The sequence below is a fragment of the Paenibacillus radicis (ex Gao et al. 2016) genome, from assembly GCF_014641555.1.
Taxonomy (GTDB): Bacteria; Bacillota; Bacilli; order Paenibacillales; family Paenibacillaceae; genus Pristimantibacillus; species Pristimantibacillus radicis.
Window position 1 is genome coordinate 903,678 of the sequence record NZ_BMHY01000001.1, and the last position, 57,309, is coordinate 960,986.

Annotated in this window: 62 protein-coding genes; 57 read left to right on the forward strand and 5 right to left on the reverse strand. The window is 48.9% G+C overall.

Annotation, left to right across the window (positions count from 1 at the left end; genetic code table 11):
- A partial coding sequence (locus tag IEX98_RS04030) for a hypothetical protein (RefSeq protein WP_229691953.1) occupies positions 1-254 on the forward strand: 254 nt, incomplete at its 5' end.
- On the opposite strand, the gene IEX98_RS04035 is transcribed toward IEX98_RS04030, so the two are convergent.
- On the reverse strand, positions 255-1,103 hold the full coding sequence (locus tag IEX98_RS04035) for a polysaccharide deacetylase family protein (RefSeq protein ID WP_188887610.1): 849 nt from the start codon (positions 1,101-1,103) through the stop codon (positions 255-257). It lies immediately after the preceding gene.
- A gap of 157 nt (positions 1,104-1,260) precedes the next feature.
- On the opposite strand from IEX98_RS04035, the gene IEX98_RS04040 reads away from it, so the two are divergent.
- From IEX98_RS04040 to IEX98_RS04275, 48 genes are all read left to right on the forward strand, one after another.
- Positions 1,261-1,584, forward strand: coding sequence for a hypothetical protein (locus tag IEX98_RS04040; protein ID WP_188887611.1), 324 nt, complete (start codon positions 1,261-1,263; stop codon positions 1,582-1,584).
- Positions 1,585-1,784: 200 nt separating this feature from the next.
- The gene (locus IEX98_RS04045) at positions 1,785-2,399 is read left to right on the forward strand and encodes a genetic competence negative regulator (protein ID WP_188887612.1); all 615 of its coding nucleotides are present in this window, start codon (positions 1,785-1,787) and stop codon (positions 2,397-2,399) included.
- Between the two features lie 137 nt (positions 2,400-2,536).
- On the forward strand, positions 2,537-3,787 hold the full coding sequence (locus tag IEX98_RS04050) for a Glu/Leu/Phe/Val family dehydrogenase (protein ID WP_188887613.1): 1,251 nt from the start codon (positions 2,537-2,539) through the stop codon (positions 3,785-3,787).
- 53 nt (positions 3,788-3,840) lie between these two features.
- Complete coding sequence (gene prsW, locus IEX98_RS04055; protein WP_188887967.1) at positions 3,841-4,539, forward strand: glutamic-type intramembrane protease PrsW; 699 nt, start codon at positions 3,841-3,843, stop codon at positions 4,537-4,539.
- Between the two features lie 53 nt (positions 4,540-4,592).
- Positions 4,593-4,748: a hypothetical protein gene (locus tag IEX98_RS04060; protein WP_188887614.1), complete on the forward strand. Its 156-nt coding sequence runs from the start codon at positions 4,593-4,595 to the stop codon at positions 4,746-4,748.
- Positions 4,749-4,820: 72 nt separating this feature from the next.
- Complete coding sequence (ypeB, locus tag IEX98_RS04065) at positions 4,821-6,179, forward strand: germination protein YpeB (protein WP_188887615.1); 1,359 nt, start codon at positions 4,821-4,823, stop codon at positions 6,177-6,179.
- Between the two features lie 60 nt (positions 6,180-6,239).
- Positions 6,240-6,893 carry a flagellar brake protein gene (locus IEX98_RS04070; RefSeq protein WP_188887616.1) on the forward strand — a complete coding sequence of 218 codons (654 nt, stop codon included), beginning with the start codon at positions 6,240-6,242 and terminating at the stop codon, positions 6,891-6,893.
- Between the two features lie 63 nt (positions 6,894-6,956).
- On the forward strand, positions 6,957-7,178 hold the full coding sequence (locus IEX98_RS04075; RefSeq protein ID WP_188887617.1) for a hypothetical protein: 222 nt from the start codon (positions 6,957-6,959) through the stop codon (positions 7,176-7,178).
- 150 nt (positions 7,179-7,328) lie between these two features.
- Positions 7,329-8,024: a (d)CMP kinase gene (gene cmk, locus IEX98_RS04080; protein ID WP_188887968.1), complete on the forward strand. Its 696-nt coding sequence runs from the start codon at positions 7,329-7,331 to the stop codon at positions 8,022-8,024.
- A gap of 3 nt (positions 8,025-8,027) precedes the next feature.
- The gene (locus tag IEX98_RS04085; RefSeq protein WP_188887618.1) at positions 8,028-8,609 is read left to right on the forward strand and encodes a lysophospholipid acyltransferase family protein; all 582 of its coding nucleotides are present in this window, start codon (positions 8,028-8,030) and stop codon (positions 8,607-8,609) included.
- A gap of 112 nt (positions 8,610-8,721) precedes the next feature.
- Complete coding sequence (rpsA, locus tag IEX98_RS04090; RefSeq protein WP_188887619.1) at positions 8,722-9,966, forward strand: 30S ribosomal protein S1; 1,245 nt, start codon at positions 8,722-8,724, stop codon at positions 9,964-9,966.
- Positions 9,967-10,117: 151 nt separating this feature from the next.
- A complete protein-coding gene (locus IEX98_RS04095) occupies positions 10,118-10,759 on the forward strand; it encodes a YphA family membrane protein (RefSeq protein WP_188887620.1) in 642 nt (213 codons plus the stop codon).
- A gap of 78 nt (positions 10,760-10,837) precedes the next feature.
- The gene (gene der, locus IEX98_RS04100; RefSeq protein WP_188887621.1) at positions 10,838-12,160 is read left to right on the forward strand and encodes a ribosome biogenesis GTPase Der; all 1,323 of its coding nucleotides are present in this window, start codon (positions 10,838-10,840) and stop codon (positions 12,158-12,160) included.
- 12 nt (positions 12,161-12,172) lie between these two features.
- Entirely contained in the window at positions 12,173-12,781 is a 609-nt protein-coding gene (plsY, locus tag IEX98_RS04105) for a glycerol-3-phosphate 1-O-acyltransferase PlsY (protein ID WP_188887622.1), read from the forward strand.
- Positions 12,782-12,785: 4 nt separating this feature from the next.
- Positions 12,786-13,820, forward strand: coding sequence for an NAD(P)H-dependent glycerol-3-phosphate dehydrogenase (locus IEX98_RS04110; RefSeq protein ID WP_188887623.1), 1,035 nt, complete (start codon positions 12,786-12,788; stop codon positions 13,818-13,820).
- A 115-nt stretch (positions 13,821-13,935) separates the two neighbouring features.
- Positions 13,936-14,214 (forward strand): stage VI sporulation protein F, encoded by a 279-nt coding sequence (locus tag IEX98_RS04115; RefSeq protein ID WP_188887624.1) that lies wholly within the window; start codon positions 13,936-13,938, stop codon positions 14,212-14,214.
- A 147-nt stretch (positions 14,215-14,361) separates the two neighbouring features.
- Positions 14,362-14,541 (forward strand): DUF2768 family protein, encoded by a 180-nt coding sequence (locus tag IEX98_RS04120; RefSeq protein WP_042162587.1) that lies wholly within the window; start codon positions 14,362-14,364, stop codon positions 14,539-14,541.
- Positions 14,542-14,588: 47 nt separating this feature from the next.
- Positions 14,589-14,885: a 2Fe-2S iron-sulfur cluster-binding protein gene (locus tag IEX98_RS04125; protein ID WP_188887625.1), complete on the forward strand. Its 297-nt coding sequence runs from the start codon at positions 14,589-14,591 to the stop codon at positions 14,883-14,885.
- A 14-nt stretch (positions 14,886-14,899) separates the two neighbouring features.
- Positions 14,900-15,496, forward strand: a complete 597-nt coding sequence (locus IEX98_RS04130; protein ID WP_188887626.1) for a hypothetical protein — start codon at positions 14,900-14,902, stop codon at positions 15,494-15,496.
- Positions 15,493-15,843, forward strand: a complete 351-nt coding sequence (locus IEX98_RS04135) for a 2Fe-2S iron-sulfur cluster-binding protein (RefSeq protein WP_188887627.1) — start codon at positions 15,493-15,495, stop codon at positions 15,841-15,843. The genes IEX98_RS04130 and IEX98_RS04135 overlap by 4 nt, the downstream gene beginning before the upstream one ends.
- A gap of 45 nt (positions 15,844-15,888) precedes the next feature.
- On the forward strand, positions 15,889-16,629 hold the full coding sequence (locus IEX98_RS04140) for a hypothetical protein (RefSeq protein ID WP_188887628.1): 741 nt from the start codon (positions 15,889-15,891) through the stop codon (positions 16,627-16,629).
- Between the two features lie 271 nt (positions 16,630-16,900).
- Positions 16,901-18,379 (forward strand): stage IV sporulation protein A, encoded by a 1,479-nt coding sequence (spoIVA, locus tag IEX98_RS04145; protein WP_042162578.1) that lies wholly within the window; start codon positions 16,901-16,903, stop codon positions 18,377-18,379.
- Positions 18,380-18,666: 287 nt separating this feature from the next.
- Positions 18,667-19,776, forward strand: a complete 1,110-nt coding sequence (locus tag IEX98_RS04150) for a sugar ABC transporter substrate-binding protein (protein ID WP_188887629.1) — start codon at positions 18,667-18,669, stop codon at positions 19,774-19,776.
- Between the two features lie 39 nt (positions 19,777-19,815).
- Positions 19,816-21,330, forward strand: coding sequence for a sugar ABC transporter ATP-binding protein (locus IEX98_RS04155; protein ID WP_188887630.1), 1,515 nt, complete (start codon positions 19,816-19,818; stop codon positions 21,328-21,330).
- Positions 21,330-22,316 carry an ABC transporter permease gene (locus IEX98_RS04160; RefSeq protein WP_374705312.1) on the forward strand — a complete coding sequence of 329 codons (987 nt, stop codon included), beginning with the start codon at positions 21,330-21,332 and terminating at the stop codon, positions 22,314-22,316. Before IEX98_RS04155 ends, IEX98_RS04160 begins: the two co-directional genes overlap by 1 nt.
- Positions 22,317-22,483: 167 nt before the next feature.
- Positions 22,484-22,759: an HU family DNA-binding protein gene (locus IEX98_RS04165; protein ID WP_042162571.1), complete on the forward strand. Its 276-nt coding sequence runs from the start codon at positions 22,484-22,486 to the stop codon at positions 22,757-22,759.
- Positions 22,760-23,009: 250 nt separating this feature from the next.
- Positions 23,010-23,249, forward strand: a complete 240-nt coding sequence (gene mtrB, locus IEX98_RS04170) for a trp RNA-binding attenuation protein MtrB (protein WP_188887631.1) — start codon at positions 23,010-23,012, stop codon at positions 23,247-23,249.
- A gap of 215 nt (positions 23,250-23,464) precedes the next feature.
- Entirely contained in the window at positions 23,465-24,046 is a 582-nt protein-coding gene (locus tag IEX98_RS04175; protein WP_188887632.1) for a hypothetical protein, read from the forward strand.
- Between the two features lie 190 nt (positions 24,047-24,236).
- A complete protein-coding gene (locus IEX98_RS04180) occupies positions 24,237-25,106 on the forward strand; it encodes a heptaprenyl diphosphate synthase component 1 (RefSeq protein WP_188887633.1) in 870 nt (289 codons plus the stop codon).
- A 15-nt stretch (positions 25,107-25,121) separates the two neighbouring features.
- The gene (locus tag IEX98_RS04185) at positions 25,122-25,832 is read left to right on the forward strand and encodes a demethylmenaquinone methyltransferase (protein WP_188887634.1); all 711 of its coding nucleotides are present in this window, start codon (positions 25,122-25,124) and stop codon (positions 25,830-25,832) included.
- 2 nt (positions 25,833-25,834) lie between these two features.
- Complete coding sequence (locus tag IEX98_RS04190) at positions 25,835-26,710, forward strand: UbiA-like polyprenyltransferase (RefSeq protein WP_188887635.1); 876 nt, start codon at positions 25,835-25,837, stop codon at positions 26,708-26,710.
- A 65-nt stretch (positions 26,711-26,775) separates the two neighbouring features.
- Positions 26,776-27,372 carry a UbiX family flavin prenyltransferase gene (locus IEX98_RS04195; protein WP_374705321.1) on the forward strand — a complete coding sequence of 199 codons (597 nt, stop codon included), beginning with the start codon at positions 26,776-26,778 and terminating at the stop codon, positions 27,370-27,372.
- Complete coding sequence (locus IEX98_RS04200; protein ID WP_229691954.1) at positions 27,323-28,201, forward strand: menaquinone biosynthetic enzyme MqnA/MqnD family protein; 879 nt, start codon at positions 27,323-27,325, stop codon at positions 28,199-28,201. The genes IEX98_RS04195 and IEX98_RS04200 overlap by 50 nt, the downstream gene beginning before the upstream one ends.
- 8 nt (positions 28,202-28,209) lie before the next feature.
- Positions 28,210-29,184 carry a polyprenyl synthetase family protein gene (locus IEX98_RS04205; protein ID WP_188887638.1) on the forward strand — a complete coding sequence of 325 codons (975 nt, stop codon included), beginning with the start codon at positions 28,210-28,212 and terminating at the stop codon, positions 29,182-29,184.
- A gap of 23 nt (positions 29,185-29,207) precedes the next feature.
- Positions 29,208-29,651 carry a nucleoside-diphosphate kinase gene (gene ndk, locus IEX98_RS04210; RefSeq protein WP_188887639.1) on the forward strand — a complete coding sequence of 148 codons (444 nt, stop codon included), beginning with the start codon at positions 29,208-29,210 and terminating at the stop codon, positions 29,649-29,651.
- A gap of 48 nt (positions 29,652-29,699) precedes the next feature.
- Positions 29,700-30,482: a CheR family methyltransferase gene (locus IEX98_RS04215; RefSeq protein ID WP_188887640.1), complete on the forward strand. Its 783-nt coding sequence runs from the start codon at positions 29,700-29,702 to the stop codon at positions 30,480-30,482.
- Between the two features lie 71 nt (positions 30,483-30,553).
- Entirely contained in the window at positions 30,554-30,736 is a 183-nt protein-coding gene (locus IEX98_RS04220) for a hypothetical protein (RefSeq protein WP_188887641.1), read from the forward strand.
- 180 nt (positions 30,737-30,916) lie between these two features.
- A complete protein-coding gene (aroB, locus tag IEX98_RS04225) occupies positions 30,917-32,011 on the forward strand; it encodes a 3-dehydroquinate synthase (protein WP_188887642.1) in 1,095 nt (364 codons plus the stop codon).
- A gap of 5 nt (positions 32,012-32,016) precedes the next feature.
- Positions 32,017-32,385, forward strand: coding sequence for a chorismate mutase (gene aroH, locus IEX98_RS04230; RefSeq protein ID WP_188887643.1), 369 nt, complete (start codon positions 32,017-32,019; stop codon positions 32,383-32,385).
- Between the two features lie 540 nt (positions 32,386-32,925).
- Positions 32,926-34,491, forward strand: a complete 1,566-nt coding sequence (gene trpE, locus IEX98_RS04235; protein ID WP_188887644.1) for an anthranilate synthase component I — start codon at positions 32,926-32,928, stop codon at positions 34,489-34,491.
- Positions 34,488-35,540: an anthranilate phosphoribosyltransferase gene (trpD, locus tag IEX98_RS04240; protein ID WP_188887645.1), complete on the forward strand. Its 1,053-nt coding sequence runs from the start codon at positions 34,488-34,490 to the stop codon at positions 35,538-35,540. Before trpE ends, trpD begins: the two co-directional genes overlap by 4 nt.
- Positions 35,530-36,324, forward strand: coding sequence for an indole-3-glycerol phosphate synthase TrpC (gene trpC / locus IEX98_RS04245; RefSeq protein ID WP_188887646.1), 795 nt, complete (start codon positions 35,530-35,532; stop codon positions 36,322-36,324). The genes trpD and trpC overlap by 11 nt, the downstream gene beginning before the upstream one ends.
- Positions 36,324-36,998 (forward strand): phosphoribosylanthranilate isomerase, encoded by a 675-nt coding sequence (locus IEX98_RS04250; protein ID WP_188887647.1) that lies wholly within the window; start codon positions 36,324-36,326, stop codon positions 36,996-36,998. Before trpC ends, IEX98_RS04250 begins: the two co-directional genes overlap by 1 nt.
- Positions 36,995-38,200, forward strand: coding sequence for a tryptophan synthase subunit beta (gene trpB, locus IEX98_RS04255; RefSeq protein WP_188887648.1), 1,206 nt, complete (start codon positions 36,995-36,997; stop codon positions 38,198-38,200). Before IEX98_RS04250 ends, trpB begins: the two co-directional genes overlap by 4 nt.
- Entirely contained in the window at positions 38,187-38,993 is an 807-nt protein-coding gene (trpA, locus tag IEX98_RS04260) for a tryptophan synthase subunit alpha (RefSeq protein WP_188887649.1), read from the forward strand. The genes trpB and trpA overlap by 14 nt, the downstream gene beginning before the upstream one ends.
- Positions 38,994-39,135: 142 nt before the next feature.
- Positions 39,136-40,233 carry a histidinol-phosphate transaminase gene (gene hisC, locus IEX98_RS04265; protein ID WP_188887650.1) on the forward strand — a complete coding sequence of 366 codons (1,098 nt, stop codon included), beginning with the start codon at positions 39,136-39,138 and terminating at the stop codon, positions 40,231-40,233.
- Positions 40,234-40,237: 4 nt separating this feature from the next.
- On the forward strand, positions 40,238-41,326 hold the full coding sequence (locus IEX98_RS04270; protein WP_188887651.1) for a prephenate dehydrogenase: 1,089 nt from the start codon (positions 40,238-40,240) through the stop codon (positions 41,324-41,326).
- Between the two features lie 322 nt (positions 41,327-41,648).
- The gene (locus IEX98_RS04275; RefSeq protein ID WP_188887652.1) at positions 41,649-42,770 is read left to right on the forward strand and encodes an eCIS core domain-containing protein; all 1,122 of its coding nucleotides are present in this window, start codon (positions 41,649-41,651) and stop codon (positions 42,768-42,770) included.
- A 473-nt stretch (positions 42,771-43,243) separates the two neighbouring features.
- Here IEX98_RS04275 and IEX98_RS04280 read toward each other — a convergent pair whose 3' ends face one another.
- Positions 43,244-44,761 carry an FAD-dependent monooxygenase gene (locus tag IEX98_RS04280; protein WP_188887653.1) on the reverse strand — a complete coding sequence of 506 codons (1,518 nt, stop codon included), beginning with the start codon at positions 44,759-44,761 and terminating at the stop codon, positions 43,244-43,246.
- A gap of 312 nt (positions 44,762-45,073) precedes the next feature.
- On the opposite strand from IEX98_RS04280, the gene IEX98_RS04285 reads away from it, so the two are divergent.
- Positions 45,074-45,670 carry a MarR family transcriptional regulator gene (locus IEX98_RS04285; RefSeq protein ID WP_229691955.1) on the forward strand — a complete coding sequence of 199 codons (597 nt, stop codon included), beginning with the start codon at positions 45,074-45,076 and terminating at the stop codon, positions 45,668-45,670.
- A 159-nt stretch (positions 45,671-45,829) separates the two neighbouring features.
- Here the strand turns inward: IEX98_RS04285 and IEX98_RS04290 are convergent, their stop codons facing one another.
- Positions 45,830-46,474 (reverse strand): hypothetical protein, encoded by a 645-nt coding sequence (locus tag IEX98_RS04290; RefSeq protein ID WP_188887654.1) that lies wholly within the window; start codon positions 46,472-46,474, stop codon positions 45,830-45,832.
- Between the two features lie 980 nt (positions 46,475-47,454).
- Between IEX98_RS04290 and IEX98_RS04295 the strand changes: the two genes are divergently transcribed.
- The 3 genes from IEX98_RS04295 to IEX98_RS04305 all read left to right on the forward strand — a co-directional run bounded on the left by IEX98_RS04295 (position 47,455) and on the right by IEX98_RS04305 (position 50,212).
- A complete protein-coding gene (locus tag IEX98_RS04295) occupies positions 47,455-48,813 on the forward strand; it encodes an SMI1/KNR4 family protein (protein ID WP_188887655.1) in 1,359 nt (452 codons plus the stop codon).
- Positions 48,814-48,829: 16 nt separating this feature from the next.
- Positions 48,830-49,651 carry an ankyrin repeat domain-containing protein gene (locus IEX98_RS04300; RefSeq protein ID WP_188887656.1) on the forward strand — a complete coding sequence of 274 codons (822 nt, stop codon included), beginning with the start codon at positions 48,830-48,832 and terminating at the stop codon, positions 49,649-49,651.
- 240 nt (positions 49,652-49,891) lie between these two features.
- Positions 49,892-50,212: a hypothetical protein gene (locus tag IEX98_RS04305; RefSeq protein ID WP_188887657.1), complete on the forward strand. Its 321-nt coding sequence runs from the start codon at positions 49,892-49,894 to the stop codon at positions 50,210-50,212.
- Between the two features lie 119 nt (positions 50,213-50,331).
- On the opposite strand, the gene IEX98_RS04310 is transcribed toward IEX98_RS04305, so the two are convergent.
- Positions 50,332-51,345 carry a zinc-dependent alcohol dehydrogenase family protein gene (locus IEX98_RS04310; RefSeq protein ID WP_188887658.1) on the reverse strand — a complete coding sequence of 338 codons (1,014 nt, stop codon included), beginning with the start codon at positions 51,343-51,345 and terminating at the stop codon, positions 50,332-50,334.
- 129 nt (positions 51,346-51,474) lie between these two features.
- On the opposite strand from IEX98_RS04310, the gene IEX98_RS04315 reads away from it, so the two are divergent.
- The 4 genes from IEX98_RS04315 (at position 51,475) to IEX98_RS04330 (ending at position 55,521) form a co-directional block, all read left to right on the forward strand.
- Positions 51,475-52,380 carry a LysR family transcriptional regulator gene (locus IEX98_RS04315; RefSeq protein ID WP_188887659.1) on the forward strand — a complete coding sequence of 302 codons (906 nt, stop codon included), beginning with the start codon at positions 51,475-51,477 and terminating at the stop codon, positions 52,378-52,380.
- A 400-nt stretch (positions 52,381-52,780) separates the two neighbouring features.
- Positions 52,781-53,227, forward strand: a complete 447-nt coding sequence (locus tag IEX98_RS04320) for a nuclear transport factor 2 family protein (protein ID WP_188887660.1) — start codon at positions 52,781-52,783, stop codon at positions 53,225-53,227.
- Between the two features lie 25 nt (positions 53,228-53,252).
- Positions 53,253-54,251, forward strand: coding sequence for an LLM class flavin-dependent oxidoreductase (locus IEX98_RS04325; protein WP_188887661.1), 999 nt, complete (start codon positions 53,253-53,255; stop codon positions 54,249-54,251).
- Positions 54,252-54,543: 292 nt separating this feature from the next.
- A complete protein-coding gene (locus IEX98_RS04330; protein ID WP_188887662.1) occupies positions 54,544-55,521 on the forward strand; it encodes an aldo/keto reductase in 978 nt (325 codons plus the stop codon).
- Positions 55,522-55,721: 200 nt separating this feature from the next.
- Here the strand turns inward: IEX98_RS04330 and IEX98_RS04335 are convergent, their stop codons facing one another.
- On the reverse strand, positions 55,722-57,206 hold the full coding sequence (locus tag IEX98_RS04335) for an MFS transporter (RefSeq protein ID WP_188887663.1): 1,485 nt from the start codon (positions 57,204-57,206) through the stop codon (positions 55,722-55,724).
- Between the last annotated feature and the right edge of the window lie 103 nt (positions 57,207-57,309).

Consider the following 57,309-nt stretch of genomic DNA (forward strand, 5'->3'; position numbering starts at 1 on the left):
AGGGAGCAAGAATAGCAGTCATGAGCAGGGTAGAAAAATTCGGGGGGTCAAGGAGAAGACAACAGCATGAGAAGGCGGCAAAGCCGCCTGGCAACGACACCGTAACGAATGCCGAGGCGCAACTGCCGCCTAGAAGAAATAAATTTCCTTCCCAAGCTCCAAAGATTACGAAATGGTATTATAATGTATTGTTTATTTTATTCGTGTCGCTAGTGGCCGGATTGTTCTGGTACGGCATCAAATATACGCAATAATCAGGATTGCGCCGGCAGCTCAATGGTTGCAGGATCAATGAAGCCGTATCCTTTATCCTCTAGCTTTGTCAGCAGCCCGTCGAGCGCTTCCGCCGTCCATTTCAGTTCATGCATTAATATATTTGCACCGGGATGGAGCTGCTCCAGCACGTTGGCGATTACTTTATCGGGATCGCCAGGCGACTTTTGTTCCCAATCCAGCGAGCCATTCGACCACGTCATGAACAGCAGGCCGTGGTTTTTTGCTATCTCTTTCACTTTATCTCCTCCGGATCCGTAAGGGGGACGGAAGAAGCGAGGCGGTTCGCCTGTGATGTCTTCTACATCTTTTTGCACATCACCAATTTGCTGTTCGATTTTTGCTTCGTCTTCTTTCTTTAGATCGATATGGTCCCAAGAATGGTTGCCGATCGTCTGGCCCCGCTCTTGTATGAGAGTCAGCAGCTCGGGATGATCCTTCACCCGGTAACCGTTGACGAAAAATATCGCTTTGGCATGATGCTTATCCAGCGTGTCGAGCAGACTGGTCAACACTTCTTTGTTATGAGGACCGTCATCGAAAGTGAGCAAAACGACTTTTTTCTCCGTTGTCTCTTCGATCGGAACGAAACGGTAAACCTTGTTCATTTTGTACAGAGCTTTAATCTCTTCTGCGGCGGCGATCGTCTCAAGCGGCGTCGCTGCAGGCGACGGCGGCGGAGAAACAGTCTGCTCCGGGGTGGCAGTTATGGCTGGGACGGCGTGAGTTGCGTTGTTGTTACCCGATACCGCGCTGCTGCATGAGGCAAGAAAAAGGGCCGCTGCGGCCGCGGCCGTTATAGCTCCAATCGATTTTATTGCTGCATTCATAACTAATGGATCCCTCCGGTGCTTGTATAATCGATTCCATTGTAGCATATTCGAAATTCGATGCCGTTACGCAAGTTTCCTTTATTTAAGCAGGATGGCCTTCAGCCTTGACGGCAAAAATATCGGGTGAAACGATATTTATAAGGAGGTTTGCCTAATGAGGCTAAGGGGTTTTATAGTCGGAGGCGCAATTGGCGCAGCTGCGGCGCTCTATATGGCGCGTAAGCGTCCAGGTACAGCGGCATGGCTGTCAGCAACGATGTCGAACGGGCTCTCGAAGCTCGGACGGAAATCGTTCTCGATAATGATGATGAATGATTGGAAGACGAAGGCGGTTGTTTCCGCCCCAAAGCATACAGACGGTACCGCCGCAAAATCAGAAGGAAATTGGGAACGGATTGAAGCGATTATCAACAGCGATCCCAAGCTGAAGGAGCAAGCGAATCAGGTTATGGCGGAATCGTCGTCCCGCATGCATTAATTTAGGTACAGGAAGAGGGGAATCGCTTGAACGGGCAACTATGCTGCACGTTTCAACCGATTCTTTTTTTGCCTATTTTAGGTGCAATCCATGTTTATACATGATAAAGTAGTTACATAGCACGATTTGATCAATTTGATCACATCTTCTCAATAATTTCATACGCTGTTACAACAGATGCTGCAGAGGAGGATCCTGTCATGAAAATCGAGCGGCTAAGTCAGGACAAGATTCGGATTTTCCTGACGTTCGACGACCTGCTGGAACGTGGGATCCAGAAGGAAGACATGTGGCGCGAAATTCCAAAGGTACACGAGCTATTCAGCGAAATGATGGACCAAGCATACAGTGAACTTGGATTCGATGCCAGCGGCCCATTAGCGGTCGAAGTATTTGCCTTGCCTGCCCAGGGAATGGTTGTCATTGTAACCCGTGGCAAAATGAACGGTCAATCCGACGAGCGGGCAACCGACGATGAAGACACGGAAGACGAGATATACGAAATGGAAGTGACGATGGAGCAAAGCGACATCGTAATGTATTCCTTCCGGGATTTTGAAGATGTCATCAGCGTTTGCAAGCAATTGCAGGCTGCCAGTCTGACGGAGGATGGACGTTTGTATTCCTACAACGGGAAATGGATATTGGCGCTGGAGCCAGCCCTAATCGATTCTTCCCGCCACAATGCCGTTATTGCCTTGCTGGCAGAATACGGGGAAGCGACATCCGTTACTTACGCGATGCTCGAGGAGTATGGAAAGGTCATCATGCCGTCGGACGCTGTACGGGAAATTTGCACTCATTTCTATAATTGAGAAAGCACATGGAGAAGAGCATCGGAGGGCCAAATTTGTCCCCCCGATGCTCTTCTTGCTTTAAAAAATAAAATAATCGAATATGGTCGGGGCTGCTAGTTCATATTACATGTAGACAAAGGCGGTGAGCTTTCATCATGGCGGATATACATGCACATGATATTTTGAAGTCTACACAAATTGTAATTGAACAAGCATTGCGCAAGCTCGGACATCAGGATTCGATGATCGAGCTGCTGAAGGAGCCGATGCGCATCTTGACGGTACGCATTCCCGTCAGAATGGATGACGGAACAACGACCATATTTACCGGTTACCGTTCCCAGCATAATGATGCGGTTGGGCCAACCAAAGGCGGAGTAAGATTTCATCCCGGCGTGACCGAGCCGGAGGTTAAGGCGCTATCGATCTGGATGAGCCTCAAATGCGGCATTGCCGATCTGCCTTACGGCGGAGGCAAAGGCGGCGTTATTTGCGATCCGCGTAAAATGTCGTTCGGCGAACTGGAGCGGGTAAGCCGCGGTTATGTTCGTGCCGTTAGCCAGATTGTGGGGCCAACTAAGGATATCCCTGCGCCCGATGTAATGACCAATTCGCAAATTATGGCTTGGATGCTCGATGAATACAGTCGTATTCGTGAATTTGACTCACCTGGTTTTATTACGGGCAAACCGATCGTACTTGGCGGCTCGAAGGGTCGGGAGACCGCTACCGCTCGAGGCGTCGTTATTATGATTGAAGAGGCGCTTGCGCTTCGGGGTATTGAGATCAAAGGCGCGAGAATCGTCATTCAAGGCTTCGGCAATGCGGGCAGTTATTTAGCCAAATTTATGCATGAGGCCGGTGCGCGCGTAATTGGTATATCCGATGTGAACGGGGCGTTGTATAATGAAGAGGGACTGGATATCCCTTATCTGCTTGACCGCAGAGATTCATTCGGCAATGTAACGAATTTATTTCCGCAAACCATTACGAATGATCAGCTGCTGGAGCTGGATTGTGACGTGCTAGTACCGGCTGCAATCGAGAATCAGATTACGGAAACGAACGCCCCGAATATTCGCGCCTCCATTATCGTCGAGGCGGCCAACGGCCCCACGACGCTTGAGGCAACGCAAATATTGACGGATCGTGGCATTCTGCTCGTACCCGACGTTCTGGCCAGCGCTGGAGGCGTTATCGTCTCTTATTTCGAGTGGGTTCAGAACAATCAAGGCTACTATTGGGATGAGAACGAAGTGGATACGAAGCTGCGGATTATGATGATCCGGGGCTTTAAGCAAGTATATGAAATTCATCAAACGAGAAATGTCGATATGCGGCTTGCCGCTTATATGACGGGGGTTCGCAAAATGGCGGAAGCGGTTCGTTACCGCGGCTGGGTATAACCCGGCGCTTCGCCGCCATTAGGTGTGGCCCTATGCTGGAGGTGATCAACGAAATGTTCTTGTTTTCCGTGTTAACGGCAGCGGTGGCGCCCGGCGTTTCGCTGCTCACCTATCTATATTTGAAGGACCGCTACGATTCCGAACCGATTCATATGGTCGTTCGAATGTTTTTGCTCGGCGTCCTGATCGTAGTACCCATCGTTGTTATTCAACGCGGACTGCAGCTCTGGTGGGGAGAATCGCCGCTCGTACTCGCTTTTGCCGAATCGGCAGGTGTGGAAGAGCTCGTGAAATGGTTCGTGCTGTATCATATTATTTATAACCATACCGAATTCGACGAGCCCTACGACGGTATCGTCTATGCAGCCTCCATCTCGCTTGGCTTTGCAACGCTGGAGAATGTTATGTATGCCGTATTCTCGCCTGCAACATTCGGAACACTGCTCATGCGTGCGCTGCTTCCGGTATCCGGACATGCGCTGTTTGGCATCATGATGGGCTATTACGTAGGCAAAGCCAAGTTTGCGATTAGTAAACGGAAGCGCAATTTGTACTTGGCCATTTCACTGTTGCTGCCTTTCGGACTCCACGGCACATACGACTGGATTATGATTACGCAGCAGCAAAACTGGATGTATTTCATCATTCCGTTCATGGCAGCGCTTTGGGTATGGGGTTTGCGTAAAATGCAGCGTGCCAATGCAAGATCGCCATTCCGGTTTCTCGCCCGCGAGGATGAGATTAAATTGTAAACGATCCGTCCATACTGACTTCTAAAAGGCCAGTTAACGCTTAGGAGGTAAGGATGGAAGCGAGAGTGAAGGTAACGATCCGGTGCAATGTATGCGGAGAGAAGTTCGTGCTGCGCGGACGGCGCGAGAAAGGCTCCATTGACACTGGCTTCAAGCAGTGCATTTGCAACAACAGCAATGATCTCGATGTCGAAGAACACAGTATTTAGAACAGATGTATAAAGCTCCCTTCCTGAAACCAAACTAACGCTAGGTTTCGACAAGAAAGGAGCTTTTCTGTTATGTACAAACGACTCAGCGCTGTGCTGTTCCCCATCATGACCCTCTTATTGATCGGGGCCGCTTATTGGGGCTATCAAGAGCATCAAGAGAAAAACTCGATATTGCTCAAAGCCGAAAACCAATACCAGCGGGCTTTCCACGATCTCACCTATCACGTTCAGCAGCTGCACCAGCAGCTAGGAAATACGCTGGCCGTGAATTCGACTTCCCAAGGTTTCCACCGCAAAGGGCTCGTCAATGTATGGCGGCTTACAAGCGAAGCGCAAAATGAGATCAATCAATTGCCGCTGACGCTGCTTCCGTTCAATAAAGCGGAAGACTTTTTATCGAGAATCGCAAATTTTGCTTACAAAACTTCCGTACGCGATCTGACGAAGCAGCCGCTGTCCAAGGACGAGTTTAGTACGCTGAAGACGCTTTATGCGAAGTCGGAAGAAATATCGAATGACCTCCAGACGGTTCAGGATCAAGTGCTGGGCACCAAGCTGCGCTGGATGGACGTCGAGACCGCTTTGGCTGCGCAAAATTTGAAAGGCAGCAATGGCATTATCGACGGCTTCAAGACGATGGACAAAAAAGTTAGCGAATATCCCGAAATTAACTGGGGGCCGTCCGTCAGCAGCATGTATCAGACCCGATCGGTCAAAATGCTGGGCGGCAAACTCGTTACCGCCGATGATATCAAGAAGCATGTAGCCGAATTTGTCGGCCAAAATGCTGGTGAAATTAAAGTGATAGAGAACGGTAAAGGAACCCAATACGCGTCTTACAGCGCTTCGGTGACGGAGCCGAAGAGCGGCAAAAAGCTGCAGATGGATTATACGCAAAAAGGCGGCCAGCTGATCTGGTTCATGGATTCCCGGGACATCGGAGAGCAGCGGCTTGATACGATTAAAGCGAAGGAAGCTGCCGATAAATTTCTGAATGATCACGGATTTAAAGGCATGCAGGCGGTCACCTACGACACCTTCAACAACGCCGGAACGTTAACATACGTTGCAAGCCAGAACGGCGTGCTTATTTATCCCGAGAAGCTTACGGTGAAGATCGCGCTCGACAACGGCGAGGCGGTAGGTCTTCAGGCCAATGACTACGTCTATGAGCATCATGCACGGAAAATTCCAGATGCGAAAGTTACACAGGCGGAGGCACGCAAAGCGCTCAACCCGGAAATGAAAGTATCCAAGGAGCAAAAGGCGATTATTTTGAACGACCTAGGTGAAGAAGTGCTCTGCTATGAGTATACGGGTAAAATAAACGGAAGTATCTATCGTATCTACATTAATGCAGAATCCGGCGTGGAAGAATCGATTGAGGAGATGTCTCCGCAGGATCGTTCAGCAGCTGCCGCTAAATAATGATATGGCTCCCCTCAAATTGAGTGTGATATAATGACACCATTATGGGAGGGGAGCCAATTGTTGCCTAGAGTAAACCAAATGTTGTTTTTCGAGATCGCTTCCTCGGATGAAGCGGAAGCAGCCGTTGAGTACAAGGCGAGAATCGCCGATGAGCTTGAGGACGGGCTGTTGATCGAGACTCCGTTGAACGAAAGTACCGGCCGTATGAAGAGACTTTATCTGGGGGACGAGCTTTCCGTTCATTTTGTGACGGAGGACGGCATTAAGAACTACTTTGATTCGCATGTCATCGGTTTTCGCGAGGATACGATTAAGCTGATTAAGATCCGCAAGCCCGATCCAGACCGAATCACGAAAGTACAGCGCCGTCATTTTCTGCGCGTGCCTGCCGAGCTCGAAATTTCCGTTACTGCTGTGGGGCAGATTCGTTTCGTGACCCATACGGACGACGTCGGAGGCGGGGGCATCTCGTTTCTTTGCGACGGCAAATGGGCGATCACCCGTGAGATGGTACTGGATTGCTGGCTGCTCGTCCCTTACAAGAACGGTTCGCTGGAGCATGCTTCATTCAAGGCGGAGGTTGTTCGAGTCGTTGAGCATACGTCGGGGCGGAAGCAGGTCATGATTAAATTTGTGAGCATCAGTGATTCCGAACGGCAAAAAATCATTCGTTACTGCTTTGAAAGGCAGCTGGATTTTCGTAACCGGTAATGAATAATCTGCAGGCAGCATAGGCATGCTAACTTGATAAGGGAAATAAAGGAAGTGTGCCGCATGCCAGACAGAAGCCATAGAACAAATGATAGGACAGGCCCTGGAAAGAAGCGTGGATTTCGCTATTTCCGCGACTTGTCGGACGCTGTCAGCAGCAGGCTCGCCAAGCTGGCGATCCTGCTGCTGATTGCTGTCGTTTTATCGCAAATCGCGCTGCAAAACGACACAGTAAGACGTTGGATGACCGATGTAGAGCGCTTGGAAGGGACGGCTCCGGAGTAATGGAAGCCTTTCGTTCTTTTGCATCTATGTCCATAGTGTGGTATAATTTTCACGTTCGCAGGCAGAGCCTGCTTTTTTCTTGAGAGGTTTGAGTCGCAATTGCTTCAAGCATCGGCCAACCGTCTCTATTAAGGGGGTTGACTGTTCGTGATGCAGCAAGACGGTGACAGCGACCGGATTAACATTGCTATCGACGGCCCTGCAGGCGCAGGGAAAAGTACGGTTGCACGCAAGGTTGCCGAACAGCTAGGGTACATTTATATCGATACCGGGGCTATGTATCGGGCCGTGACGCTTAGCGCGCTTAGGGCTTCCATCGAGCCGCAAGACAGCAGGGCATTGGCAGCGCTGGCAACATCGCTGGACATTGAATTGCTTCCCGGTGACAAAGGGCAGACGGTGCTGCTGAACGGCGAGGACGTAACGGATTCTATACGCTCCCGTGAAGTAACGCTTATCGTCTCCTTAATCGCAGCGAATGAAACCGTAAGAGAAGTGCTGGGCGCCATGCAGCGAAAGCTTGCTGCCAAGAAAGGCGTTGTCATGGATGGACGGGATATCGGCTCGCATGTGCTGCCGAACGCGGAACTGAAAGTTTTTCTGACCGCAACCGTTGAAGAACGCGCATCTCGCCGCTTCAAGGAAATTTCGGGCAAACAGGACGTAACGCTGGAGCAGTTGGCTCAGGAAATTGCTGACCGCGACCGGCTGGACGAGCAGAGAGAAATCGCTCCGCTCATTTGCGCATCCGATGCGCTCGTCATGGACAGTACCGCAATGACGATAGAAGAAGTCGTTGAGGCAATTGTCAAATTAAGCCGAACCAAATTGGCGGAGGCGAAGTAAACTATGTTATACCGCATTTGCAGATTTCTTCTCCTCGTCATCTACAATGTAATCTTCCGGCTTGAGGCGATAGGCAAGGAGAACATACCGGCCGAAGGCCCGGTTGTGCTTGCCTCGAACCATCTAAGCAATTTTGATCCTCCAACCGTAGGCATTAAGTTGAAGCGGAAGGTTCATTATATGGCGAAGCAAGAGCTGTTCGATGTTCCGGTATTCGGTCCATTGATACGGGATCTTGGCGCTTTTCCCGTGAAGCGGGGCGGCGTTAGCAAGGAAGCCATTCGTTCTGCCATCGGACTTCTTCAGCAAGGCGAAGTGATGGGCATTTTTCCCGAAGGAACGAGAAACAGCGCGGAAGGCGCAGCAGCCAAGAAAGGTGCTGCCATGATCACGATGCGCAGCGGAGCGACAGTTGTTCCGGTAGCGATTATCGGGAACTACAAGCCTTTTCGCAAAATGAAAATCATTTACGGCAAACCGGTTGATCTTACTGCATTCATTAATGATTCATCACCGGATATGCTTGAGCGTGTGACAGAGGCTATTATGGTCCGAATCCGCCAAATGATTAAAGAAAATCAATAATTCCCGTCAGGGAACGGCGAAAGCCATTTACGTTGTTTTAAATGCTGCACGCCGTCAGGGACGGCTGCGGGTTTAAATAAAGTTGGGGTATGAATTGAGGAGGTTATTTCAAATGTCAGAAGAAATCAATGTTCAGGACTCCGTAGCTCAAGAAAATCAAGAGGCTATGGACAATTTTGTGTCTTTGAAAAAAGGCGATACCGTTAAAGGCACGATCGTCAAAATCGAAGATAACCAAGCTTATGTAAGCCTTGGATATAAATATGACGGTATCATTCCGATTCGCGAGCTTTCCGCTGTTCAGCTTGAAAATGCAACTGATGCCGTTCAAATCGGCCAAGAGGTTGAGCTGAAAGTCGTAAGCATCGACGACGAGAAAGAAAAACTCGTTCTGTCGAAACGCCAAATCGACGGAGACCGCGCTTGGGACGTGCTGCAAAGCCGTTTCGAAAGCGGAGAAGTATTTGAAGTTGCAGTAGCTGATGTTGTTAAAGGCGGCCTTGTCGCTGACGTTGGCGTACGCGGTTTCATCCCTGCTTCCATGGTAGAGCGTCATTTCGTTGAAGATTTCAGCGATTACAAAGGCCGTACGCTCCGCGTGAAAGTAAAAGAAATCGATCGCGAGAACAATAAAGTGATCCTGTCCCAGAAAGAAGTTCTGGACGCTGAGTTCGAGCAAAGCAAACAACAAGTAATGAGTTCCCTGCAAGTGGGCCAACAACTCGAAGGCACAGTTCAACGCCTTACGCCATTCGGCGCATTCGTTGACATCGGCGGCATCGACGGTCTGGTACACGTATCGGAGCTTTCATGGCAGCATGTTGCTCATCCGAAGGATGTTGTATCCGAAGGTCAAGCGGTAACAGTTAAAGTGCTGAAAGTTGATCCGACTGCGGGTAAAATCAGCCTGAGCTTGAAAGCTGCACAACCAGGTCCTTGGGAATCGGCTAACGGCCAATTCGCAATTGGCGATATCGTAACGGGTACAGTACGCCGTATCGTAACATTCGGCGCATTCGTTGAAATCGCTCCTGGCGTGGAAGGTCTTGTGCACATTTCCCAAATCGCACACCGCCACATTGCAACGCCTTACGATGTTTTGAAAGAAGGGCAAGAAGTACAAGCGAAAGTATTGGACTTCAACCCGGCTGAAAAACGCGTAAGTCTGAGCATCAAAGAAACAGAAGAAGCTCCTGAGCAACCGGCTGAACAAGCACCGCGTTCGAACAAACCGCAACGCGAGCGTTCGCCTAAGCAAGAGGATCTGGGCAATAACCCGAATGTTAGCTTGAGCAACCAAAGCATGAGCTACTCCTTGGCTGAACGTTTCGGCGACAAGCTGAGCAAATTGAAATAATAAAGGTTTGCTAATTGCATAACCTGCATATGAAGAGGCTATTTCTGATTTCATAATCAGAAATAGCCTCTTTTTTCGTGCAACAATCCTGCTTTACGGCATAGTGTTCCATGCTTGGGTGCATAATAGGCCGATGAGAGGTGATGGACTTATGAATCCTGGATATATGACACTATGGATCGTAATGATCTTACTAATATTAATAGCAACAGGTTGGTCAGAATGGGTTGGAGCAGCAGCAGTCAATAAGCGAAAACTAACGATAATTGCGGCGGGCTGCATCGTGCTTCAGCCGCTTCAGCATATGACAGCATTCGGGGCAATTAGTGTCGAATGGCATGCCAGCGCGGTCCTACTTATGCTTGCAGCCCTATCGGCTGTTCATGGACAAAGCTTGGCTGAATCGAAATGGTATTTGCTTCTTTGCGCCTTGCTGACGGGTGTCATTTGGGGTTGTCTGCAAAAAATGTATTTGGCCGATCCGGTGTTCTACTGGCTGGACCCAAGATGGGATGCTCCTTTGCTTGGCGGATTGTTGGCAGCTGCTTTCTCCTCCAAGGCAAAGCATCAATTTGCTGTGCTTGTATTTTCCGCTGTATTTGCAGAAATAAATTTCGCGGTGCTGAGCGGAGGAAGGTATATCGGAGCAGTTGGCGAATTAGCATGGTGGGACGGCTTATGGATTGCATTCGCAGCAGTTAGAATTATAAGTTTGTCCTTCGCCATTTTACGATCGATTATGGAAAATTTAGCTGTTTTCTTCATGAAAAACAAGCGGAGCAGCCCAGAATAAAGATGAAAAGTTAGCCAAGTACGTCGTTTTTTGCTATGATGTTAGACGTGAGTATTTCTGAAGGAGTGAACATCAACTATGGCAAGACCCGTTATCGCCATCGTCGGGCGTCCGAATGTGGGCAAATCAACCATATTCAACCGTATAGTCGGCGACCGGCTCGCAATTGTAGAGGATAAACCGGGGGTTACCCGCGATCGATTGTATAGTGCCGGTGAATGGAACGGCGTCGCTTTCAGCATCGTAGATACCGGGGGTATCGAGATCGACGGCGAAGATGAAATTATGAAATCAGTCCGCATGCAAGCGGAGCTGGCAATTGAAGAGGCGGACGTCATTATTTTTATGGTAGACGCCAAAGCAGGCTTGACGCATTCGGATGACGAAGTGGCGCAGATGCTTTTCCGCTCCCGCAAGCCCATCGTGCTGGCTGTTAATAAAGTAGATAACCAGGATCGAATGGATGAGGTATACGAGTTCTACGGCCTCGGTTTCGGACAACCGATGGCTATTTCCGGTTCCCATGGCATCGGAATAGGCGATCTGCTTGATGCTGTCGTAGAAAAGCTTCCGATTATTGAGGATGACGGTTATGACGATGATGTGATCCGCGTTGCGCTCATTGGGCGTCCAAACGTAGGCAAATCTTCGCTCGTCAATGCCTTGCTCGGCGAAGAACGCGTCATTGTGAGCAATGTGGCGGGAACAACGCGGGATGCGATCGATACGCCGTTCGAGCGTGACGGTCAGCGTTACGTCCTGATCGATACTGCCGGTATGCGCAAACGCGGCAAAGTGTATGAAACGACGGAAAAGTATAGCGTTATGCGCGCGATGAAAGCGATTGAACGGGCAGATGTCGTGCTTGTGCTTATTAACGGCGAAGAAGGCATCATTGAGCAGGACAAACATATTGCCGGTTATGCTCATGAAGCGGGCAAAGCTTCGATCTTTGTCGTCAACAAATGGGATGTCGTCGACAAAGACGATAAGACGATGAACGCTTTTACGCAAAACATTCGCGATCATTTTCTATTCATGACCTACGCACCGGTCGTGTTTTTGTCGGCGCTTACGAAATCGCGTCTGCATAAGCTGCTGCCGATCGTTAATCATGTATCGCAACAGCATGCGATGCGCATTCAGACGCATTTGCTGAACGATGTCGTTGCCGACGCGGTTGCTTATAATCCGCCGCCGACCGACAAAGGAAGACGTCTGAAAATCAACTATGTAACGCAAGTGGCGACGAAGCCGCCGACGATCGTTATTTTTGTCAACGATCCGGATATGATGCATTTCTCATACGAGCGTTACTTGGAAAACAAAATCCGTGCGGCTTTTGACTTCGAAGGCACGCCGGTTCGTCTGTTTACACGGAGGAAGTCTGACGAGGATTAGGGGAGAATGATTTTGCTGAACGCTATTATTGCGGTTGTCGCCAGTTATTTATTAGGTTCGATTTCATTCAGTATCGTAATTGCAAGATTGGTTAAGGGGATCGATATCCGCGAGCATGGAAGCGGCAACGCCGGAGCAACGAATACGATTCGGGTATTGGGCAAAGGGCCCGGGCTGCTCGTATTCGTTCTGGATATCGCCAAAGGTATCGCAGCTGTACTGATCGGGCGGTTGCTTGGTCCTGATGATCTGGGCGACTGGACGGCAGTGCTTAGCGGTCTTGCCGCTATTGTTGGGCACAATTGGCCGATATGGTTCCGCTTTAAAGGCGGAAAGGGTATTGCGACTACCGTCGGCGTCATGGTGACATTAGCTTTTGTACCTGCGCTGATTGCCGGCGTTATCGCGATCGCATCTATTGCCATCACGCGTTACGTAAGTTTGGGATCTCTGCTGTTTGCGGCTTTTGTACCGCTTTTGATCGGCCTCATTCATTATTCATTGCCTTTATTGCTGGTTAGCTTATTGCTTTGCGTCTTTGCTTTCGTCCGCCACCGGACCAATATCGTCAAGCTTGTGCAAGGAACGGAGAACAAGCTTGGCGCCAAAAAAGGAGCATAACAAGATGACGGAAACAAAAGCGCAGGCGGGGCGCCGCGCGGCCGTATTCGTTGCCGGCAGCTGGGGCACGGCTCTGGCTTCCGTCTTGGCGCAAAACGGATTTGACGTGCTGCTCTGGACCCGGAATGCCGATCAGGCAGAGCAAATAAATACCAAGCACGAAAATTCGAAATATTTGCCCGGCGTAAAGCTGCCGCAATCGCTGCGGGCGACGACCGAAATGAAGGAAGCACTGCAGAATGCCGAGCTGGCTCTGTTTGTTGCGCCTTCCGCCGCGATGCGCGAAGTGGCCAAGCAGGCTGCACCTTTTATGAAGGAAACGACATTGTGCATCCATGCGACGAAAGGCTTCGAGACGGGTACGCTGAAAAGAATGACAACGGTGCTTGCTGAGGAGCTTGGCCGTTCACCGGATCAGATTGCCGTATTGTCCGGTCCAAGCCATGCGGAGGAAGTTATCCGCAAGCAGCCTACGACGGTCGTCGTGGCTTCTGCCGATCTGGAAGCGGCTGAGCAGGCTCAGGACGCGTTCATGAATGCGTACTTCCGGGTTTATACAAATCCTGACGTCGCCGGTGTAGAGGTTGCAGGCGCGATCAAGAACATCATTGCGCTTGGAGCCGGCCTATCTGACGGCTTAGGATTTGGCGACAATGCCAAGGCCGCGCTAATTACGCGGGGATTGGCCGAGATCAGCCGTCTTGGCACAGCGATGGGCGCTAATCCGCTCACATTCGCAGGCTTAGCTGGTGTTGGCGATCTTGTTGTCACCTGCACAAGCAAGCACAGCCGCAACTGGCGTGCCGGGTCAATGCTTGCCGACGGCTCACCGCTCGACGATGTGCTGGAGCGAATGGGCATGGTCGTAGAGGGTGTAAAAACGACCCGTGCCGCCTATGAGCTTGCAAGCCGTTATGACGTGGAGATGCCCATTACTGCGCAGCTCTATCAAGTGCTGTTCGCCGGCAGCTCGCCGCGTACCGCTGTCGAGAATTTGATGGGCAGACTCAAGACGCATGAGATTGAACAGATCGAATAGTCCCGTTCAGGCGGTATGATCGCCTACACCAATCCCAGGCCCCTCTCATATGATGGTTTTAGGCAATGCTTACGAGTTAGGTATGCTGAAGCGATCGCTGCGGGAGGGGAGAAGCATGGAAAAGAAAAGTCTTTCCAAAGATGTGCTGGGGGCAATCAACAAGAAAACAGGTAAAAATATTACCGAAAGCTCTGTGAAAAAGCTGGCCAGCGGTGTTACCGACTCAACGATGCAGAACGAAGCGGAGCTGCGCAAGCTTATTAAGCAGGTATCGGAGATGGCCAAAGTTCCCGTATCGGATTCGACAATGAATGATATTGTCAAAGCGGTCAAGGCGAGCGGGATGAATATGGGCAACATCGAATCGTTAATGAAAATGATGATTAAACGATAACGCATGATCGGATAAAAGCAATGGCGCTGCGGACGAAATTTGCATTTCATCCGCAGCGCCATTTTCCGTTTTTGTCCTTTTTTGCTGTCGATGCTATAATGGATTTTGCAAGATTTATTCTTTTGTAGATTAGGAGAAGATAGACACATGGATCCAATGTCGAAAATGTGGGTTTCTTTTATCGGTATCGGACTGATGGCCATTGCCGCAGTCATCATTACATTTGCCCGTTTGAAGACCAAGGGCGTTGTGAAATTTATATTGTCGCTGATTGCGTTCTTAATGCTCGTATTCGGCTTTATTTACGGTCTTTTTTCCATCATATAAGCAACTAGAAGAATGCCATACATAAGCAGTAGAAAGGATTTTTCGAAATGATCGAGCTGAAGGGAAGAACAAAGACGGCTGCCGTTGAATCAGAAGCGGGCGAGACGCTGCTTCGTTTGGCGCTCAAGCATAAGGTCGATTGGTCCTCTTCCTGCACGCGGGGCACCTGCGCGCGCTGCCGCTGCATGGTAACGGAAGGTTCTGAAGGGCTTGAGGGCATCACAGATGCCGAATGGGACCGTCTGGAGCCGGAAGAGTTCGAGGAAGGCTACAGACTTGCTTGTCAGGCTGTCATTAAGGACAGCAGCATTGTCATCAAAGCGTACAACAAACCTTATTTCTAAAGGAAGTGCCAATCATGAGCGTAAAAGGACGAATCGAAAGCGGTTTGGCTGCCGTTGCGCAATTGGGCAGCGGAATCGATTGGGTTGTCGGGGGCAGCACGGGTTTAATGCTGCGGGGACTGCCGCTGACCAGCGAGCCTAGAGATTTGGATCTATACATCGATGACGCCGATTTCGATCGTCTTTACAATCTGCTGCGTCCTTATGCGGTCGATAGTCCCGTGGTGAGCGTGACGGACATATACCGTTCGACGTTATGCCATTTCGAGCTGGAGGGAGTTTCCGTCGAACTGGTCGGCGGATTTGTCGTGAGCGCACACGGATGCCGTTATGAGACAAAGGTATCAGAATTGTTGAAACCGCTAGCAGAGCGGGTCATTGTGGACGGCAAATATTTCGTTCATACGGTTCCTCTCGCTCATGAGCTATGGTTCAACGTGCTGCGGGATCGTCCTGATCGCTATCAGCTCATTATGGATGCTTATATACAGGATGAAGCGAGGCATGAGGAAGCGCTGAAGCAGCTGGAATCTCATAATACGTTTACCCCAGAGATGGTAAAGAAGGTACATCAGATGATTGCGGATAAGCGGACGGGTGTGCTGCGATGAACGGAGAGGTGCGGTTTTTGCCATCCGGCAAAACGGTAAAGGTAAGACGAGGAACAACGCTGCTGGACGCAGCGAGGCAAGCAGGCTTGACGATCCGTACGAGATGCGGCGGCAAAGCTGCTTGTTTTATGTGTAAAATGAGCGTGACACCGGACAGCGAGCTGCTGCCGATCGCAGACAATGAGCGGCATAAGCTGGCCGGGCTGGAGGGCGAGCATATTCGATTGTCATGCCAAGCTAGAGTCGCCGGAAAAGTGACGGCGGAAATTCCGCCTGATCCGCTCCGCTCTGCTGTAGAGAGGCTGCTGGCAAAGCAAGCGGAAGAGCAGGACGACAAGCTGTGGTAAGTTTTATCGGTGGTTGCCAATTCCGAAATTAGGAGGACAACGGAAATGATGAATCATTCAATGCGGCGCGGTATCCGTTCCACGCTGCTCATTATGGCTGCTGTGACGCTGGTGGTGCTTAGCGGCTGCATGTATCCTAAGAAACAGTTGAAAGAAAATCAGATCGCGCCAAAGGAAGCAGTCCGCAATGTTCAAGGGGCAATCGACCAGTATCAATCCGAGACGGGAGTGCTGCCAATCAAGAACAGCACACCGGATACTCCAGTGTATGAGAAGTTCCAAATCGATTTCCATCAGCTTCAAACGCAAGGCTACATAAGCGACATTCCTTCAGCGGCTTTTGAAAAGGGCGGCAATTATTATTTTCTGATTATTAATGAAGATACGGAGCCTGCGGTGAAATTGATGAACTTGGTCAATTTCCAGCAGCTCGTCGATATTCAGACTGCGGTGCGCACGTATTCAAGCAGCCATAACGGCGAAGTGCCAAAAGGCGGCGAGGCTTATCCGGGTTTTCACTATATCGATTTTGACGCTCTGAAGCGGAAAGCGCCTGATCTTCGCAGCGAATTTTCCGGTCAGTCTCTTACCTTGATGACGGACGAGCAGGGCAATGTGTACGCTGATTACGGCCCCGATCTCATGCAAGCGGTACAGAAAAGCAGCGTCGAACCTGCTGCAGGAACAGATGTGCGAGAGATGCTCGTAGCCTCGAATTTGTTCGTGCCAGTCAAATCGCCTGTCTACCATTGGAAGGACGGCGAGCCGCTGGCAATCGCTCCATAGCCTATGAAAGTGAAAATCCTCATTGACCCCTGCGAAGGGTGTTAATGAGGATTTTTTGGTATAGAAAACCTTCCATCCTCATATAACTCAGTCTTGGAAGGGCAAGAACGTGACCCGATTAAAAAGATTTCTAGTAAGAAATCGGCATAATCGGAGAGTATGGACAATATGCTATTACTAGTCCAAAAAGCTGTACGAGTTGCGTCGCTGGCCTGCCCTCTTGTCCGGTGGAAGGCGGCGAACCGGAAAATCAATTGGGAGGGGATATTCAGTGGAGAAAGTGGACATTTTCAAGGACATTGCCGAACGTACCGGCGGGGATATTTACCTCGGGGTAGTCGGGGCGGTCCGAACGGGCAAATCAACGTTTATCAAACGGTTTATGGAGACAGTCGTGCTTCCTAACATTGCTAGTGAAGCCGAGCGGGTCCGTGCCGTTGACGAACTTCCTCAAAGCGCCGCAGGTAAAACGATCATGACAACCGAGCCAAAATTCGTGCCGAATCAGGCTGTCCAGCTGCGAGTCAGCGAAGGCCTTGAAGTTAATGTGAGGCTGGTTGATTGCGTAGGCTACGCGGTAGAGGGCGCCAAAGGCTACGAGGACGAGAATGGACCTCGCATGATTACGACACCTTGGTTCGATGAGCCGATTCCGTTTCAGGAAGCAGCTGAGATCGGCACTCGCAAAGTGATACAAGAGCATTCGACGCTGGGCGTCGTCGTGACGACTGACGGTACAATTGCAGAAATCCCGCGCAGTTCTTACGTGGAAGCGGAAGAGCGGGTTATCAGCGAGCTGAAGGAAGTCGGCAAGCCGTTCGTGCTGATCATCAACTCGACACGGCCGCGCAGCGAGGAAGCGCTCAATTTACGCGGCGAGCTTCAGGCCAAATACGATATTCCGGTCATTACGTTGAGCGTCGCTACGATGGGAGAAGAGGAAGTTGTCTCCGTGCTTCGCGAAGTGCTCTACGAGTTCCCGGTTCATGAAGTAAATGTGAACCTGCCAAGCTGGGTTATGGTTCTGAACGAGCAGCACTGGCTGCGCAGCAATTATGAAAATTCCGTTCGCGATACGGTTAAGGACATTCGCCGTTTACGGGATGTCGATCGCGTCGTCTCGCAGTTCATGGACTACGACTTTATCGCAAGAGCCGGCCTCAGCGGCATGAACATGGGGCAAGGGGTTGCGGAGATCGATCTGTACGCACCGGACGAATTGTACGATCGCATCTTAATGGAAGTCGTTGGCGTCGAGATTCGCGGTAAAGACCACTTGCTGCAATTGATGCAGGAATTCTCGCATGCCAAGCGGGAATACGATCGCTTCGCCGAAGCGCTCGAAATGGTGAAGGCTACGGGCTACGGCATCGCTGCTCCTACACTGGCGGAGATGGCGCTCGACGAGCCTGAGCTGATCCGTCAAGGCTCACGCTTTGGCGTAAGGCTGAAGGCGACTGCGCCATCGATTCATATGATCCGGGTGGATGTCGAGTCCGAATTTGCGCCGATTATCGGCTCGGAGAAGCAAACGGAAGAGCTGGTGCGTTATCTGATGCAAGATTTTGAGGCTGATCCGATTAAAATTTGGGAGTCTGACATCTTTGGCCGTTCGCTGCACTCGCTGGTCCGGGAAGGCATACAGGGCAAAATCGCAATGATGCCGGACAACGCACGCTACAAATTGCAGGAAACACTAGGCAGAATTATTAATGAGGGCTCCGGCGGCCTTATTGCCATCATCCTGTAAGACAATGAATAAGGGCTGTCCCAGACGTCTGAAAAGACGATGGGACGGCCCTTTTGTTGAGGCGGCAGACCTCTAATAATCATCTGCTAGAAGGGCAGTTGTTAAAAAAATGAGTTGTATAACGACTCACATCGGTTTTATAATGACATATGTTGCTGAGATTCGCTATTATTCGACATCATATTTATGATATCCTGAAATTCCGATTGACATAGTAGGATAAAATGATATGATAGCAAAAGAATAGCAATTTATTACTAGGTAAATAGTAGGGGAGAGAGAGTTTAATGAAGAAACAGAGTAAAGTTTATTTAACGGTTCTGCTTGCAGCGATGCTGTTGGTCTTGGCAGCTTGCGGCGCGAAACCGGCCAACGAAGGAAATAACAAGCCAGCGGCTACAGATCCAGCAGTAACGGAGCCGGCAGCGAACAATAATGATATCTCTGCATTGAAAGGCAAGAAGGTTGCACTCGTTATGCAATTTAATACAGGCACGTTCTCTTCGCAATATGTAGAAGGCGTGAAGGATCAAGTGGAGAAGTTCGGCGGCAAAGTAACGGTATTTGCTTCGGATAATGATCTGGGTAAAATGGCTTCCAATCTGGATGCAGCAGTCAACCAAGGCTTTGACGGCATTCTGATTGACCATGGACAAGCATCTGCGCTGGAAGCAGGCGTTAAAAATGCGATTGCCAAAGGCATCTCTGTTGTTGTCTTTGATGCTGACGTGAAAGTTGAAGGCGTACCTGTGCTGCAGCAGGATGATAAGAAAATGGCAGAGCTTACGCTGGAGCAGCTTGCTAAAGATGCTGGCGGCAAAGGAAGTATCGTAAAGGTATGGGTTGCAGGATTTGCGCCAATGGAACGCCGTCAAGTGGCTTATAAAGAATTCCAAAGCAAATATCCGGAAATCAAGGAAATCGTAGCGTTTGGCAATGCGAACAATCCTGCCATCGATACGCAAGCCCAAATGGAGGCTGTGCTGAAGCAATATCCGAACAAAGGCGACATTACGGCAGTATGGACTGCATGGGATGAATTTGCAAAAGGTGCTTCCCGCGCTATTCAGCAAGCAGGCAGAACCGAAATTAAAGTATACGGCATTGATATGAGCGATGAGGATCTGCAAATGATTCAAGATCCGGCGAGCCCATGGGTAGCATCGGCAGCAGTAGATCCGAAAGATATCGGCCGCATTCAGGTGCGTACACTGTATAAAGAATTCAAAGGCGAAGAGAATGAGCCGGTTATCGTTCTGAATCCGGTCTATGTTCAACGCGACGCTTTGCCGACAGAGAAAGTTAACACGACACAGCTGGCACAGTATATCGAAGGCTGGGGCAGCAGCGAGCAAGGCTACGAAGATTGGATGAAAGAGCTGGAAGGCGCGAAGTAAACCCGGCTAACGGGACGTTGGAGAGGTGCGGCTGACGAAATGAGTACATCGAAGCAATTGCAAATGAAGGGGATCCGGAAAGCTTTTTCCGGTGTCCCCGCCCTCCGCGGCGTTGATTTTACAGTACAAGGCGGCGAGGTACATGCGCTGCTTGGCGCTAACGGAGCGGGCAAAAGCACGTTGATGAAAATATTGTCCGGAGCTTACACGCAAGATGAAGGAGCCATCATTATTGATGGTTTGCAAGCTAATATTGCTTCGCCTGGGGATGCCAAAAAATTGGGCATCCATTGTGTTTATCAGGAGGTAGATACCGCTCTTGTTGCGGAGCTTAGCGTTGCAGAAAATGTCATGCTTGACCGTATCTCGGCGAAAGGCAGCCGGTTATGGATCAATTGGGGCAAGCTGGAGAAAGAAGCGGAAGCGACGCTTGCAAGATTAGGTGCTTCTATTCCGGTGCGCAAGAAGGCAGGCGAGCTGAGTTTAGCTGAAAAACAGCTGGTGCTTATTGCCCGATTGTTGACGGAGCAAGCGAAATACGTGATTTTTGATGAGCCGACCGCCCCTTTGAGTCTGGATGAAGCGGAGCGGTTGTTTCACGTCATTGAGCAGTTGAAGGGGGAAGGAATCGGCATTGTGTTCATCTCTCACCGCCTGCCGGAAGTGTTCCGGATTTGCGATCGGATTACGGTCATGCGGGATGGCGAACGGGTGTTCACGGAGCCGACTGCCGACACGAATGTAGATGAAGTTGTCCATGCGATGCTGGGCCGTGTATTTGAGGAGGAGTATCCGAAATCGGATGCCCCAATCGGTGACATTTTGCTTCAGGTGGATGGACTTGCTAGAGGCAGAAGCGTGCGCAACGTCAGCTTTGAGGCACGAAGCGGCGAAATCGTAGCGATTGTCGGTTTAGTAGGTGCGGGAAAAACGGAGCTGTCGCGTCTTCTGTTTGGCGCTGACCAATCGGATTACGGAACGGTGAAGGTGTCGGGCCGTGAAGTTAGAACGAAGGAGCCTGCGGATGCAATTCAAGGCGGCATTGCGCTAGTGCCCGAAGAACGGAGAACGCAAGGTATTTTGGTAGGCGATTCGGTACAGCATAATTTAAGCTTGCCGCTGCTCAACGCCTTTTCCCGATTCGGCTTTATGTCAGGCAAGAAGGAATCGAATAACGCGCATGCGGTTATCGGCAAGCTGGGCATTAAAACCTCTTCGCCCCAGCAGCAGACCGCTTTCCTTAGCGGCGGGAATCAGCAAAAAGTGTCCATCGGCAAATGGCTGCCGACAGACGCGTCTGTCTATTTGTTCGACGAACCTACTAAAGGTGTCGACATCGGTGCGAAAAGCGATATATTCCGCATTATCGGCCAATTAGCGGAGCAAGGTAAAGCAATCGTCTATTTAACATGCGAATTTACCGAAGCGATCGGCATAGCCGACCGGATATTGGTCATGTGCGACGGGGCGCTGGTGAAACAATTTATGCGCGGCGAAGCGACGCAACAGCAGCTGCTGCTGCATGCCAGCGGCGGCAAGGGGGAGCAAGTATAATGGATAAGGCATTGCATTTTATTTTTAAATACGGGTCGCTGATCGTGATCGGCCTCGTCATCTTATTTTTCTCGCTATGGGACAAGCACTTTTTTACCTATGCGAACATATCGGACATCTTGCGTTCGATTTCGATCGTTACGTTTGTGGCAATCGGAGTAACGTTTTCTTTAACGGTTGACGGCTTCGACTTGTCGGTTGGGTCCACGGTGTCACTGACGACCGTTCTAACGGCTGCCATGATGGTGTGGTATCAGCAGCCGGTCGTATTCGTCATCCTGGTTGCGCTCGCTTCCGGCGCCGTTGTAGGGCTTCTCAACGCGCTGCTGATTGTGCGTGTTCGAATTCCGGACCTATTGGCTACACTCGCTGTCATGTATATTGTCGCGGGAATTCACAAGACGTATACGAAAGGCTACTCGATCTACAATAATATGCCGATGCCTGACGGTTCGACGGCGCCAGGCACCTTCGACCCTGCATTTCTATGGCTTGGTCAAGGCAAGCTGCTTGGGGTGCCGGTACCGGTTATTCTCATGATTGTTGCAGTAGCAGCCGTACATCTTTTTTTCAAATATACGAAATGGGGACGGCAAATGCATACGACGGGCGGAAATGAAGAGGCGGCCCGGTTGTCTGGCATTCGAGTTCGGCGCATCCGTACGTTTGCCTATATCGCTTCCGGCGTTTTTGCAGCAATTGGCGGGATTTTGTATGCGGCCCGGGTAGGTACCGGACAAATTGACGCAGGTGCTCCAATGATGATGGAGGCGGTTGCTGCGGTATTCGTCGGGTACTCTGTATTTGGCGCAGGCAAGCCGAATGTAATCGGTACTTTCTTCGGAGCTATTCTGATCGGCGTTCTCTTAAACGGAATGACGATGATGAAAGTGCAATACTACGCGAATGACATCGTGAAAGGAACGGTGCTCGTTCTAGCGCTTGCGGTTACCTTTATCCATCTGAACAGACGGCGAAACGGATAGCCCTTTCTACTGCAAATCAAATGAAAACAGCGGAATCCGATTAAGCTACTTGAAATTGCGAATCGGCTGTATTACTATAAGTTTGTTCAAGAAAGGTATATTTTTGAAGTTTTCAGTTAATAAGAGGGATAAGATGACTCTTTATTGTCTATTAGGGAGGTGATACAATGAACAAAACTGATTTGATCGCCAAAGTGGCTGAACTGTCCGATCTCTCGAAGAAAGATGCGACTAAAGCAGTTGACGCCGTATTCGACGCTATTTCCGATGCGCTGCAAAGCGGTGATAAGGTACAACTGGTAGGCTTCGGGAACTTTGAGGTTCGCGAGCGCCAAGCCCGTAAAGGCCGCAACCCGCAAACCGGCGAAGAGATTGATATCGCGGCAAGCAAAATGCCTGCATTCAAACCGGGTAAATCTCTTAAGGATCTCGTTTCCAATTAAGCATAAACTAGCAAGCTAGAAAGCGTCCGGACCTACTGTTCGGGCGCTTTCGCTGTCTGGAGCCGCTGCTTAGCGCTCCTTTACAAGTAGATAGCTCCCTCTTATAATAAATAAAGCATTGTTGTTGCATGTACATACAAGTTTTACTTCGTAAAACAAAGCGTATGCTTACGAAGCAAGTTTTGCTTCGCAAAACAAAGCGTAGGCTTTCGAAGCAAGTTTTGCTTCGCAAAACTTTAGGAGGAACCAGATGGAAACCAATTCTAACGCGAATAACAATCACGGCGAATACATCGTGATCAAAGCGAAAGACCATGGCGTACAAGTCATCGGCCTGACGCGTGGACAAGATACAAAATTCCATCATACCGAAAAGCTGGACAAAAATGAAATTATGATTGCCCAGTTTACGAATCATACCTCGGCGATAAAAATTCGCGGCAAAGCGATTGTAATGACGAAGTACGGTACGATGGAGACCGATCAGTAAGATGAGCCGGCTCCCTTTCTGCGAATAGGCGGAAAGGGAGCTTTTTCGTCGGCAGCCAGCTTGCGCACGGCAGAAACATTCCCTTTATACCTTGCCTGTCTTGTATTAACAGGCATAGCCTGGCTCATTTGTTTGTAGAATGGGGTATGAGGTAATAGCGGATCGTCCAAACTTGAAGTACAAAGCGGATGTATCCCGCAAGGGAGGGAACGGCGATGAACATGAGGATGGCAAAGCCCTATTTGGCAGGCTTGCTTGCAGCGCTGGCAGTTACACTCGTATTGGCCTGGCTGCCCCATTTACATAAAGAAACGGGCAGGGACGTGTCGGTTTTTCATCCGACTCCTGCTACGAAGCTAACAAACAGCAATCTCGTGGATGCCATGGTAGGCCTGCAGCTTTCCGGGCAATTGGCAAAGGTAGAATGGAATCATGCGATCTTGTCGGTTGAAATGAAATTGTCGGATGACGCTGGACAAAGCCAGCGTTGGGCGGAAGATATGGAGAAGCTGATCCGCCTTTCTTTTCTGCAGATGGACAATGTCAGCCGTATTTTGCTTCGATACGTAGAAGGCAATGACCAGAACACATCTCGTTTGCTGTTCGCTATAGATGTCAGACGAGGCGACAACTGGCTGCTGGACGAAATCGACAAATTGAGTCAAGCTGATCCCATTCATGACGAACGCTGGAGAGAACGGCTCCGTATCAGCTTTACATCAGCATGGGAGCAGCGCTTTGGGCCTGCCGACAGCTATACTGCCGTACCGCTCAAGAAGCAAGGGGCAGCGGAGTAGCGGACGGCAGCTTTGCTTTGCTCGCAATCGTATGCTCATTTCTAAAGTTGTGCTATAATAGTTTAGATTATTAAGCGGACGTTTCGGTTTTCAATACGTGCTGCAGGGAATATTAACATTTTATTATCGGAGATAAGAAACAACTTTGCCGCAAAAGGCGGCATAATGTTAGGCTTGGGAGGCTTACCCCATGATACCAAATCGTATCCATGAAATCGCGAAGAAATATGTCGAATACGACATGATTCAAGCGCATACGGAATTGCCGGCTTTTCCCGATTTGCGGGTGCGATTGCTTTTCGCAATTTTGAATCAACAAAGTCCGCCGGTCGCCCAAAGCGAGTTGTATGCCTTGGTCGTATCGCTTGTCCAGCTTGGTATGGACACCCATGATCTGATCGATCTTGAAACGAATAAACGATCGGAGAGCGAAATGCGTTCGAGGCAGCTGAAAGTGCTGGCTGGCGATTATTTCAGCTCGCAGTTTTACCGCTTGCTTGCACAGGCTGGGCAGACGGATATGATTGCTGCCATTAGCGCTGCAGTATGCGAAGTGAACCGAATGAAAATGAAATTATACTTAATGATGAGCCGGCTGGATTTGACGGCAGAAGATTATTTTACTTGGATGGCTGGTATGAAAAGCAAGCTGTTCGAGGTGTTTGCGGGCAAGATGGCAGGTCAGGCTTCGAGCCATTGGCCGGTGTTGCTCCAAGGGATGTGCCGATGCGAGGTAGCTCTTGACGAAATGGAAAGATGCGAGTCGCCTACCCGGTTTTATCAAAGCTGGGCTTATTGGCATGTCTTGGAGAACGGCACGGAAGAGGAGCGTCAAGCGCTTGAGCAGCAGGATTACGAGCCGGCGTTTCTTTCTAATCTTCTGAAAAAATACGAGTTTCGAGTCAAGCTCGGCGCGCTGCTGCAGGAAGCTGCTGATGAAGTTGAAGCAGCGGCAGCGGGGCTGGATGCGGACATGCTTGTGCAAGAACTCCTCCTGACACTGGAGTCGCACACGGGCAGATTGGCGGGAGCGGTTCCCGCCCTTAACGAAACAAGATGAGGGGACGAGAAAGCGATGGAAGCAGATTCCAAACAGCATGTACATGCGGTATTTGAAAGCATTGCACCGAAATATGATTTGATGAATGATTTGTTAAGTATGCGCAGACATAAGGCGTGGCGCAAATTCACGATGAAAAAGATGAATGTGCAGCCCGGCCAGACAGCGCTGGATCTTTGCTGCGGAACATGCGATTGGACGATTGCACTGGCTAAGGCAAGCGGAAGCGGCCAAATTACCGGATTGGATTTCAGCCAAAACATGCTGGATGTCGGTGCAGCCAAAATCAAGGAGGAGAATCTCGAACGCCAGATCAAGCTCGTTCAAGGCAATGCGATGGAGCTTCCCTTCGAGGATAATTCATTCGATTATGTTACGATCGGCTTCGGTCTCCGGAATGTGCCCAATTACTTGCAAGTGCTTAAGGAAATGGAACGTGTCGTAAAGCCAGGCGGTCAAGTCGTATGTCTCGAATTGTCCAAGCCCGGCTGGCAGCCGTTCAAAGCGGTTTATTATTTGTATTTTCAGCAGATTCTTCCCTTGCTCGGCAAGCTCGTAGCCAAGCGGTTCAAAGAATATAAATGGCTTCCGGATTCTTTAAAGCAATTTCTCGACTTGAAGCAGCTAAGCGAACTGTTCCAAAAAGCAGGACTGCATAACGTAAAAGCATACGCCTTGTTTGGCGGTGTCGCCGCGCTGCACATCGGCAAAAAGGAGAATAACTAGCAATGATCCGCAAAATTCGCATTATTTTGGAAATGATCAAGTTTGAACATACTGTATTTGCTTTGCCGTTTGCCTTTATGGGCGCTATTCTGGGAGCGGTTGTGATGGAAGGCCATCTGCCATCATGGGCGCAAATCGGCTGGGTTACCCTCGCAATGTTTGGTGCACGCAGCGCTGCCATGTGCTTGAATCGGTTGATCGATAAAGCGATTGATCTGCGTAATCCACGGACAGCTTCTCGTGCGCTGCCTGCCGGATTGCTAAAGTCGGCGGAGGTGCTGCTGTTTACGATTGTATCCTTCGCCATGCTATTCATCGCAACAGCCAATCTGGCTCCAATTGCCATGAAGCTGATGCCCATTGCAGTCGTATTGCTTGTCCTGTATTCCTATACGAAAAGATTTACTTGGCTTTGCCATGTGGTGCTGGGTTTAACGATTGGTCTCTCACCGCTTGGCGCATGGGTGGCTGTAACTGGTGAATTCCATCTGGCGGCTTGGCTGCTTTATATAGCTGTTGCCTTATGGATCGCCGGCTTTGACATCGTGTATGCAACGCAAGATTTCGAATATGACCGCAATGCGGGGCTGCATTCGATTCCTGCCAAATTCGGCATTGCCGGTGCATTGTGGATTGCGCGTTCCTTCCATCTCGTAACCGCCATTTGCTTTATCGCGCTGTTTTGGACGACAGGTTTAAGCTGGGCGTATTTGGCGGGAACGATTATCTCCATTGCGATTTTGTTTTATCAGCATTGGCTTGTTCGTCCAAATGATTTGTCCCGTGTTCAAATCGCCTTCTTCGGGATGAACGGGACGTTAAGCGTCTTGCTGTTTCTGTTTGCCATTGCAGATTTGGTGGTGCTGCATCAATGGTAGATACAGCGGCGAAGAAAAAAAGATGGGTCGTTGGCATTACCGGTGCGAGCGGGGCCATCTATGGCATTCGATTGATCGAAGAGTTAATTAACGCCTCCTATATCGTCCATCTTGTCGTTACCGAAGCCGGCTGGCGGGTGCTTAAGGAAGAGCTGGGCTGGGAAACCTCACGCAGACAAGCAGCGCTTGAGCTTCGTTTTGCCGAAGAAATGGCTTCCGGCCAGCTTGTATTCCATCCGAACGCCGACATTGGCGCGACGATTGCCAGCGGCTCTTATCGCGTGGAGGGGATGGTCATTATCCCTTGCTCGATGGGCTCGCTCGCCACGCTTGCGAACGGGATATCGGATGATTTGCTGGCTAGGGCTGCTGACGTGATGCTGAAGGAAGGGCGTCCGCTGTTGCTTGTGCCGCGCGAAACGCCGCTTCATGCCATTCATTTGGAAAATATGCTGAAGCTGTCGCGACTTGGCGTTCGCATCATTCCGGCGATGCCGGCTTTCTATTATAAGCCGCAATCGATGGAGGAAATGGTCAATTTTCTAGTCGGCAAAGTGCTGGATAGCATGAACATTGAGCATTCGTTGTATAGAAGATGGGGAGATGAACAGCTTGAACAGCAAGAGCACGCGGAACGAAACGGTAAACTTAGGGAATCATAAGGAAACACTGACGGTAGGAAGAATCGATTACGCTAATGCATGGCCGCTGTTTCATCATCTGACAGCCCCAAACATGGAGATCGTTTCGAGAGTGCCATCGGTGCTGAACCGTCTGCTGCAGGAGGGCGACATTCAGGTGTCGGCCATTTCCTCTTTTTCATATGGAGTCAATGCGGACAAGTACTTGCTGCTGCCGCATCTGTCTGTAGGTTCCGAAGGCAAAGTCAATTCGATTTATTTGTTCCTCAAGGAACCGATTGAGAAGGTGCAGCCGAAGCGAATTGCGGTGAGTACGACCTCTGCGACCTCCGTCAATCTGCTCAAAATCATTATGACGAAGCACTTCGGCTTGGAACCGGAATATGAAGCCGCCGAACCGGTGCTGGAGGATATGCTGGAGCATGCGGATGCTGCTCTTTTGATTGGCGATCCTGCCATTCATGCTTCCTGGGAGCAAAATGGTTTGCACCGCATTGATCTAGGCGAGCTTTGGAATGAATGGACCGGTCTTGCGATGACGTTCGCTGTCGTTGCAGTCCGTAAAGAAGCGGCCGAAGCGGCCCCAGAAGCGCTCGCTGCGATTTATAAGGCGTTTCTCGCCGGCAAGCGGCAAAGCCTGGCTGACTTGCAGCCGTTGATCGATAAAGCCTGTGCTGAATTGGGCGGCGATGCTGCCTACTGGCATATGTATTTTACAAGTCTCCAGTACGATTTTGGACCAAAGCAGCAAGAGGGTTTGACTTTATATTTCCGATACGCGAAAGAGCTTGGGCTGCTGGAGCATGATGTTGAGTTAAGGTTTTATCAGTATGATCAATCTGCCGAATAGGTGAACGCATGAAACTACTAGACATTTTTGCAAAATTAAAAGGGGATATTAACCAAATTGAGCGGGAGCTTGAGCGGAGCGTCACGTTTGACGACGAGCTGCTGAGCGAAGCATCGCTTCATTTGCTTAAAGCAGGCGGGAAGCGGCTTCGTCCCGTATTTGTGCTGCTTTCCGGCAAGTTTGGGCATTATAACCTTGACGTTCTGAAAAAAATAGCGGTACCGCTTGAACTTATACATATGTCTTCTCTCGTGCATGATGACGTGATCGATGATGCCGCTACCAGACGCGGCCAGCAGACGGTAAAGTCGAAGTGGGACAACCGGGTGGCCATGTATACGGGCGATTATATTTTTGGCAAGGCGCTGACGATTGCAACGGAGCTTAACAATCCGTTTATTCATCAGATGCTGTCCAAGGCGCTCGTACAGATGAGCATTGGGGAAATGGAGCAAATTCGCGATTTCTTCAATACGAAGCAATCCATTCGCAACTATTTGCTGCGTATCCGGCGCAAGACGGCGCTTCTGATCGCAATCAGCTGTCAGTTGGGCGCCGCCGCCGCGGATGCGGACCGGCAGACGGTGAACCGGTTGTACCGGTATGGCTACAACGTCGGTATGGCGTATCAGATTCGCGACGATTTGCTTGATTTGTTCGGAACGGAAAAGCAAATCGGCAAACCGCCGGGATCGGATATCCGTCAAGGCAATATTACGCTGCCTGTCATTCTAGCACTCAAGGACGATAACGTCCGCGATCCGCTGCTGAAGGAAATCGATAACATTATGAAATCCAATGGCACGGCGGACACCTCGGCTGCGATCAAAATGATCAAAGCAAGCAGCGGTATTGAGCTCGCAGACAGGCTCGCTAACCGCTATATCGAAAAAGCGCTGCATGCCTTGGAGGGATTGCCTAGTATCGGGGCGAAAAAGAACTTAATCGATATCGCGTATTTTACGGGTAAACGAAATTACTGATAAATAGAGAGGGATGGATGACGATGGAAAGAACTTTTCTGATGATTAAACCGGATGGCGTACAACGCGGATTGATCGGCGAAATCGTAGGCCGATTCGAGCGCAAAGGGCTGAAGCTGGTCGCTGCAAAGTTTATGCAGGTCGACCGCGAGCTGGCAGCCAAACATTATGCCGAGCATGAAGGCAAGCCGTTTTATCCGCCTCTGATTGATTTCATTACCTCGGGTCCCGTATTTGCAATGGTATGGGAAGGCGACAACGTCATTGCCTTGACGAGAGCGCTAATTGGCAAGACGAATGGCGTAGACGCTGCGCCGGGTACGATCCGTTCGGATTATGCCGTTCATACGAACTTGAATCTGATTCATGGCTCCGATTCGCCGGAGAGCGCCGAGCTTGAGATCAGCAACTATTTTGCGCCAAATGAACTCGTTAGCTACGAGCAGACGATTCAACGCTGGGTTTGATCCGCGCCTCGAAAGCCAAAGGCATTATCTACATAACAGGAGGCGGCTATGACCGAGGATCGCGACTTTTCTTTGTTTATTCAACGCATGAAGGATAAGACGAAAATCGATTTGGCTCAATATAAAGAAGCGCAGATGAAGCGCAGGCTGACAACGCTGCGAATGAAGCATGGTTACGATACGTTCGAGCAGTATTGGGCGGCCATCGAGCAAAACCGTACACTGCTGCATGAATTTCTCGATCGGATGACGATTAACGTTTCTGAATTTTGGCGAAACCCGAACCGGTGGGAAGTGCTGCAAAACCGCTTTTTGCCCGAGATGCTGAAGTCTGGCGGACGCTTGAAGATTTGGAGTGCCGCTTGCTCGACAGGGGAGGAGCCGTACACGCTCGCTATGATCTTAGCGGAGATGGGCGTGCTCAACCGGGTTTCGATCGATGCGACAGATCTGGATGCCATCGTGCTTCAGAAGGCGATGGAAGGGATATATCTGGAGCGTTCGCTGCGGGATGTTCCAGCCGCCATGCGGCAAAAGTATTTCAAGTCCGACGAAGGAGCTTTTGCCATCGCGGAGCAATTGAAGCAAGGCATTCGCTTCAAGCAGCAAAACTTGCTGCATGACACGTTTGATGAATCCTTCGACCTTATCGTATGCCGGAACGTTATGATCTATTTTACCGAAGAAGCCAAGCACTTATTGTATCATAAATTCGCCAAAGCGCTTCGTCCTGGCGGCCTGCTCTTCGTGGGCAGTACGGAGCAGATTTTCTCGCCGGCGCAATACGGATTTGAAACGGCAGATACGTTCTTTTACCGCCGATTGCCTTAATGATGTATACCGTTTTCCATCTTCTCCTATACTAATGACAATGGACATGTTTAAAGAACGGGAGGATAAGGATGGATAAGCGGAAAGTGATTCACGCATACCGGAGCGGTTACATATCAATTCAGGAATGCGCGCAAATCATCGGACTGGACAGCCGTCAAATGCCCGGACTCATGAGCGGCATGCCGGCAACTGATGAGCAAGCGGGCAGAAGAAAGATTCCGGTAACGGGAGCCACAGGAGCCACCAGCTAGAGAAGCAGCTCGGGAGTTCTGGAGCGGATTAGGCGGGATGCGATGCATCCCGTTTTTTTATGGGGAAAAAGGGTCTGATACTCAAGCCGCGTATGGGCGCGGCGATTGTCAAACCGGCAGTGCTGTACTATAATGAGCAAAGATGTTTAGGCTTTTTACAAGCAATGGGAGAGATAAATTATGAGAGAATTAATGGTTGATTTAGGCGAACGCTCTTATCCGATTTATATTGGCGAAGGTCTTCTTCCGGAGGCTTCCTCCTATTTCTTGAAGCACGGAATCAGTACGAAATCTCCACTGTTGATCGTGACGGACAGTGAAGTTGCCTCCCGTCATTTGAGCACGCTGGAGAACAGCTTGCGCAGTGGCGGCTTCACGGTTGCCAGCGCAATCGTAGATTCGGGCGAAAGCTCCAAATCGTTGGCCGTACTAGAGAAGCTGGTAACGAAGGCGCTGGAAGCGGGGCTGGACCGCAAGTCGACGATCGTCGCGCTTGGCGGCGGTGTTGTCGGCGACTTGGCGGGCTTCGTCGCTGCGTCCTATATGCGCGGTGTGAAATTCGTTCAAGTACCGACGACAATTCTTGCGCATGACAGCAGTGTCGGCGGCAAGGTAGCGGTCAATCATCCGCTGGCGAAAAATATTATCGGCGCTTTCCATCAGCCGGAGCTGGTGCTGTATGATCTGAATACGCTTCAGACGCTTCCGCCAAGAGAAGTGAAAGCGGGGCTGTCCGAGGTCGTAAAGCATGGGCTGATCTGGGATGCAGAATTCGCGCAATGGTGCGAGGATCACGCGGAGAAGCTTCTTGCGCTTGATCCGGATTCACTCGGATATGCGCTCTATAAAGGCTGCAGCGTTAAGGCAGCCGTCGTTTCGCAGGATGAGCGGGAGAATGATCTTCGCGCTATACTTAATCTCGGCCATACGATTGGACATGCGCTGGAGGCCGTTGCCGGCTACGGCGAGCTGCTGCACGGCGAAGCGATCTCCATTGGAATGATCGGCTCCGCGAGACTGGGACTGCGCTATGGAGCTCCTGAGGAAGTCTATACGACAACGAAGCGGGTATTGTCCAAATGCGGTTTGCCGGTGAAGCTGCCGGAGCACTTCGATGTCGATGCGATTATGGATGCGATGATGCATGACAAGAAATTCAGCGAGAAAACGATGGTATTCGTCGTGCCTACAGCGATTGGGACGGTCGAGATCAAGAAAGACGTACCGACCGATTGGGTCCGGGAAATTGTCGAGCAATTGAAACTGGAGGCGTAAACGAGATGAATGTCAGAGGAATTCGCGGCGCGATTACGGTTGATGTCAATGAGAAGCAGCCGATTTTACAAGCGACGATTGAACTATTGAACGGAATTGTGAAAGAAAACGGGATTTTGCCCGAAGATATTTGCAGCGTGATGATTACGGTTACTCATGATCTGGACGCTGCTTTCCCGGCGGCTGCAATTCGTCAGCTTAGCGATTGGGAACTCGTGCCGCTTATGTGCGCACTGGAAGTGCCGGTAAAGGGAAGTCTGGAGCGTTGTATCCGGTTTCTGCTTCACGTTAACACCGACAAGACACAGGCCGAAATCAAGCATGTATATCTCGGCGGCGCGCAGGTGCTCCGTCCCGATTTGTCCAAAACATAAAGTTGACGCAGCGCCGTCACTTATTGTATAGTGAAATCAGTTAAGAAGAGTGTAGATTAGGTTTTATAGTGAAGAGTGAGCGAGCAGGTTTTTAGTTGAGTAGAGTCGAGCAGAGTAGAGTTGAGCGTAGTTGAGAAGAGAGTGAGCTCCTTGGGGAAGGTTTGTTTTGCCTTGTACCCCGATGCAGCTTTATTCCTTATTCACTTGCCTTCCATTTCGGCGTACTTATTTCAACTAATCAAGCCCCTGCTGCTGCAGGGGCTTTTCTTATGTCTCTCCCGCAACGCTCGTTGTTGTTCCACCCATCCCACAACGAAAAAAGGTTATGCTTTTGCATGGCAGGCGTCTGTGCGGAGCGGAGGAGCGGGCTGATCGTTCTGAAGAAGCGTAAGCGCTCGTTTTTGTGAACAGATTGGTTTCCGGTTATCCGATTAGGATAAGAAGGAATCTGTGAGCAATACGATCGGAAGAATGATCAGCCGGCGCAGCCGAATCCCGCAGATAGCATTCATGCAGTGCATCACATTTAGGAGGCCCTCTATGTACAGTGAAATTCAGCAAGTTAAAAAACTGGCAGGCCAATACAATCTCATCCCGATCGTCCGTCAAATCATGGCGGATACCGAGACGCCAATCCGGCTGTTCCAGCATTTTGCCAAGGAAAAACACGCCTTTCTGCTGGAAAGCGTAGAGGGCGGCGTGAAATGGGCGCGCTACTCGTTCATCGGAACGGACCCGTTCATGATGCTATACGGCAAAGACGGCAAAATGGTGCTGGAGCATAACGGCACCGTCGACACTTTCGACGATAAGCCAATCGATTTGCTGAAGGCGCATCTGCGCTCCTTCCGCAGCCCGGCTATTCCGGGATTGCCGCCGTTCACGGGCGGAGCGATCGGATTTTTCGGATATGACCTTCTTCAATATTATGAGAAGCTGCCGAAGCACCGGATCGACGATCTTCAAATGAATGATCTGCAATTTATGTTCTGCGATCAAGTGATCGTCTTCGATCATTTCAAGCAGCAGCTGCAAATTATCGGCAACGTTCATATCCCTCAAGTCGCGACAGATTCTGCTGTTGAGGAAGCTTACGCGGCTGCGGCGGCTAAAATCGACGAAACGATCGAACGATTGCAGCAGCCGATTGCCATTCCGGTTATGTCCGGTGCATCAGTAACGGTTGACCCGGATCTCGGCGACGTGCAGTCGAATGTGACGAAGGAGCAATTCATTGCCAATATCGAGCGGTCGAAGGAATATATTCGCGCGGGCGATATTTTCCAAGTGGTATTGTCCCAGCGCTTCAGCATTGAAACGGACATCGATCCGCTGCATGTGTACCGCGTTCTGCGCACGATGAATCCTTCTCCTTATATGTACTATTTGAAGATGGGGGACGAAGTGATCGTCGGTACGTCGCCGGAGGCGCTCGTGAAAGTAACCAATGACAAAGTAGAGACCCGTCCAATCGCCGGCACGCGCCCAAGAGGGAAGACGCCGGAAGAGGATCTGCAGATGGAGCGGGATCTGCTGGCCGACGAGAAAGAGCGCGCGGAGCACCTGATGCTCGTTGACCTGGGGCGCAACGATATCGGCCGTGTATCGGAGTTCGGCTCAGTTCATTGCGATTCCTTTATGGAGATCGAACGGTATTCGCATGTGATGCATATCGTCTCCAACGTGTCCGGCAAGCTTCGTGAAGACAAAGACTTCTATGATGCCTTCCTTTCTTGCTTGCCAGCGGGTACTGTATCTGGAGCGCCTAAGCTGCGGGCGATGGAGATTATCGCGGAACTCGAAAATGAAGCCCGCGGCGCTTATGCCGGCGCTATCGGCTACTTGGGCTTTGGCGGCACGCTCGACACTTGCATTACGATTCGAACGATTATTTTCAAAAACGGCAAAGCATATGTGCAAGCAGGGGCTGGCATCGTATGGGATTCTGTACCGGAGAGCGAATATTTGGAGACGGTCAATAAAGCGAAAGCCAGCTTGAAGGCGATTCGCACGGCCGAGCAAATTTTCGGTACGAAGCGTTCCCAAGAGCAAAGTGCAATCAATACCGATTATTACGTCCAGGCGGGAGAGGGGAAAGGGCAATGACATTCGTAACGGAACCGATGACGATGCAAAGCGCGCTTAATCAATTGATCGGCGGAGAGGATCTGTCGAGAGCTACTGCGCGCTCGGTTATGGAAATTATTATGAACGGCGAGGCCACTCCCGCTCAGATCGCCGGTGTCGTAACGGCTTTGCGGATGAAGGGCGAGACGAAAGAGGAAATTACAGGCTTTGCCGAGGTGATGCGCGCTTTCTCCAGTCATGTGCAGACGAGACAGGAGGGGCTGCTTGATACTTGCGGAACCGGAGGCTCTGGCATTCATAAATTCAATATTTCGACGGCTTCTTCTATTATTGCGTCTTCAGCAGGCATTCGCGTAGCGAAGCATGGCAATCGGGCGATGTCGGGCAAGGCGGGGAGCGCTGACGTGCTGGAGGCGCTGGGCGTGCAAATTACACTGACGCCGGAGCAAGCCTCGGAGTGCTTGAACCGCATTGGCATCTGCTTTATGTTCGCGCAGCTGTACCACCCGTCGCTGCGTCACGCCGCTGTGCCGCGCCGTGAGCTGGGCGTGCGTACGATCTTCAACATGCTGGGCCCGCTGACCAATCCGGCAGGCGCTGATCGTCAACTTCTTGGACTATATGACCGGACGAAAACAGAGACGATTGCATCTGTGCTCAGCGAGCTAGGTGTGAAACGTGCCATGGTCGTGAGCAGCAATGACGGCTTGGATGAGATTAGCATTTCCGCTCCAACGCGAATTTCGGAGCTGCTGGACGGCGAGGTTCGCACGTATGAGCTGACGCCGGAGGAGCTGGGCCTCAACCGCTATCCAATCAGCGAAGTCATCGGCGGTGATCCGCAAGTGAATGCGGCGCTGATCCGGAACATTTTCAGCGGTGAGCAGCGAGGCGCGTATCGGGACATCGTGCTGGCGAATGCCGGTGCTTGCATCTATGTAGGAGGTTTGGCTGCATCCCTCCGCGAAGGAGCGGAAATCGCAGCCGAAATGATCGATTCAGGTAAAGCGGAGCAGCAGCTTCATTCGCTTATTCAAACGACAGGAGAGTTGGCGCATGTTTCTTGATAAAATTGTAGCAACCAAACGGAATGAAGTGGCGGCACTAGCCCGGCAGTTTCAATTGGCGGAGTATGAAAAGCGGATTTCGGAGCTCAAGGCATGCCGCGGCTTCGAGAAAGCTTTGAATGCGGGCCGCAAACGGGATATGGGGCTTATTGCTGAAGTAAAGAAGGCATCACCTTCGAAAGGGCTTATCCGGGCGGACTTCCATCCGGCGGAGCTTGCGACAGCCTATGAGAAAGCGGGAGCGGACTGCATCTCTGTGCTGACGGATCGCGACTATTTCCAAGGCTCGAACGAGTATCTGACGCTGGTGCATGAGACGGTTGCCGTTCCTCTGCTCCGCAAGGATTTCATTATCGATTATAAACAAGTGTATGAAGCTCGCGTAATTGGTGCGGATGCCGTGCTGCTGATCGCCGCGATCTTGACCAAGCAAGAGCTGAGCGAGCTTTATGATATCGCCAAGTCGCTTGGGCTGGACGTATTAGTGGAAGTGCATGACCGCCAGGAGCTGGAACAAGTGCTGGAGCTGGACAAGGCATCGCTCATCGGCGTTAACAACCGCGACTTGAAGTCATTCGTAACGGATCTAACCACGACGGAGCAGCTTATCGCACTGATGCCGGAAAACGTGACTGTCATAAGCGAAAGCGGGATTGCAGGCCGCAAAGATATGGATTATTTGCAGTCCATAGGAGCGCAAGGCGTGCTGATCGGCGAGCATTTCATGCGACAGTCTGACGCCGGAGCCGCAATCATCGATCTGATGGGTCCGGTGAACGCGTAATGAACGATCGGCCACGAATCAAAATTTGCGGGTTGAAGGATGCAGAGACGATAGGTCTTATGGACGGCTTGCCGTTTCATGAAATAGGCTTCGTCTTCGCAAGCAGCAAACGCATGGTAGCCCCGGAGGCGGCTGCCTTGCTCGTCCAGGCAGCCAAGCAGCTTCGTGCCGCTGACGGTCAACCGCCCCAAACGGTTGGCGTATTCGTCAATGCCAGCGCGGAGGAACTGCGGCATGCCGTAAGCACCGCAGGATTGGATGTCGTTCAGCTGCATGGCGAGGAGTCTCCCGGCTTTTGCCGCAATGTCAAGCAGGAGCTCGGCGTGGACGTGTGGAAAGTGTTCTCGATTAGGCCCGAAACAACTGAACCGCCTCAGTCGGCAGAAGAGAAGCTGGCGCCATACAAAGGCGTAATCGATGCGGTGTTAATTGATACGGCTGGCGGCGGAACCGGAGTCGCATTCGACTGGCAAGTGATTGCCGAGTACCGTGCTGCGGCAAATGCGATAGGCGTTCCCTTATATGTAGCGGGAGGTCTTCATCCGGACAATGTAACTGAGCTGCTGGATGGCTATATGCCAGATGGCATCGACGTATCCAGCGGCGTGGAGACGGAAGGGCACAAAGATATCGATAAAATCAGATTATTCGTTAGAAAGGTGATAGAGCGATGAACCAATTACCCGATGATAAAGGGCGTTTTGGCAAGTTCGGCGGACGTTACGTTCCCGAGACGCTGATGAACGCGCTGCTTGAACTGGAAGAAGCATATAACCGCTATTCGAAAGATCCGGAGTTTCAAGAAGAGGTCCGCTATTTGCTTCATAAATACTCGGGCCGTCCAACCTCGTTATATTATGCAGAGCGTCTGAGCAGCCATCTGGGCGGCGCGAAGGTTTACTTGAAGCGTGAGGATTTGAACCATACCGGCGCTCATAAAATCAATAACACAATCGGCCAGGCTGTCTTGGCCAAACGTATGGGCAAGACGAAGATCATTGCTGAGACGGGAGCGGGCCAGCATGGCGTTGCATCTGCAACAGTAGCGGCTCTCCTTGGTCTCGAATGCAAAGTGTTTATGGGCGAGGAAGATATGAAGCGGCAGCAGTTGAACGTGTTCCGGATGCAACTGCTCGGCGCTGAAGTTGTTCCGGTTACTTCCGGAACGAGAACGCTGAAGGATGCCTGCAATGAAACGCTTCGTTATTGGGTCAGCCATGTCGAAGATACTTATTATATTCTAGGCTCGGCAACCGGCCCTCACCCGTATCCAAAGATTGTACGCGACTTCCAGCGTATCATCGGCGATGAGGCGCGCAAGCAGATTGTTGAGAGTGAAGGCCGCTTGCCAGATTATGTCGTTGCAGCTGTCGGCGGCGGCAGCAATGCGATCGGCATTTTCTATCCTTTCGTAGGAGATGAATCGGTTCGTCTGGTTGGAGTAGAGGCAGCTGGACGCGGCGTGGATACAAATGAGCATGCAGCTACGATGACGAAAGGCAGCCACGGCGTATTCCAAGGTTCTTTGAGCTACTTGCTGCAAGATGAATTCGGTCAGGTACAGCCTGCTCATTCGATTTCGGCCGGACTTGACTATCCGGGTATTGGACCGGAGCATGCTTATTTGAAGGATTCGGGTCGGGCGCAATACTTCCCGATTACCGATGCCGAGGCACTGGAAGCGCTCCAGCTTCTGTCGCGTACGGAAGGCATCATTCCGGCGCTGGAGTCGGCGCATGCTATCGCACAGACGATGAAGCTTGCACCAACGCTGTCGAAGGATGAGATCATTGTGGTCAGCTTGTCCGGCCGCGGCGACAAAGACGTAGAAGCGATTATGGGTTATCTCGGAGGTGAGCAGCATGAATCTCATTGATCAAACATTTGCCAAATTGAAGGAAGAAGGCAAGACGGCGCTTATTCCGTTTCTGACGACGGGGGATCCCGATCTGGAAACGACGATCGCTATCATTCAGCAGCTGGAGCAGTCGGGTGCCGATCTCATTGAGCTTGGCGTTCCTTACTCCGATCCGCTCGCCGATGGACCGGTCATTCAAAGGGCGTCTGAGCGGGCTTTGGTGAATCGGATTTCGATCCGGGATTGCATCGATACAGCGGAAAAAGCTCGTCAAGCCGGCGTTAAGCTGCCGTTCATCCTGTTTACTTATTTCAACCCGGTACTGCAATTTGGTCTGGAATCGTTCATGGAGCTTGTAAAAGCGAAGGGAATCAGCGGTCTCATTATTCCTGATTTGCCGATGGAAGAGGATGAGGAGGTTCGTGCGCTGGCAGAAGCAGCAGATATTCACCTAATTCCGCTTGTTGCACCAACATCGAAGGACCGCGTCGTACGCATTTCACGCAAGGCTAGAGGTTTCGTATATTGTGTATCCTCGCTTGGCGTAACGGGCGTACGCGCTGAATTCCATAGCGGTATTGACGACTTTCTCTCCACCGTGCGCGAAGCGACTGACTTGCCGATTGCCGTAGGCTTTGGTATCTCGAGCCGCGAGCAGGTCGAGCGTTTCTCCAAATCCTGCGACGGAGTGGTAGTGGGAAGCGCCATCGTGCGCAAGATCGAAGAGGCGCTGCCGCTGCTGGCTGAAGCAAGCAGCCGGGAAGCGGGACTTCGTCAAATCGGCGAGTTTGTGTCCGAATTAAAGGTTTAATCGCATGAGACTGCCCCGAAGGTTCGGAAGAACCCCGGGGCAGTCTTTCTTTTCTAATGCGAACCCTTTCAAACGGCAGGAAGATGTGAGACAATAGATGACATGCAATAGACAGTTAATTCGATGAAGAGGTGAACGGCACATGCAGCCAAAAAGCAATATTGTGCATCTTCCCGTCTACCAGCCGGGTAAGCCGATTGAAGATGTGAAGAGAGAGCTTGGTCTAACAGAAGTTATTAAACTTGCTTCCAACGAAAATCCGCTGGGCAGTTCCGAGCTTGCTCGGGCGGCAGCGATCCAGGAACTGGGGCAATCTCATATTTATCCGGACGGCGCAAGTGTCGAGCTGACCGCTGTGCTGGCTGAACATTTGTCCGTTCAGACGAATCAGATTATATTCGGGACAGGCTCCAGTGAAATTATTCTGATGGCTGCCCGCGCTTTCCTCGCTCCGGGCGATGAGACGATTATGGCGGACGAGACATTCTCCCAGTATAAACATAATGCCGAAGTCGAGAACGCCAGATTGATTGAAGTTCCGCTTGCAAACGGCAAACATGATTTGCCTGCAATGCTTGCGAAAGTGACAGAGCGTACAAAAATCATCTGGGTATGCAACCCGAATAATCCGACTGGTACCATTGTAACGAAGGACGAGCTTGTATCCTTCCTCGACCAAGTGCCTAAGCATGTCCTGGTTATTCTTGATGAGGCGTACTGCGAATTTGTAAGCGACCCTGACTTCCCGGACGGTCTGCAGCTGCTGGACCGCTACCGAAATTTGCTCGTTCTGCGGACATTCTCGAAAATTTACGGACTCGCTTCGCTGCGGATCGGCTACGGCGTCGGGCATCCGGACGTCATCCGGTTTATCAATCAAGTTCGCGAGCCGTTTAATACGACGCGTATGGCACAAGCTGCAGCTAAAGCGGCAATTGCTGACCAAGATTTCATTGACCGCTGCCGTAAGGAGAATGCAGAGGGCATTGCCTTCATGGCAGGCCGCTTCGACGCGCTTGGCCTTTCTTACTTCCCGGCGCATGGCAACTTTATTATGGTAGACGTGAAACGTCCATCAATGGAGATGTTTGGCGCACTGCTGCGCAAAGGCATTATTACGCGTGCGGGCTGGACTTATTACCCCACTCATATTCGCGTCTCGATCGGTACGAAGGAACAGAACGAGAAGTTTATGACAGCTTTGGAGCAAGTGCTTCAGGAATCGGCGGTGCACGGATAATTTTATGGCGAAAATAGCGATTTTTGGCGTAGGCTTGATCGGCGGCTCATTGGCATTATGCTTCAAGGGAAAACCGGAACTTACAGTAGTCGGTTATTCCAACCGCGAGTCGTCGGTACAGAAATATATGGAGCGCGGTGTCGTCGATTATGCGACGACCTCGCTCAAGGAAGCGGCAGAAGATGCTGACTTTATCTTTCTCTGCGTGCCGGTGGGCATGCTGGAGCAATACGTAGATGAACTGGGTAAGCTTGATTTGAAGCCCGGATGTATTGTGACGGACGTTGGCAGCACAAAGGCCTCTGTTGTGGAATGCGGCCGCCGGCTTAACGGGCGGGGCGTATCGTTCATCGGCGGGCATCCAATGGCGGGCTCGGAGAAATCCGGGGTAGAGGCGGCTACGAGCATCCTGTTCGAAAATGCTTATTATGTACTGACACCTGATGCCACAACGCAGCAAGAAGCGTTGGACAGGCTGAAGGCGCTTCTCGTGCATACGAAGGCGCATATCGTGTCGGTGGATGCGGAATCTCATGATGAGATTGTCGGTGCGATTAGCCATTTGCCTCACATCATTGCTGTAGCGCTTGTGAATCAGATTCGCGGCTACAATGAGGAGAATGGACTGTACGAATCGCTCGCGGCAGGCGGATTCCGGGACATTACCCGAATCGCGTCCAGTGATCCCGTCGTATGGCGGGATATACTCATTAACAATCGGACGGTGCTCTTGAAGCTGCTCAAGGACTGGCAGGCGGGTACGGAGAAATTCGTACACATTCTGGAATCCGAGAATGGCGAAGCGATCGAGGAAGAATTCAAGATCGCAGGGGAGTTCCGCGGCCGTATGCCGGAGCGCCGCAAAGGCATTATTTTATCGACCTACGAATGTTACGTCAATGTAGCGGATCATCCTGGCATTATCGGTTCGATTGCGACAGAGCTTGGCAATGCCCGCATCAATTTGAGCAATATTCGCATTATCGAGAGCAGGGAGGATGTTCCCGGCGTGCTGAGATTGTCTTTCCGCACCCAGGAGGATCTGGATCAAGCGCTCGTACTGCTTTCTCCAAATTACTCTGTTCATCTGTAAAGATGAACAGAGTAATCGTTTTCAAAAAAAATGAAAACGCTTATTGACAATTTGGAAGCGTATACATATAATAAAAGTACAGTATGGTTTCTCTCCACTCCTATCCAAATCTATAGTGCTCATCATGAGCGCTGACCACTCCTCTGGAGTGGTTTTTTTTTTGATTACCTCAATGTCATGCTTGCGATGATTTCGCTGGACGATTTTGCCTACTTGTCCGGCGGGGTGGGACAAAAGACGAAATGTTGCCCGACAAGAAGGAGAAACAGTGACCACGGTAGAATGTAGTGACAAACAACGTATCGCATGAAGGAGAGATTTGATGTTCACCTCATCACGAAAAGCGGCGAGAGCTGCGCAGACGCCAGCTGCGCAGCTATGCTCCGCACAAACTAAAAGCGTTGGGGTGAGTGCAGGGCTTACGCCGTCCAGCATCGTGCAGATGCAGCGAACATTTGGCAACCGTGCAACCATGCAATTCATCAAGTCGAATGCACAAACGCCCGTTAAGCCACGGACCACTGGCAAAACCGGCATACCAGACGAATTGAAAACCGGGTTGGAGCACTTGTCGGGCATGGACTTGTCTGATGTGCGCGTGCATCGCAATTCGCCGGATCCGGCTAGGTTGAACGCGCTCGCATACGCGCAGGGCAGCGATATCCATCTGGGCCCCGGTGAAGAAACGCATCTTCCGCACGAAGCGTGGCACGTGGTTCAGCAGCGGCAAGGCCGCGTAACGCCATACAGGGAGATGGGTGGCATCGCGGTCAATGACGACGCGTCATTGGAACAGGAAGCCGATACAATGGGAGCCCGGGCGAGTGCGATTGGCATGGAAGGTGCGTCGCCTTCCGGCAAGGGGACGGCCGACGGAGCTGATAAGGACGAACCGGTGACTGTGCAGGCTCAGGTAAACGGACAGGCGACGGCTCAGTTGATGTGGAACGGCCTGGGCAACAAAAAAATCGAATCTTTGGCCGACCTGAATGCTGAACTGCGGCTGCTCGGCGAGTCGCAATTGACACTGGCTCATTTCAACGGGGCAACACCCGCTGCCGTCGACAGCTTCATTGCCGCATCCGATATGAATGCCTATGCGGTGCAAGATGAATTGGCGGGTGCCGTTGCCGATCATTTTGTAAACCCGACAGATTGTACGCTGGAAACGCACGCCGGCGTGAAGGCTTGGGTGAATGCGACCAAAAAAAGTGTAACGCCCAAAGCATTGAATGATTTAATCGACATCGCGAACGGCGACAAAACCAAAATCCACCTGTCGACTAAAATGAAAGGCGCCGACATTAATACCCCGTATGTACATGATTATGGCAGCAATTACATATGCACCTTCACGATGCTTGGCATCAACTGGGACGGGCACCCGATCATCCAGGTTGATTTGGAAGGCAAGGTCAAAAATGGACTTCATGACTTCAGTTAAAGGAGCAACCGTGAGGACTCTCTTCCTTAGCGGACGAAACGTTGCATTTTAGCCATACGGAAATTCGCTAGCGTTAAGCAGTAGATATTGTTGCTTAGTTGGCAATGGAGGTATACTAAACAAATAGGTGCACTAAAGAAACTTCTCTGCAAATGCTGGAAGGCTCCCTTTTGGATGATGAATAAGCTAACTAAGCTAAAAAGTTACGTGAAATATTAAGCGGAAAAAGTACAGTTTCAGGATAGGACTCTCCACTCCTATCCAAATCTATAGCGCTCATCATGAGCGCTGACCACTCCTCTTGGAGTGGTTTTTTTTTGTGTGAAAAATAGCACCTCAGATTTGTTCTCAATGAATTATTCAGTATTGAGTTACTATCTAGTTCATACTAGAAAAAATCGCTCTTTGTGACAGTGAGACTTGCTCTATTAGAGTCTTTTTTACGACCATCAGAGGAATTATGTCGAACTGGATCATGATGGAGCAATCATTCTCTTCATTTTATCGAAGGATGTTACCCAATCGGTCGTAATGATGCTTCCGATGTAGCCGTCTGGTCGAATCATAACCAACGTGTCGCAAAAAATACCGTAATTGCTTGTTAGATTACCAGTTGTGTCCTTGAGGCACTCGTGTTCCACTTGATGCCCTGTACCCACAGAATAGCGGCGTAATTCGGCTCCGCTGTTGGGCCAGCTCAATTCAGAGAGAGCCATAGAGGCATGGGTACCGAAGGCCAGCAGCGTGAAATGCGACCCCTGAAACACGTCGAACAATCGTTTAATCCCACCGGGTCCTGTACAGGTCGCATCTGGTGCTCGGTCTCCTACCTTTAGGGTCTTGGTAGCAGAAGAGGTATCGATGCGGGCAAGTGGGCCAGCGTGGTAAGAAATTCCGAGTTGTCGCTCCTCATCTCCACGCTTGAGGCTGGAAAGACGTTGCTTATCGAGACCGGAGTACAGTTCGCTGGACTTCCCAAGGACGCGTGCCGCAATTGGCTGTCGTTCGGCCTGATAGCTGTCGAGAAGGCTGTCGGGTGCTCCTGCGATAACCTGTCCAAGTTTCCAACCGAGGTTGTAAGCGTCCTGCACCCCGGTATTGAGGCCCTGCGCGCCAGCGGGGGTATGAACGTGTGCAGCGTCGCCGATTAGAAAGACACGACCCGCACGGTAATTCTCGACGAGCCGGACATTAGGCCGGAATACCGACGTCCAGGTAATATCATGGAGCTTGTAGCCAGTGAGCGTCTTGAACTGAGCAGCCATAGCCGCTTCGTCAAGTTCTGATGATTCATCTGTATTCAGACGTATCATGACTTGGAACTGATCGGAGTGGGGCAGTGGACATGCTCCAACCGATTTGCCGTGTGTGCGTGGCCACATATGCCACCGATTGCGTGATAGTCCGTCAATCGTGCCGTCGATAATAAGTGTACGATCGGAGTTGTCGGTTTCTCCTACGAACCGTATGCCTGCGCCTTTGCGGACGGTGCTCGAGCCGCCGTCGGCCCCGACCAGATATCTGCTGGTGACCGTTTCTCCTGAAGAAAGTGTCGCCGTTACTCCATCTGCATCCTGTTCGAAACTAACTAATGCTGTGTTGAACTCGATACGCAAGCCAAAGCGAACCAGCAACTGGTGTAAGATGGCGTCGGTGCGGTGCTGAGCTAGCAGAAGAATATTCGGATATGGCACGTCGGACGTAGCTTTGTTCTGCTTTTGCATCCGCCAAGGTATGGTGAATGGTCCAAGGTGGAAGCCCGCGAGAGGGTATGGGGCACCTTCCGCATGAACATCATCTAGGATGCCGAGATCTTCGAAGACTTCTTGAGTGCGTGGCTGGACTCCCTTGGCACGTGAGCCCTTGAAGGCATGCGGTGCTTTGTCAATCAGCCGAACTCGAAGTCCACGCCTAAGTAGGTCTGCTGCTAACGTGGAGCCGGAAGGGCCGGCTCCGACGATAAGTACATCAATGTCGTGTTGTATTGTCATGTAAATCGACCTCCAATGGTCTTGATGATAGTGACTACGTTTATAGTAGCCACTATCTGATTTTATTGTTTTAAAGAAACAATAAGTTTCCTTGAAATAATAATGAATGATTCGCCTTCACTTGTCAATATTGTTTCGAGGAAACTTTAGTTAAGGCTTTTCCTTTGGTATACTGATATCAAATCAACTACCGGAGGGGAATTAATCATCCATCATTCAATAGAAAAGCAGAATTTAATTAAGGAATTTCTGGGAACTGCGAATGAAATACAGCGTAGATTTCAAACGGAAGACGATGAAGAGAAACAATGGATGATCCAGAATAGTCCTAATCCAGGTATTGCAGAGTTAATGAAAGAAATGACCGTTTTGAGTCTTCATGTTCTGGATGCAATTGGCAAGCTCGAGCCTGTAAACGGCAATACGATCTCAAAACAATTCGGCATTCCCAAAGGGAGTGTCTCCAAAATTACGAGAAAGCTGGTTGATCGACAAATCATCCTAATTGAACATCTGCCGGATAACAAAAAAGAAGTTTTGTTTCGGACTACGTCGTTGGGCAGAGAGATCTATCTTTTGCATGCAGCTCTACATAATCAAATTGATAGTAATGTGAATCGTTTCATGCAGCGTTATAAAGAAGATGAATTGAGACTTATTGTGAATTCTCTAGGAGAAATTGCCCGTACATCATGGATTCATCCCCATACAATTGTTGAGTCGAATACGATCGGTCAAAAGGATTCGCCCACAAACGAAGATATAGAAACGAATTTAAATCTTCATTCGTTAGTGGTTGACAAGGAAATGAACGAAATTATGGTTATGCTTGGCAAGTTAGATTCACGAAGCTTAAAGAAGGCGAAAAAGATTCTTAACGATGTGTTTTTTACCGATTATGAGGGTTAGAGTCACGAAAATCTAAGCTAAACTGAGTTGCACATTAATTTAAATAAAAGATAAAAATTCAAGTAAGTGACGGCCTTTATAAAATAACAGCAGGATTCTTGTATAGACAAGAACCCTGCTGTTTTACATTACGTTTTTCATAAAATCATTCGCATTATACTAGGAGACCACTCCTGTAGCGCTACAGTTAAAAGTAACTTGAATGTGGTGAGAAGACTCAAGACCGTTATATTTGATCTTACCGCTTGATGTTACATTGAAAGTGGTATCGGTATAACTGGTAGTCCAACCTGTTTCAATAAACGATCCAAGTGACGATGTAGTTGACATGCTTGCAATTTGTCCTGTAAATACTTGTCTACCTGAATTTGTATTAAGTGAGGTATAGAAAGCACCAAAAACTGTTAATGTGACGCTCACACCGTTTGAATCCACAGTCCTACTTTTAGTAGCGCTACCTATACTTCTTGGTCTAATCCCACCTTGGTCATCAGGGACAAGGTTAAAGTTCACGCCTGATCTTGCTATTGCGAATTCACGGAATTCAGATACACTACTGAATTTTTCAAAAGGGAATTCCTCGAATGGGAAAATTCCCAGTGTTGATTGAGGCTCATTATTGTTGATTTCATTTACAATATTTTCGAAAGTTTCATATAGTTCGAGCTTTTCTTCATGGGATAAAGTGGAAAAATTTGATTGCTCTTTAGCATAAATTGAAGTTGTGCCTGACAAAGATGAAATGAGTAGAGCGAGTGCAATTCCTAGTACGCCTAGAGTGCTTAGGATTTTACGTGGTTTCATTCAATTCTCTCCTTCATTCTTTTGTAGTTTTAATGTGCCTACGCTTAGAAACGATAAGCTGGGGATGTTCGATTTTTGTGGCACCTTGTCATATCTCTCCTTCCATAAAATTCATCCCGTTCCCAAATTCTAGCATATAAGTATTGAAACTAGCAATAACTTTTCCGATAAAAATAGTAGGTTATATAGCTGCATATCGGGTTTCATTAGTAATAACGTCTTGGTTAGTTGAACTTTGAGCATTAGCTACAAGAGGAATTGTAAGAGCGCAGATAAGGATGATTGATGTTTTGTTATAAGCTGGCCAGCTGTACAAACAAAATAAGAAACTATTGTTTCAGGTTTCCCATTCTTCGACTATAACTTTAAAGATATCATCAAAGGTATGCTTCTCAGCAATTTGCTTTTCAGAATTAAAAAGAAAATAAGCAGGGTATTGTTCTGTTGACAACTTCTTAGCAATTTTTTTTCCTTCATCTGTTTGAAGTCGTAAATCATTGAGTCAACATTATGAAAGTATGGTGCAATTTCTGTGATTATTTCATCTATTGTTGTTTGCACCTGATTGTTGGCTAAGACTATCAAACGTAGCACTTTGGGATCTTTGCTGTAAAATTCATTCTTTGAATGGTTTGAACATGCGATAATAAGAAGGAATGTTAGGATTAGAATCAAAAATAATAGACGTTTGAACATATTTTCCCTCCATTAAAGGGCTTGCCTTAAATTTGGACTTGATATAAATTTTATCTTACTATCCAAGTCGCATTAAGTTTCCAAGGAATTATTTTTCAAAAAAGTTTATTGATGTAATCTGTCTCTGGGTAATCAAAGCATGCTTTTGACATTGCGATAAAATGCTAGTTAACTTAATGTAGGAATATCTCATTTCCAAGTTACAAGTATTGAAACAAACTAGGGTTTGAAGGCCGTGGCGGGTAACGCTTCAAGCTTGAAAATTGAAATAAGGAAGTGGCGAAATGTCAAAAGCACGATTGGATACGCTGCAAAGCTGGTATGCTGACGATCAGCACGACAAAATTGTTGAAGCGATCGAGCAACTGCCAGAATCGGAGCGGGACTACGAAGTGGTGGGTCATTATGGCCGAGCGCTTAACAACTTAGGGCGTTACACGGAAGCGTTGCAGCAGCTGCTGTCAGTAGAACATCAAGGAATACAGGATGCAACGTGGAATTGGCGCATCGGCTATTCTTATTTTTACTTGCATCAATGGGAAAAGGCGCTGTCCGCATTCGAGCAATTTGATCGTTTGGAGCCTGGCGATGCAGATGTGAATAAGTACATAGAGGCATGCAGCGATTTTATGGTGAGGCAAGCTGCGGCGATCAAGGAGATTGCCCGTGTTCCTTTTCGCGAGCGCGACTTCAGTCAATTCTGGGAAACCAGCGATTATGCAGACAAAAGTTATGTAGAGGCACCGCCTACTGCCGAGATGATTGCTTCTATTGAAGAGGAACTGGGGTATAAGCTTCCGGCAGACTATATTTGGCTGATGCAGCAGCAGAATGGCGGCGTACCGGTCAATACTTGTTTTCCGACTGCCGTTTCGACCTCCTGGGCGGAGGACCATGTAGCCATTACGGGCATTATGGGAATCGGGCGCGAGAAAGATTATAGTCTGGGCGGCAGTTTGGGCAGCCGTTTTATGCAAGAGGAATGGGGCTATCCTCCTTTTGGGGTTGTCCTGTGCGATTGTCCGTCAGCAGGGCATGATGTCATTATGCTGGATTATCGTGTATGCGGCCGGGACGGCGAGCCTGCAGTTGTACATGTGGATCAAGAGGCTGGTTATTGGGTTACTTTCCTTGCGCCTAACTTTGCGACTTTTATAACTGGGCTGGTCAATGAGGAAGTATTCGACACCTCGGAGCAGGACAAACTCCATGATTTGGACAAGGTGAAGTATGCGCAATTCTCATCTTTATTGCAATCTTTATGTGAGAAGGCCGCTGGAATAGAGCGGATTGAAGCGGTCATTCGCAATATCTGCACCCGGATCGTAGATGGAAAAGGCTATTTCGCTTTTCATGCGGACGAGTTGTCGATGCTGATGTATGATATTCAGTTCTGGTTGTACACCGGGTCAAACCCGGAAGTAACGCGAGCGCACTATTTAGCGGAATATGAAAAGATGATCGCTTTTGCGCAAGGCTTCAGTACTGGGGGCTACGCGCCGGATTTTGTTTCGGGTTGGCTGGATGAACGAATCAAGCAGGGAGCTATTGTAGACAGGGCAGGTGTGCTGAGCTTTACAGCGGTTGCAAGGGAGCAGCTAGTGAATAAGCTAACAGCGATCGAATCCGGCTTGGGTGATTAAGGGGGAACAACTACAGATGACAGAAAACACTAATAATGAAACCTTGCATCATGCTTGTTATAACCAAAATGTGGATCGGGTACGAGAGTATGTCATGAACGCGAAAGCGAATAGCCTAAATAAAAAGCTAACGGATTATTCGAATCCGGTAAATGGAACCCCTTTGCAGATCGCGTGCAGAGTAGGGAATTTGGAAATCGTGAAGCTTTTAATCGAAGCAGGCGCGGATAAAGAAATGAAGGATGTCGGCAGACAATCGCCCTTATCCATTGCCATTAGTAACAATCACTTTGAAGTAACTTGCTATTTAATTGAAGCAGGGGCCGATGTCCATTCGAAAGGGCCGAACAATCTGCAACCGATACATTTTGCATGTCAACGTGGAAGTAAAAAAATGATTGAATTACTATTATCGCAAGGAATTGATATCAACCAGCTGGATAGTCTCAAAAGCTCACTGCTTGATTTCACAACAAATCTGAGTGGTGGGAATTTGGAAGCGGCAAAAACGCTTATCGACAATGGAATCGATCATAAATATATGTCTGCAGCGTTTAAATGGGCTTGCTGGAGAAATAATGTGGAACTCGCTGCATACTTACTCGAAAATGGAGCGGATTATGAGAGTCAAACAACCCCGAAGTCCGAATTGTTGTTTTGGATTTGCGGGTTAGGATACAAAGAAATAGTGAAGCTGTTGCTTGAAGCGGGTGTCGACTTTACTACCCCGGTTAAATTTAAGGGTAAAATGCGGTCCTATAATGGCAGCCCGTTGGAAAGAGCTATTGAAACCCAACAATATGAAATTGTAGAAATCATTAATTCTTTTAAAAGATAGTAAAATACATGATCGGACCTGTGCATTTTTTACAGGTTTTTTTGTCGAATTTCCATCGAATCTCCTAGATAGCGTTATAAAATCCATGATACAATTATGCCTAGTTTTGTATCTAAGAACAAGAGAGGTGACTAGATGAAGCTGTACACCAAGGCAACACCATCTGATTGCTATTATGGATTTGGCTCAGAATCTAGAAAGTAATTTATAATTCATAACATACTTAGGAAGGTGTATCAATTGTCAACAATGATATCTTATAAATTACCCTGTGGTTCAAAAATGAACTACCCTGAAAAACTAGGGTATCTGACACGTAAAGGGAATTTAGTGATTTTCCATAGTACGTCTTCAAAGGATTATGAGTCTTACCTAATAGTACCTGCAACCAAAGGTATTCATATAATTAAAACGGGTTCAATGCTTGAAATCGCATTACTATACGAAAACTTGCCTTTAGAGGAGTTTGAAGTCAGAGACTCTTCTGGTGGGTTTAATTATAAACTTGGGACAACACTTGAGGAACTTCAAGACTTGTTGGCTCAATCTACATCAGACTAGAATATTCATCCGGCCAATGAGCCGGATTTTTTTGTATCTTGCTTAAAATTGTTGATCTTTATCGTTTTGGATTCTATAAAACGATCGCTTCCATTTAGGTGGAGGCGATCGTTTCTATTTTACTCTAAAGAAATGCAAATTTTTCCGAAGTAATCTTTGTCTTCTAAATATTTAAATGCATCAACTGCATTCGCAAATGAAAATACGCGATCAATGACAGGATAAAGAGCATTATATTTAATAGCGCGATTCATCGCTTCGAACATATCGCGATTACCAGTTCTAACTCCATGAAGCCGTACTTTTCTTGTGAAAATAGGTAAAAGTGAGAGATTTTCAACTTCCTTGCCCGATAAAGCACCAATCAGATTAATTTGTCCATTTTGTCGTACTGCTTCGATTGAACGATTCAATGTGGAACCGCTAACTTCAATAATAAGATCGGCACCCCGATTATTTGTATACTCTAGGACGGCTTTCTCCCAATCAGGAGTTGTCTTATAGTTAATGGTATGATTAGCTCCTAAGGCCTTCGCTTTCTCTAGTTTATCATCGCTGCTGGATGTAATAATAACATTGGCGCCAGAGAATTTGGCAAACTGCAAGGCAAATATGGATACACCGCCAGTACCTTGAATCACAACAGTATCTCCAGCTTTAACTTTTCCATCTTCAACTACTGCATGCCAGGCTGTAACTGCAGCACAAGGTAATGAGGCTGCCTCCACATAAGATAAATGTTCAGGAATACGAACTAACCCTTCTTGTGATAACACGACATATTCAGCAAGCAATCCATCTAATGATCCGCCAAGTTCACCATCATTGTATTCCGGTGACATCTCCCCAGTAATCCACTTTTGATTGAATATCCCGGCAACTCGATCACCAATTTGAAATTTGTCAGCCTCTTCTCCTAAAGCAATAATCTCCCCGGCTCCATCTGATCCAGGTATGAAGGGGGCCGTTGACTGATTATTGAAGTAGCCATTTAGTGCAGGAATATCTCTTGCATTAAGGGAAACTGCTCTCATGCGGATCAGAACTTCGTTTTTGCCAGGAGTAGGTACCTGAAGATCAACTTGTTTCAAATAATCAATGCCAAGTCCATCTTTAATAACATATGCTTTCATAATTATTTCTCCTTTATTATTGTATGAACTGGCAATAACTTTATCATTGACTATACATAACGTCTAATACATAATTCGAATATTAATAATAAATACTAATTATGAATTGCGAATTGTGTGGAGGTAAAGATGGAGTTAACTCAGTTGGAATATTTTCTTACAGTAGCACGTTATCAACATATGACAAGGGCTGCTAAGGCTCTATCCATTACGCAGCCTGCGCTTAGTCAGGCAATATCCAAATTAGAAAACGAGTTGGGCGTTCCATTATTTGAACGTAAAGGAAGGAATGTTCAACTGAGCCGTTATGGCTCAATGTTCTCCGAAAATGTCGAGCGAGCTATGCGGGAGTTGGAGCACGGAAAAAAAACGTTAGAGGAATGGTCGAATCCGGAGACAGGTCTAATTAGCATCGCCTTTCTCAATATTTTGGGAGCGGATCTTGTGCCTAAGCTTGTAAGGGATTACCAGAATATCTATCCCAAAATCAAATTTGAATTGGAACAGGGTAACCATGAGCTTATTGATGATGCTTTAAATCATGGAAAATTCGATTTGATTATAACTTCTATGAAGCCTAAGTCCGAGGAATATAGCTGGATAACATTGGAGAAGGCCCCGCTTTATATTATCGTTTCTAATAATCATAGACTTGCTAACACATCAAATCTTAGCATTCATGAATTGAAAAATGAGAACTATATTGGACTGAAAAGCAGTTGCGGTCTAAAGGTTTTGCTGGACGCATGCATCATCCGATCCGAAGCGGAATTGATTCAAGTTTATGAAGCAGAAGATTTGACTACTGTTGCAGGATTTGTTGCCGCCGGACTCGGTGTTTCGTTGGTGCCTAGAACTGCAGGACTGCTGTTAGAGGGATTGACTTGGATACCCATCCAAGAAAAGCACTGGAATTGGGAGGTAGGGTTGCAGTGGCGAACTGACCAAAATCTATCACCAGCAGTTAAAAAATTTATTGATTATGTAAAACGGACATCTGAAAAGAGTAATGAGTCGTTAGTTGAACTAAGCTGAACGTCTACGAATAGTTTATCCATGTACAAACAGGTACGAATGAGACAAGCTGGCACACGATACCGTGTTGGACAAATTCCATGAATGAATTAATATTAAAAATGCTGCCACTATTAAAGACTTGAGGTGGTCTGATATCTCTATATGAAACTGCTCAAGCACTCGCAATACGGAGTGCTTTTTCTAATGTGTAAAATAATCAGGATATTTAAAGTGGAGTGGAGCAGAGCGATCATACCGCTTAAAATCATAACAATTATTTATTAATTAAATTCATAAGGCGAATTAGACGCTAATTCTCCTCAATGATAAAGTTAAGCCCAGAAACAATCTTATTCACTCGCCGGTAATCCTATTTTATTGGCGAATACAATGGATTGACTAAATAAGGAGGGAAAAAATGACAACTCTAGATCAACTTAATGATATGGAAGAACTCAAGCGGGTCATGGCACGCTATGCCCGATATGGTGATACACAGAATTGGGAAGAATTCCGCAAGCTTTTTACCGAAGATGCGGTATTCTCCTTCGAGGCTATGCCTCGGGCAACTAAAGATGAACCACAGAGCGGCCATTTCACAGAGGGGCGCGATGCATTCATTGGGGGAATGGGTGAACTGCTTAAGGGGGTTCAGACCTATCACAATATGTATCTTCCGGACATTAATATTACTGGGCCAACGACCGCAACCGTCATCTGGGGCCTCCACGATCTCGTGAAGCTGCCAACCTGCATATTCAATGGCTACGGCCACATCCACCAAGACTATGTTAAGGTCGATGGACAATGGAAAATTATCAAGAGCCATACTTCACGCACCTTTGTCGAGGAACAATGGCTTTGAGATTAATAGGAGGAGCAGAGACTTTATGACAACATGTAAAACATCTCTTTCCATTATGGATGCCACTGGGGTAATAAACGGCGAAACACCGACGGATACGTTTCACAATTCCGTTGATTTGGCGCAGCATGCTGAGAAATGGGGATATCGTCGCTTCTGGCTTACTGAACATCACAACATGCCGCATATCGCTAGTGCGGCAACTTCGATTGTGATTGGACATATCGCAGCTAATACTAACACGATTCGTGTCGGCTCTGGAGGCATAATGCTGCCAAATCATGCGCCATTGGCAATTGCCGAACAATTCGGCACGCTGGAATCGCTGTTCCCAGGGCGTATTGACCTCGGACTAGGCCGTGCACCCGGAGCGGAGCAATCTGTTTCGCGTGTACTGCGCCGAGGCTCGTTAAGTGACGATTTTCCCGAGCAGGTAAATGAACTTCGCTCCTACCTGAATCCGACTCTTGGAGGCGCAATGCCTGGGGTAAGAGCTATACCTGGAGAGGGCCTTGATATTCCGATTATTATACTTGGTTCCAGTGACTACGGAGCTAAACTGGCTGCACAGCTTGGACTGCCATTTTCATTTGGTGGACATTTCTCCCCTGAGTATGTACTTCCGGCGTTGGAGCTATATCGTCGTAATTTCCGTCCTTCGCTGGTATTAGATAGACCTTATGTCATTCTAGCTATCAATGCAGTAGTAGCTCCTACAGATAAAGAGGCGGAGTGGTTGTTCACGACGGCAGAACAGGAGTTTTTGAACGTTATTCGCGGTAATCATGATGCTTTACTCCAGCCTCCTACAGATATCGATGCTCTGTGGAATCAACAGGAGAAGGCAGTTATACGCGGCAGAATGCTTCCCTACGCTGCCATTGGCAGTCCAGACACCGTTAAGGGCAGACTTAAGTGGATTTTAGAGCAAACACAGGTAGATGAACTTATGATTAGCGGAATGCTATACAATCATGAAGCTAGGCTCCGCTCATACAAATTGCTGGCCGACCTGTTCTACTAAGCAGCTTGATACGTTTTTGTGAGAAGCATTTCCTTGTTTTGTATAAGATAATATTTCAAACTAGCAGAGCAATGGCAACCTCTAGAAATCTTCAGATATATTAATGAACAATTTAAGTGTTGAGATCACTTATTAAAAAAAGAAAATCAGTATGTTTTATTGCCGGACAATCACTATCATTTAAACCAATTTGTATACTATGGATTGAAGGCTTGCTTTTATTCAAGACTCATGTATTATTAAATCAAATTCCCGGCACAAACAGAAGGTCGGAACTATGGGAGGAATGACATTGAACTACACGAGGCTAGGTGGAACCGGATTGGAAGTGTCTAAGCTTTGCTTAGGATGTATGAGCTACGGTGTGTCCGATAGAGGGACACATTCTTGGACTTTGGATGAAGAGACGAGCCGTCCTTTTATCCGCAAAGCGCTGGAACTGGGAATCAACTTCTTCGACACGGCCAATGTCTATTCCGACGGAACGAGTGAGGAAATCGTCGGTCGTGCCTTGAAAGATTTTGCGCTGCGCGAGGATGTCGTTATTGCAACTAAAGTACATGGTCGTATGAGACCGGGTCCGAATGGTGCAGGCCTATCCCGTAAGTCAATTCTCGCTGAAGTAGACAACAGCCTGCGAAGATTAGGTACCGATTATATCGATCTGTATCAAATTCACCGGTGGGACAATCACACTCCGATTGAAGAAACGATGGAAGCACTTCACGATATCGTCAAAGCAGGGAAAGCCCGCTACATTGGAGCTTCATCGATGTTCGCTTGGCAGTTTCTAAAGGCGCAGCATACGGCAGAGATACATGGCTGGACGAAATTCATCAGCATGCAAAATCATTTAAACCTGCTGTATAGAGAAGAAGAGCGTGAAATGCTCCCGCTCTGCGATGATCTCGGTGTCGGTGTCCTGCCGTGGAGTCCACTGGCACGAGGCCGCTTAACTCGCGATTGGGACGAGACAAGCGCACGCTCGGAGAACGATGTATTTGGCCAAACACTGTATGCTTCCACTATCGATGCGGATCGCCAAATCGTAGAGCAGCTTGGAAAAATCGCTGCCGAACGCGAAGTGGAAAAGGCCCAAGTCGCTTTAGCTTGGGTGCTCAGTAAATCCGTTGTGACCTCCCCGATTATCGGAGCAACGAAGCCTCATCATCTTGACGATGCCATTGCTGCACTAACACTAACTTTAACGCCAGAAGAGCTTACCTCGCTGGAAGGGCCGTATGTCCCTCACCCTGTATTGGGGTTCTAAAGGTGCGATGACTATCATTGGGGGATCAGAATTGTAAGGATCCCATCAATTAACTCTGCCTCTTTAGCTTAATGGAAAAACGATCCCCCAGGCAGAGGAGTGCCTTGGGGATCGTTTTTTGCGCTTGGCAGTATCACTTTTAGAAACACGATCGTAAAGTTGTAATAATCACTTGGCTCTCAGTCAAACCTAGCGAAATTTTACAACCTCCTGGATCGGACTCCTATCCATTCCATGGCAAGTGAGGTCAGGACTAAAAATACGATCAATCCAATCAAGACAAAAGATAAAGATTCGTCAAAGGCAACGCGTCCTGCCGTCTTTAAGAGCTCTGACGCATGGGCTGGCAAATTTTCCGCAAAGAACAGTGTTTCATCCAGACTGTCTTTTACATTAGCTGGTACTTGGATTCCTTTAGGAATATTCATGCTCAGTGTGTACATTAGACCGGATAAGCTACCTACAATGGCAATACCAGTTGCCCCTCCTACTTCATAGGCTACATTTTCAATTGATGCTGCCATTCCCGCTTTTTCAGGTGGTGCAGAGCTCATGATGGAATGTGAAGCGGCTGTCATGCCTGCTCCCAATCCTCCCCCCAATAGAGCCAGTCCAATGATTTGACCCAAAATTCCGGCATCAAATTGCAAGAGATAAATGATTGTTCCTGCGGCACCAATAAGAAGGGAGACACTCATGATGCGTATCACATTGTAACGATGCATCATCTTTCCGACTAGCGGCCCCGCGACAAAAGCTGCAGCCGGTATGCTAAATGTAATGAATCCCGCTTGCAGCGGACTTAATTGTTCCACCAGCTGAAGCCGCTGAGTTACGATATACTGAATGCCAAGTTGTCCAAAGAAGCCGACTGCAGCTGTAATACATCCTACAGTAAAGGGGGATATTTTAAAAAGCGACAAGTCAAGCAATGGTTTGGAGCTTCTCAACATGCGGCGAATAAAGATCAATAATACGACAATTCCGATAATGGCGCTAACTGAAGCAAGCTGCGGAGATCCATCGCGTTTTGCAAATTCTTTGATGGCAAAAACAATTGTTACCATCGAAATCATAATCTGAACGGAGCCGGTAATATCCCATTTTCTATCCTTGTTGCCCTCATGACTGGGGACATATATTAGAGTCAAAATAAATGCCAAGATTGCGATTGGTATATTAATCAAAAAGGCGGCGCCCCACCAGTAGTGCTGTACAAGAAATCCGCCTACGATTGGGCCAATCCCCGCCCCTCCGGAGGCAATAGCGGCCCAAATCCCTATTGCGAGTCCAAGCTCGCGCGAATCGGTAAAGGTCACTCTAATGATGGACAATGTAGCAGGCATCATCATTGATGCTCCAATCGCAAGAAGCACCCGCCCCACTATAAGTACAGTCGGGTTTGGAGCAAATGCTGATAAAAGGGATGTTGCAGTAAAAGCAAGCAATCCAATAGCAAATATTTTTTTGTGGCCGTAGCGATCTCCCAGCGTCCCCATCGCTGGAAGCAGGCCTGCCATAATGAGCGAATAGCCGTTCAGAATCCATAATTTTTCTGATGCCGACGCGCCAAGGTCATGGGTTAAGCTTGGTAAAGCTGTATAAAGGATCGTCGAATCCATGACAATGAGCAAAAGTGCACTCGATACGACGCCCAAAATAAGCCACTGTTTGAAATTAAACATCTGTGTGTTTCCCTCCATGTTCTTTTAATATAACTTTATGAAATTGATTCTAAACTATCGGGTTACCCTATAGTCAAAGCCTAATTCTCAGTGGTAAAATTTA

Coding starts and splice junctions, on each gene's coding strand:
- IEX98_RS04035 (WP_188887610.1), bottom strand. CDS start 1,103: ATGAATGCAGCAATAAAATCGATTGGAGCTATAACGGCCGCGGCCGCA.
- IEX98_RS04040 (WP_188887611.1), top strand. CDS start 1,261: ATGAGGCTAAGGGGTTTTATAGTCGGAGGCGCAATTGGCGCAGCTGCG.
- IEX98_RS04045 (WP_188887612.1), top strand. CDS start 1,785: ATGAAAATCGAGCGGCTAAGTCAGGACAAGATTCGGATTTTCCTGACG.
- IEX98_RS04050 (WP_188887613.1), top strand. CDS start 2,537: ATGGCGGATATACATGCACATGATATTTTGAAGTCTACACAAATTGTA.
- prsW (WP_188887967.1), top strand. CDS start 3,841: ATGTTCTTGTTTTCCGTGTTAACGGCAGCGGTGGCGCCCGGCGTTTCG.
- IEX98_RS04060 (WP_188887614.1), top strand. CDS start 4,593: ATGGAAGCGAGAGTGAAGGTAACGATCCGGTGCAATGTATGCGGAGAG.
- ypeB (WP_188887615.1), top strand. CDS start 4,821: ATGTACAAACGACTCAGCGCTGTGCTGTTCCCCATCATGACCCTCTTA.
- IEX98_RS04075 (WP_188887617.1), top strand. CDS start 6,957: ATGCCAGACAGAAGCCATAGAACAAATGATAGGACAGGCCCTGGAAAG.
- cmk (WP_188887968.1), top strand. CDS start 7,329: ATGCAGCAAGACGGTGACAGCGACCGGATTAACATTGCTATCGACGGC.
- IEX98_RS04085 (WP_188887618.1), top strand. CDS start 8,028: ATGTTATACCGCATTTGCAGATTTCTTCTCCTCGTCATCTACAATGTA.
- rpsA (WP_188887619.1), top strand. CDS start 8,722: ATGTCAGAAGAAATCAATGTTCAGGACTCCGTAGCTCAAGAAAATCAA.
- IEX98_RS04095 (WP_188887620.1), top strand. CDS start 10,118: ATGAATCCTGGATATATGACACTATGGATCGTAATGATCTTACTAATA.
- der (WP_188887621.1), top strand. CDS start 10,838: ATGGCAAGACCCGTTATCGCCATCGTCGGGCGTCCGAATGTGGGCAAA.
- IEX98_RS04110 (WP_188887623.1), top strand. CDS start 12,786: ATGACGGAAACAAAAGCGCAGGCGGGGCGCCGCGCGGCCGTATTCGTT.
- IEX98_RS04115 (WP_188887624.1), top strand. CDS start 13,936: ATGGAAAAGAAAAGTCTTTCCAAAGATGTGCTGGGGGCAATCAACAAG.
- IEX98_RS04120 (WP_042162587.1), top strand. CDS start 14,362: ATGGATCCAATGTCGAAAATGTGGGTTTCTTTTATCGGTATCGGACTG.
- IEX98_RS04125 (WP_188887625.1), top strand. CDS start 14,589: ATGATCGAGCTGAAGGGAAGAACAAAGACGGCTGCCGTTGAATCAGAA.
- IEX98_RS04130 (WP_188887626.1), top strand. CDS start 14,900: ATGAGCGTAAAAGGACGAATCGAAAGCGGTTTGGCTGCCGTTGCGCAA.
- IEX98_RS04135 (WP_188887627.1), top strand. CDS start 15,493: ATGAACGGAGAGGTGCGGTTTTTGCCATCCGGCAAAACGGTAAAGGTA.
- IEX98_RS04140 (WP_188887628.1), top strand. CDS start 15,889: ATGATGAATCATTCAATGCGGCGCGGTATCCGTTCCACGCTGCTCATT.
- IEX98_RS04150 (WP_188887629.1), top strand. CDS start 18,667: ATGAAGAAACAGAGTAAAGTTTATTTAACGGTTCTGCTTGCAGCGATG.
- IEX98_RS04155 (WP_188887630.1), top strand. CDS start 19,816: ATGAGTACATCGAAGCAATTGCAAATGAAGGGGATCCGGAAAGCTTTT.
- IEX98_RS04160 (WP_374705312.1), top strand. CDS start 21,330: ATGGATAAGGCATTGCATTTTATTTTTAAATACGGGTCGCTGATCGTG.
- IEX98_RS04165 (WP_042162571.1), top strand. CDS start 22,484: ATGAACAAAACTGATTTGATCGCCAAAGTGGCTGAACTGTCCGATCTC.
- mtrB (WP_188887631.1), top strand. CDS start 23,010: ATGGAAACCAATTCTAACGCGAATAACAATCACGGCGAATACATCGTG.
- IEX98_RS04175 (WP_188887632.1), top strand. CDS start 23,465: ATGAACATGAGGATGGCAAAGCCCTATTTGGCAGGCTTGCTTGCAGCG.
- IEX98_RS04180 (WP_188887633.1), top strand. CDS start 24,237: ATGATACCAAATCGTATCCATGAAATCGCGAAGAAATATGTCGAATAC.
- IEX98_RS04185 (WP_188887634.1), top strand. CDS start 25,122: ATGGAAGCAGATTCCAAACAGCATGTACATGCGGTATTTGAAAGCATT.
- IEX98_RS04190 (WP_188887635.1), top strand. CDS start 25,835: ATGATCCGCAAAATTCGCATTATTTTGGAAATGATCAAGTTTGAACAT.
- IEX98_RS04205 (WP_188887638.1), top strand. CDS start 28,210: ATGAAACTACTAGACATTTTTGCAAAATTAAAAGGGGATATTAACCAA.
- ndk (WP_188887639.1), top strand. CDS start 29,208: ATGGAAAGAACTTTTCTGATGATTAAACCGGATGGCGTACAACGCGGA.
- IEX98_RS04215 (WP_188887640.1), top strand. CDS start 29,700: ATGACCGAGGATCGCGACTTTTCTTTGTTTATTCAACGCATGAAGGAT.
- IEX98_RS04220 (WP_188887641.1), top strand. CDS start 30,554: ATGGATAAGCGGAAAGTGATTCACGCATACCGGAGCGGTTACATATCA.
- aroB (WP_188887642.1), top strand. CDS start 30,917: ATGAGAGAATTAATGGTTGATTTAGGCGAACGCTCTTATCCGATTTAT.
- aroH (WP_188887643.1), top strand. CDS start 32,017: ATGAATGTCAGAGGAATTCGCGGCGCGATTACGGTTGATGTCAATGAG.
- trpE (WP_188887644.1), top strand. CDS start 32,926: ATGTACAGTGAAATTCAGCAAGTTAAAAAACTGGCAGGCCAATACAAT.
- trpD (WP_188887645.1), top strand. CDS start 34,488: ATGACATTCGTAACGGAACCGATGACGATGCAAAGCGCGCTTAATCAA.
- trpC (WP_188887646.1), top strand. CDS start 35,530: ATGTTTCTTGATAAAATTGTAGCAACCAAACGGAATGAAGTGGCGGCA.
- IEX98_RS04250 (WP_188887647.1), top strand. CDS start 36,324: ATGAACGATCGGCCACGAATCAAAATTTGCGGGTTGAAGGATGCAGAG.
- trpB (WP_188887648.1), top strand. CDS start 36,995: ATGAACCAATTACCCGATGATAAAGGGCGTTTTGGCAAGTTCGGCGGA.
- trpA (WP_188887649.1), top strand. CDS start 38,187: ATGAATCTCATTGATCAAACATTTGCCAAATTGAAGGAAGAAGGCAAG.
- hisC (WP_188887650.1), top strand. CDS start 39,136: ATGCAGCCAAAAAGCAATATTGTGCATCTTCCCGTCTACCAGCCGGGT.
- IEX98_RS04270 (WP_188887651.1), top strand. CDS start 40,238: ATGGCGAAAATAGCGATTTTTGGCGTAGGCTTGATCGGCGGCTCATTG.
- IEX98_RS04275 (WP_188887652.1), top strand. CDS start 41,649: ATGTTCACCTCATCACGAAAAGCGGCGAGAGCTGCGCAGACGCCAGCT.
- IEX98_RS04280 (WP_188887653.1), bottom strand. CDS start 44,761: ATGACAATACAACACGACATTGATGTACTTATCGTCGGAGCCGGCCCT.
- IEX98_RS04285 (WP_229691955.1), top strand. CDS start 45,074: ATGATCCAGAATAGTCCTAATCCAGGTATTGCAGAGTTAATGAAAGAA.
- IEX98_RS04290 (WP_188887654.1), bottom strand. CDS start 46,474: ATGAAACCACGTAAAATCCTAAGCACTCTAGGCGTACTAGGAATTGCA.
- IEX98_RS04295 (WP_188887655.1), top strand. CDS start 47,455: ATGTCAAAAGCACGATTGGATACGCTGCAAAGCTGGTATGCTGACGAT.
- IEX98_RS04300 (WP_188887656.1), top strand. CDS start 48,830: ATGACAGAAAACACTAATAATGAAACCTTGCATCATGCTTGTTATAAC.
- IEX98_RS04310 (WP_188887658.1), bottom strand. CDS start 51,345: ATGAAAGCATATGTTATTAAAGATGGACTTGGCATTGATTATTTGAAA.
- IEX98_RS04315 (WP_188887659.1), top strand. CDS start 51,475: ATGGAGTTAACTCAGTTGGAATATTTTCTTACAGTAGCACGTTATCAA.
- IEX98_RS04320 (WP_188887660.1), top strand. CDS start 52,781: ATGACAACTCTAGATCAACTTAATGATATGGAAGAACTCAAGCGGGTC.
- IEX98_RS04325 (WP_188887661.1), top strand. CDS start 53,253: ATGACAACATGTAAAACATCTCTTTCCATTATGGATGCCACTGGGGTA.
- IEX98_RS04335 (WP_188887663.1), bottom strand. CDS start 57,206: ATGTTTAATTTCAAACAGTGGCTTATTTTGGGCGTCGTATCGAGTGCA.